At 65.0% G+C, this 57,671-nt stretch carries 53 protein-coding genes, 2 tRNA genes, 1 other RNA gene and 1 pseudogene (1 of these 57 running past the window's edge); 29 read left to right on the top strand and 28 right to left on the bottom strand.

Annotated features, from left to right (window positions below):
- From E9229_RS17415 to E9229_RS17405, 3 genes are all read left to right on the top strand, one after another.
- Positions 1-498: the final stretch of a serine/threonine-protein kinase gene (locus E9229_RS17415; RefSeq protein ID WP_183512919.1), read on the top strand. The gene continues 1,464 nt to the left of window position 1, outside the view; 498 of the gene's 1,962 nt are visible here — the last part of the coding sequence; its start codon lies beyond the left edge, outside the window; its stop codon occupies positions 496-498.
- A gap of 459 nt (positions 499-957) precedes the next feature.
- Positions 958-1,236: a hypothetical protein gene (locus E9229_RS17410; RefSeq protein WP_183512918.1), complete on the top strand. Its 279-nt coding sequence runs from the start codon at positions 958-960 to the stop codon at positions 1,234-1,236.
- Positions 1,237-1,501: 265 nt separating this feature from the next.
- Positions 1,502-1,702, top strand: coding sequence for a hypothetical protein (locus tag E9229_RS17405; protein ID WP_183512917.1), 201 nt, complete (start codon positions 1,502-1,504; stop codon positions 1,700-1,702).
- 95 nt (positions 1,703-1,797) lie between these two features.
- On the opposite strand, the gene E9229_RS17400 is transcribed toward E9229_RS17405, so the two are convergent.
- From E9229_RS17400 to E9229_RS17375, 6 genes are all read right to left on the bottom strand, one after another.
- Positions 1,798-2,205 (bottom strand): hypothetical protein, encoded by a 408-nt coding sequence (locus tag E9229_RS17400; RefSeq protein ID WP_183512916.1) that lies wholly within the window; start codon positions 2,203-2,205, stop codon positions 1,798-1,800.
- Complete coding sequence (locus E9229_RS17395) at positions 2,202-2,843, bottom strand: SRPBCC domain-containing protein (RefSeq protein ID WP_183512915.1); 642 nt, start codon at positions 2,841-2,843, stop codon at positions 2,202-2,204. The genes E9229_RS17400 and E9229_RS17395 overlap by 4 nt, the downstream gene beginning before the upstream one ends.
- Positions 2,844-2,868: 25 nt before the next feature.
- Positions 2,869-3,513: an ABC transporter permease gene (locus E9229_RS17390; protein WP_246380841.1), complete on the bottom strand. Its 645-nt coding sequence runs from the start codon at positions 3,511-3,513 to the stop codon at positions 2,869-2,871.
- Between the two features lie 8 nt (positions 3,514-3,521).
- A complete protein-coding gene (locus E9229_RS17385) occupies positions 3,522-4,199 on the bottom strand; it encodes an ABC transporter permease (RefSeq protein ID WP_183512913.1) in 678 nt (225 codons plus the stop codon).
- Entirely contained in the window at positions 4,196-5,296 is a 1,101-nt protein-coding gene (locus E9229_RS17380; RefSeq protein ID WP_183512912.1) for an ABC transporter ATP-binding protein, read from the bottom strand. Before E9229_RS17380 ends, E9229_RS17385 begins: the two co-directional genes overlap by 4 nt.
- Positions 5,297-5,434: 138 nt before the next feature.
- Positions 5,435-6,364 carry an ABC transporter substrate-binding protein gene (locus E9229_RS17375; protein ID WP_312855748.1) on the bottom strand — a complete coding sequence of 310 codons (930 nt, stop codon included), beginning with the start codon at positions 6,362-6,364 and terminating at the stop codon, positions 5,435-5,437.
- Between the two features lie 320 nt (positions 6,365-6,684).
- Between E9229_RS17375 and E9229_RS17370 the strand changes: the two genes are divergently transcribed.
- The 5 genes from E9229_RS17370 (at position 6,685) to E9229_RS17350 (ending at position 12,925) form a co-directional block, all read left to right on the top strand.
- A complete protein-coding gene (locus tag E9229_RS17370; protein ID WP_183512911.1) occupies positions 6,685-7,044 on the top strand; it encodes a YraN family protein in 360 nt (119 codons plus the stop codon).
- The gene (locus tag E9229_RS17365; protein WP_183512910.1) at positions 7,041-8,600 is read left to right on the top strand and encodes a YifB family Mg chelatase-like AAA ATPase; all 1,560 of its coding nucleotides are present in this window, start codon (positions 7,041-7,043) and stop codon (positions 8,598-8,600) included. Before E9229_RS17370 ends, E9229_RS17365 begins: the two co-directional genes overlap by 4 nt.
- A gap of 163 nt (positions 8,601-8,763) precedes the next feature.
- Positions 8,764-10,002 carry a DNA-processing protein DprA gene (locus E9229_RS17360; RefSeq protein ID WP_183512909.1) on the top strand — a complete coding sequence of 413 codons (1,239 nt, stop codon included), beginning with the start codon at positions 8,764-8,766 and terminating at the stop codon, positions 10,000-10,002.
- Positions 10,003-10,127: 125 nt separating this feature from the next.
- Positions 10,128-11,042, top strand: a complete 915-nt coding sequence (locus E9229_RS17355) for a tyrosine recombinase XerC (protein ID WP_183513141.1) — start codon at positions 10,128-10,130, stop codon at positions 11,040-11,042.
- Positions 11,043-12,421: 1,379 nt separating this feature from the next.
- On the top strand, positions 12,422-12,925 hold the full coding sequence (locus E9229_RS17350) for a DUF3145 domain-containing protein (RefSeq protein WP_183512907.1): 504 nt from the start codon (positions 12,422-12,424) through the stop codon (positions 12,923-12,925).
- A 920-nt stretch (positions 12,926-13,845) separates the two neighbouring features.
- Here the strand turns inward: E9229_RS17350 and fabF are convergent.
- The 6 genes from fabF to aceE form a co-directional block, all read right to left on the bottom strand.
- Positions 13,846-15,084 (bottom strand): beta-ketoacyl-ACP synthase II, encoded by a 1,239-nt coding sequence (fabF, locus tag E9229_RS17345; protein WP_183512906.1) that lies wholly within the window; start codon positions 15,082-15,084, stop codon positions 13,846-13,848.
- 196 nt (positions 15,085-15,280) lie between these two features.
- Positions 15,281-15,526, bottom strand: a complete 246-nt coding sequence (locus tag E9229_RS17340) for an acyl carrier protein (RefSeq protein WP_183512905.1) — start codon at positions 15,524-15,526, stop codon at positions 15,281-15,283.
- A gap of 94 nt (positions 15,527-15,620) precedes the next feature.
- Positions 15,621-16,676: a beta-ketoacyl-ACP synthase III gene (locus E9229_RS17335; protein WP_183512903.1), complete on the bottom strand. Its 1,056-nt coding sequence runs from the start codon at positions 16,674-16,676 to the stop codon at positions 15,621-15,623.
- A gap of 2 nt (positions 16,677-16,678) precedes the next feature.
- Positions 16,679-17,620 carry an ACP S-malonyltransferase gene (locus E9229_RS17330; protein ID WP_183512902.1) on the bottom strand — a complete coding sequence of 314 codons (942 nt, stop codon included), beginning with the start codon at positions 17,618-17,620 and terminating at the stop codon, positions 16,679-16,681.
- A gap of 77 nt (positions 17,621-17,697) precedes the next feature.
- A complete protein-coding gene (locus tag E9229_RS17325) occupies positions 17,698-18,912 on the bottom strand; it encodes a PucR family transcriptional regulator (RefSeq protein ID WP_183512901.1) in 1,215 nt (404 codons plus the stop codon).
- Positions 18,913-19,056: 144 nt separating this feature from the next.
- Positions 19,057-21,768: a pyruvate dehydrogenase (acetyl-transferring), homodimeric type gene (gene aceE / locus E9229_RS17320; RefSeq protein ID WP_183513139.1), complete on the bottom strand. Its 2,712-nt coding sequence runs from the start codon at positions 21,766-21,768 to the stop codon at positions 19,057-19,059.
- Positions 21,769-22,105: 337 nt separating this feature from the next.
- Here aceE and E9229_RS17315 point away from each other — a divergent pair, with 337 nt between their 5' ends.
- The 3 genes from E9229_RS17315 to E9229_RS17305 all read left to right on the top strand — a co-directional run bounded on the left by E9229_RS17315 (position 22,106) and on the right by E9229_RS17305 (position 23,293).
- Positions 22,106-22,522, top strand: coding sequence for a DUF3052 domain-containing protein (locus E9229_RS17315; protein WP_183512899.1), 417 nt, complete (start codon positions 22,106-22,108; stop codon positions 22,520-22,522).
- A 2-nt stretch (positions 22,523-22,524) separates the two neighbouring features.
- Entirely contained in the window at positions 22,525-23,073 is a 549-nt protein-coding gene (locus E9229_RS17310) for a redoxin domain-containing protein (protein WP_183512898.1), read from the top strand.
- A gap of 144 nt (positions 23,074-23,217) precedes the next feature.
- Positions 23,218-23,293 (top strand) — tRNA-Val (locus E9229_RS17305).
- A 229-nt stretch (positions 23,294-23,522) separates the two neighbouring features.
- Here E9229_RS17305 and E9229_RS17300 read toward each other — a convergent pair.
- Entirely contained in the window at positions 23,523-24,254 is a 732-nt protein-coding gene (locus E9229_RS17300; protein WP_183512897.1) for a FadR/GntR family transcriptional regulator, read from the bottom strand.
- A gap of 200 nt (positions 24,255-24,454) precedes the next feature.
- Here E9229_RS17300 and gndA point away from each other — a divergent pair, with 200 nt between their 5' ends.
- From gndA to E9229_RS17285, 3 genes are all read left to right on the top strand, one after another.
- Complete coding sequence (gndA, locus tag E9229_RS17295) at positions 24,455-25,891, top strand: NADP-dependent phosphogluconate dehydrogenase (protein WP_183512895.1); 1,437 nt, start codon at positions 24,455-24,457, stop codon at positions 25,889-25,891.
- Between the two features lie 285 nt (positions 25,892-26,176).
- Complete coding sequence (locus tag E9229_RS20125) at positions 26,177-26,746, top strand: class I SAM-dependent methyltransferase (RefSeq protein ID WP_183512894.1); 570 nt, start codon at positions 26,177-26,179, stop codon at positions 26,744-26,746.
- A 241-nt stretch (positions 26,747-26,987) separates the two neighbouring features.
- On the top strand, positions 26,988-27,992 hold the full coding sequence (locus tag E9229_RS17285) for an aldo/keto reductase family protein (RefSeq protein ID WP_183512893.1): 1,005 nt from the start codon (positions 26,988-26,990) through the stop codon (positions 27,990-27,992).
- A gap of 31 nt (positions 27,993-28,023) precedes the next feature.
- Here E9229_RS17285 and E9229_RS17280 read toward each other — a convergent pair whose 3' ends face one another.
- The 4 genes from E9229_RS17280 to msrA form a co-directional block, all read right to left on the bottom strand.
- The gene (locus E9229_RS17280; RefSeq protein WP_221184692.1) at positions 28,024-29,043 is read right to left on the bottom strand and encodes an NADPH:quinone reductase; all 1,020 of its coding nucleotides are present in this window, start codon (positions 29,041-29,043) and stop codon (positions 28,024-28,026) included.
- Positions 29,044-29,234: 191 nt separating this feature from the next.
- On the bottom strand, positions 29,235-29,819 hold the full coding sequence (gene epsC / locus E9229_RS17275) for a serine O-acetyltransferase EpsC (protein WP_183512891.1): 585 nt from the start codon (positions 29,817-29,819) through the stop codon (positions 29,235-29,237).
- A 46-nt stretch (positions 29,820-29,865) separates the two neighbouring features.
- The gene (cysK, locus tag E9229_RS17270) at positions 29,866-30,801 is read right to left on the bottom strand and encodes a cysteine synthase A (protein ID WP_183512890.1); all 936 of its coding nucleotides are present in this window, start codon (positions 30,799-30,801) and stop codon (positions 29,866-29,868) included.
- A gap of 82 nt (positions 30,802-30,883) precedes the next feature.
- On the bottom strand, positions 30,884-31,465 hold the full coding sequence (gene msrA / locus E9229_RS17265; protein WP_312855747.1) for a peptide-methionine (S)-S-oxide reductase MsrA: 582 nt from the start codon (positions 31,463-31,465) through the stop codon (positions 30,884-30,886).
- Positions 31,466-31,572: 107 nt separating this feature from the next.
- Between msrA and E9229_RS17260 the strand changes: the two genes are divergently transcribed.
- The 3 genes from E9229_RS17260 to E9229_RS17250 all read left to right on the top strand — a co-directional run bounded on the left by E9229_RS17260 (position 31,573) and on the right by E9229_RS17250 (position 34,391).
- A complete protein-coding gene (locus E9229_RS17260) occupies positions 31,573-32,583 on the top strand; it encodes a Nif3-like dinuclear metal center hexameric protein (RefSeq protein WP_246380840.1) in 1,011 nt (336 codons plus the stop codon).
- Between the two features lie 128 nt (positions 32,584-32,711).
- Positions 32,712-33,452, top strand: coding sequence for a zinc ribbon domain-containing protein (locus E9229_RS17255; RefSeq protein WP_183512887.1), 741 nt, complete (start codon positions 32,712-32,714; stop codon positions 33,450-33,452).
- Between the two features lie 6 nt (positions 33,453-33,458).
- Positions 33,459-34,391, top strand: coding sequence for a reverse transcriptase-like protein (locus tag E9229_RS17250; RefSeq protein ID WP_183512886.1), 933 nt, complete (start codon positions 33,459-33,461; stop codon positions 34,389-34,391).
- A 72-nt stretch (positions 34,392-34,463) separates the two neighbouring features.
- Here E9229_RS17250 and E9229_RS17245 read toward each other — a convergent pair whose 3' ends face one another.
- A complete protein-coding gene (locus E9229_RS17245) occupies positions 34,464-35,246 on the bottom strand; it encodes a YaaA family protein (protein WP_183512885.1) in 783 nt (260 codons plus the stop codon).
- Between the two features lie 66 nt (positions 35,247-35,312).
- Between E9229_RS17245 and rnpB the strand changes: the two genes are divergently transcribed.
- Positions 35,313-35,683: RNase P RNA component class A (gene rnpB / locus E9229_RS17240), an RNA gene on the top strand.
- A gap of 965 nt (positions 35,684-36,648) precedes the next feature.
- On the opposite strand, the gene E9229_RS17235 is transcribed toward rnpB, so the two are convergent.
- On the bottom strand, positions 36,649-36,834 hold the full coding sequence (locus tag E9229_RS17235) for a CsbD family protein (RefSeq protein WP_183512884.1): 186 nt from the start codon (positions 36,832-36,834) through the stop codon (positions 36,649-36,651).
- 336 nt (positions 36,835-37,170) lie between these two features.
- Between E9229_RS17235 and E9229_RS17230 the strand changes: the two are divergent.
- From E9229_RS17230 to E9229_RS17215, 4 genes and pseudogenes are all read left to right on the top strand, one after another.
- A pseudogene (locus E9229_RS17230) lies at positions 37,171-37,713 on the top strand (alpha/beta fold hydrolase); the annotation flags it as partial.
- Between the two features lie 94 nt (positions 37,714-37,807).
- The gene (locus E9229_RS17225; RefSeq protein WP_183512883.1) at positions 37,808-37,948 is read left to right on the top strand and encodes a hypothetical protein; all 141 of its coding nucleotides are present in this window, start codon (positions 37,808-37,810) and stop codon (positions 37,946-37,948) included.
- A 375-nt stretch (positions 37,949-38,323) separates the two neighbouring features.
- Positions 38,324-39,787 (top strand): glyceraldehyde-3-phosphate dehydrogenase, encoded by a 1,464-nt coding sequence (locus E9229_RS17220; protein ID WP_183512882.1) that lies wholly within the window; start codon positions 38,324-38,326, stop codon positions 39,785-39,787.
- Positions 39,788-40,164: 377 nt separating this feature from the next.
- Positions 40,165-40,443 carry a hypothetical protein gene (locus E9229_RS17215; RefSeq protein ID WP_183512881.1) on the top strand — a complete coding sequence of 93 codons (279 nt, stop codon included), beginning with the start codon at positions 40,165-40,167 and terminating at the stop codon, positions 40,441-40,443.
- 241 nt (positions 40,444-40,684) lie between these two features.
- On the opposite strand, the gene E9229_RS17210 is transcribed toward E9229_RS17215, so the two are convergent.
- The 7 genes from E9229_RS17210 to E9229_RS17180 form a co-directional block, all read right to left on the bottom strand.
- Positions 40,685-41,167 carry a hypothetical protein gene (locus tag E9229_RS17210; protein ID WP_183512879.1) on the bottom strand — a complete coding sequence of 161 codons (483 nt, stop codon included), beginning with the start codon at positions 41,165-41,167 and terminating at the stop codon, positions 40,685-40,687.
- Positions 41,168-41,179: 12 nt separating this feature from the next.
- Positions 41,180-41,536 (bottom strand): acyltransferase domain-containing protein, encoded by a 357-nt coding sequence (locus E9229_RS17205; RefSeq protein ID WP_183512878.1) that lies wholly within the window; start codon positions 41,534-41,536, stop codon positions 41,180-41,182.
- Positions 41,537-41,548: 12 nt separating this feature from the next.
- A complete protein-coding gene (gene def / locus E9229_RS17200; RefSeq protein ID WP_183512877.1) occupies positions 41,549-42,121 on the bottom strand; it encodes a peptide deformylase in 573 nt (190 codons plus the stop codon).
- Positions 42,122-42,193: 72 nt separating this feature from the next.
- The gene (locus E9229_RS17195) at positions 42,194-43,342 is read right to left on the bottom strand and encodes an acyl-CoA dehydrogenase family protein (RefSeq protein WP_183512875.1); all 1,149 of its coding nucleotides are present in this window, start codon (positions 43,340-43,342) and stop codon (positions 42,194-42,196) included.
- A 104-nt stretch (positions 43,343-43,446) separates the two neighbouring features.
- A tRNA-His gene (locus E9229_RS17190) sits at positions 43,447-43,522 on the bottom strand.
- A 144-nt stretch (positions 43,523-43,666) separates the two neighbouring features.
- On the bottom strand, positions 43,667-44,281 hold the full coding sequence (gene orn / locus E9229_RS17185) for an oligoribonuclease (RefSeq protein WP_183512874.1): 615 nt from the start codon (positions 44,279-44,281) through the stop codon (positions 43,667-43,669).
- 195 nt (positions 44,282-44,476) lie between these two features.
- Positions 44,477-44,689, bottom strand: coding sequence for a hypothetical protein (locus E9229_RS17180; protein ID WP_183512873.1), 213 nt, complete (start codon positions 44,687-44,689; stop codon positions 44,477-44,479).
- 351 nt (positions 44,690-45,040) lie between these two features.
- Here E9229_RS17180 and mptB (E9229_RS17175) point away from each other — a divergent pair, with 351 nt between their 5' ends.
- The 3 genes from mptB (E9229_RS17175) to E9229_RS17165 are packed head-to-tail and all read left to right on the top strand — an operon-like array spanning position 45,041 to position 49,390.
- The gene (gene mptB / locus E9229_RS17175; protein WP_183512872.1) at positions 45,041-46,468 is read left to right on the top strand and encodes a polyprenol phosphomannose-dependent alpha 1,6 mannosyltransferase MptB; all 1,428 of its coding nucleotides are present in this window, start codon (positions 45,041-45,043) and stop codon (positions 46,466-46,468) included.
- A gap of 1 nt (position 46,469) precedes the next feature.
- Entirely contained in the window at positions 46,470-48,068 is a 1,599-nt protein-coding gene (gene mptB, locus E9229_RS17170) for a polyprenol phosphomannose-dependent alpha 1,6 mannosyltransferase MptB (RefSeq protein ID WP_183512871.1), read from the top strand.
- Entirely contained in the window at positions 48,065-49,390 is a 1,326-nt protein-coding gene (locus E9229_RS17165; protein ID WP_183512870.1) for a glycosyltransferase family 87 protein, read from the top strand. Before mptB (E9229_RS17170) ends, E9229_RS17165 begins: the two co-directional genes overlap by 4 nt.
- Positions 49,391-49,847: 457 nt before the next feature.
- Here E9229_RS17165 and E9229_RS17160 read toward each other — a convergent pair whose 3' ends face one another.
- Together E9229_RS17160 and E9229_RS17155 are read right to left on the bottom strand one after the other, a co-directional pair.
- A complete protein-coding gene (locus E9229_RS17160) occupies positions 49,848-51,317 on the bottom strand; it encodes a DUF2079 domain-containing protein (protein ID WP_183512869.1) in 1,470 nt (489 codons plus the stop codon).
- A gap of 28 nt (positions 51,318-51,345) precedes the next feature.
- Positions 51,346-51,978 (bottom strand): uracil-DNA glycosylase family protein, encoded by a 633-nt coding sequence (locus tag E9229_RS17155; RefSeq protein ID WP_183512868.1) that lies wholly within the window; start codon positions 51,976-51,978, stop codon positions 51,346-51,348.
- A 255-nt stretch (positions 51,979-52,233) separates the two neighbouring features.
- Here E9229_RS17155 and E9229_RS17150 point away from each other — a divergent pair, with 255 nt between their 5' ends.
- The 4 genes from E9229_RS17150 (at position 52,234) to E9229_RS17135 (ending at position 57,132) form a co-directional block, all read left to right on the top strand.
- Entirely contained in the window at positions 52,234-53,373 is a 1,140-nt protein-coding gene (locus E9229_RS17150) for a VanZ family protein (protein ID WP_183512867.1), read from the top strand.
- A 96-nt stretch (positions 53,374-53,469) separates the two neighbouring features.
- A complete protein-coding gene (locus E9229_RS17145) occupies positions 53,470-54,267 on the top strand; it encodes a DUF2637 domain-containing protein (RefSeq protein WP_183512866.1) in 798 nt (265 codons plus the stop codon).
- A gap of 81 nt (positions 54,268-54,348) precedes the next feature.
- Positions 54,349-55,440: a GTP pyrophosphokinase gene (locus tag E9229_RS17140; RefSeq protein ID WP_183512865.1), complete on the top strand. Its 1,092-nt coding sequence runs from the start codon at positions 54,349-54,351 to the stop codon at positions 55,438-55,440.
- Between the two features lie 138 nt (positions 55,441-55,578).
- On the top strand, positions 55,579-57,132 hold the full coding sequence (locus E9229_RS17135) for an ABC-F family ATP-binding cassette domain-containing protein (protein WP_221184766.1): 1,554 nt from the start codon (positions 55,579-55,581) through the stop codon (positions 57,130-57,132).
- The last annotated feature ends 539 nt before the right edge of the window (positions 57,133-57,671 follow it).

The following is a 57,671-nucleotide window of genomic DNA, read 5'->3' as shown; positions in this document are numbered from 1 at the left end:
CAGATCAGTGCACAGGACCCGGAATCCGGCCAGCCACTGGGCGACTCCATGGAGCTCACCGTGGAATTCGGGCTGACCCCCGATTCCCCGGCGGCGGCGCCGCTTCCTGTCCCTGTGCAGGGAGCATGGCTGTCCATCGATGGGGCGGATTTGCGCGGTCAATCCCACAACACGGTGCTGGGTGCGCCGATCTGTGCCACCGATGCTCCACAAAGCGGCAAAATCGTCTACGACCTGGACGGGAAGTACTCGTCCTTCTCCGCGACGGTTGCCCTGGTCGACGCGGCACATGACGGCGGCACCGAGGCTCACATCGACGCCGTGGTCGACGGCAATGTCTATGACAGTGCCACCATCAACGACATCTCCTTCCGAGAATGGGACATCGACCTTGTCGGGGCCAAGAAACTCGAATTCGATTGGGAGCGGGGCCAGTGCGGTGGCACCTCGTCGGTGCTTGGAATGGGCAGCCCGGTCTTTGTGCCATCCGATCAGTGATTTCGACGGCCTGAAACCTTGAGAACTCCGCGGGGCTCGGAATCGCTTCGTCAAGAAGGGCACGGCAGGAATGTGCGCCGGTGGTCGAGTGCGGTGGCAAGACTTTAAGCGGGTACCTTCCCGGGGCTCGGGGGCAGGGACTGCTGGCATCGACTGGGTCGGGTAGGAATCCGTTGTGGCGTTGTGGCGTTGTGGCGTTGTGGCGTTGGGCCCCGGTGCCGCCACCCTGATGCCAGATCTCCGATGGTTGCCTAGTGTGCATGCGCATGTCCGAGGGCCAGGGATGGCCTCAGGCCTTCCCTTCGCGTGCGTGGCTAGGGTTCATCGTTTTCCCCTGCTGGGAGACCTGGTGCCCGGCGCGAAGCGGCCCAGCCGATACTAGGCAGGCAGGTAGTGGCCCGGGATGAGGACGATTCCACGAATGGGTGACTTCCGTGGGTCCCCACGGCCAAAGACGGGGTGCTCACGCTGCGTGTGCCGGGCCTGCGAAAGGCCGCGCCCCGCGTGTTCAGTGCAGTCGCCAGTGGACCGGTACTTGACGGTTCACCGCTGGCCGCCATCAAAAACCGGGTTCAGGTCGAGATGCCCCACCAGCCGGGCAAGCTGGTGACGGCCGACCCGGGAACCAAGGGGAAGTATGCGAGCGAGTTATCCGCCGATCCGGAAAAGTCGATCAAGGTGGCCGGATCCGCGGGCAGAGCGATGTGGGGACCTATCGGCAGATCGAGCTGCGCGTGAAGACCGATCCGGGCGTGTGCAACGTGCGCTTCACGATGCTGCTGCGGGATACGGCGGGCCTCGACGGCAAACACCCAAAACGTCGCCCGATTCGATGTGGACGGCACCGTGGTCGCCCGGGATCCGAAGCTGGCCGAAAAGGTCGCAACGTGAGCGTTCCGGTGACCAGCTCGTCTACCCGCAACGCCCGGGTCAGCAGCATGCCGGGCAGGCGGTGGCCGTAACGCCCCGGGCTTCGGGTCCCGCACTCAAGAGCGGCTGTGCAGTGAGCAGCCGGGTCAACCACGTCGTTCCCGGTGCAGGAGCGGAAGCGAAATCCTCCGCCACGGCGCTGGTGGTGCCGATCAACGTCGCGGCCGATTCGAGGACCACGAGGATCGACATTCCGAGCCGCTCATTGGCGCAACTCGGTGCAGGGCACACCCTGGAATTCCAGAGCGAACCCGCTGGCCTGTTCGTGAAATAGCCCATCGTGCTGCGTGCACCAGCGGCATCCGATGGGGGCAGGGTAGCCGGGGCGCCTCGGGGCAGCAGCGCGCGCCCCGAGGAAAAACCGGGCGCTTAGCCGGCCTGGCGTTCGTGCGGGTCGGTGGGCAGCTCGTCCATGTCCCCGTACCAGCCCAAGCCCGGGTAGCGCTCGTTGAAGGATTCGAGGATCGGTTCGTCGCAGCGCCGCCCTGCCCCCGAAGGGTCAAGGATCATGTCCTGCACCACGATCCTGGCAAGCTCCGCGGGCGAGGGGTCCGGATCGAAGGCGGCCGCCAGCCGGTTCAACTCCAGCACCTGTCCTGTCGCCGCCACCTGCCCTGCCTCCTGGTAGACGATCACGATCCAGGCCCCTCCGATCCCTTCGGTCTCGAGGATGGGCGCTCGCCGGTCGGTGTCCAGCTCGCGGGCGCTGGAGAGCAGCTCGTCGGTGAATGCGGCGAATTCCTCGGCGCGGGAGAAATCGAGGTTTTCCATGCTCATCCGATTCCGACGTAGGCGGTGGTGCAGCGTTCTTGGGCCATGCGGGCGTGGTGCTCCTCGGAACCGGCGGCTATGGAGGCGTCGGCCCAGGCCCGGCTGGAGCCCTCCATGAACTCCAGCGCGGCGGGATCCTTGATCCAGCCGGTGGTTTCCGGGGGGACGCTCGCGCCCTGGAAGAGGTGCTGCGCCAGTCCCAACAGGGCCAAGTCCCAGCCGATGCCGATCGCCCCGGGCCCGTATTCGGGGTAGACCTCCCCGTCGATGTCGCAGACGTGCTCCAGGCGCAGCGTGGTGGCATCCTCCCGCGCGTCCAGGCGCACACCGACCCGGCTGAGCTCGCCCTCGTACTCCCAGCTGACCGAGAAGCCCAGCGGCGCCTGGCAGCGTTCGATGGTGCCCGTGGCATTATTGGCAATCGCGTAGGTGCCTCCGGCGCGCAGGTCCCCACCGACGACGGCAAACCATTGCGCCAGCCGGCCTGCATCGCTCAGTGCCGGCCAGAGGTCCCGCGCGGCCAGCGGATGGTCCTGGGAGAGGATGACGGAATAGCGAGACTGGCCCTCCTCGTTGCTGAAAACCACGGTTCGGGTGACGGCGGCCAGCTGGGCCGGCGCGTCGATCGATCCTGCAGCTCCCATGGGCACCTCCCCTCCATGGGTGAGCCTAGCCCCGCAGGCCCCTCGGTGTCACCCGTTTGACGCCGAGGGCCAGCAGCCCGTCCAGCGCCAGCGCCAGCGCCGTGACAAGTACGGCGCCGACCAGCACCCGGGCGTAGTCGTAGAGTGCGAGCCCGTCGAAGATGTATCGCCCCAGGCCGCCGAGGTTCACGTAGGCGGCGATGGCGGCGGTGGCCACGACCTGCAGCACGGCGGCGCGCAGCCCGCCCAGGATCAGCGGCAGCGCAATCGGCGTCTCGACCTGGATGATGATGCGCGATTCCTTCATGCCCATGGCGCGGGCCGCATCCACGGTGTCCGGATCGACGTTGGCGATTCCGGCATACACGCCCGCCAGGATCGGCGGGATTGCGATCAGTACCAGGGCCAGCATCGGGGCGATCAGCCCCAGGCCCAGCAGCAGCACCATCAGGGTCATGATGCCCAGCGAGGGTAGCGCGCGCAACACGTTGGACAACGTGACTACCACCAGCCGGCCGCGGCCGGTGTGCCCGACCACCAGCCCGATCGGAAACGCGATGAGCGCTGCGATGCACACGGCCAGCAGCGAGTACCAGAGGTGCTCGGCCAGGCGGGTGGCGATTCCCTCGGGCCCCACCCAGTTGGCGCCGTCGGCGAAGTATGCGAGCATGCCGGTGATCATCGACGGCCCCCGAAGCCGGCAGTGCGTGGAACTGCCGAACGGGCCGCCCGCACCCAGGGGGTCAGCAGGAAGGCGGCGATGGCGATGATCCGGTCGAAGACCAGCGCCAACGCCAGGACCATGATGATGCCGGCCAGGATTTCATCCGGGTAGTCGCGCTGGTAGCCGGCGGTGAACAGCTGGCCCAGCCCGCCGACGCCGATCACCGCGCCCACGGACACCAGCGACACGTTGGTGACGGCGGCGACGCGCAACCCGGCGGCCAGCGTCGGGATGGCCAGCGGCAGGTCGATCAGCAGCCGGCGCCGCACGGTCGAATAGCCCATGGCCTCGGCGGCGGCCAGCGCGTCGGCCGGTACCGCATCCAGCGAGTCGAAGACGGTACGTATCAGCAGCGATGCCGAGTACAGGCTCAGCGCGATGACGACGTTCAGCGGGTTCAGGATGCCCGTGCCCAGCAGTGAGGGGATGATCACGAACAGGGCCAGCGAGGGAACGGTGAACATCGCGCTGGCCAGCACCGTGGCGATGGTTCGGGGTCGGGGCCTGTTGCCCAGCGCCAATCCGAGCAGCAGGGCGACAATGAGCCCGATGACCGTCGGGGCGAACGACAGGTAGGCGTGTTCGACCGTCAGCTCCCAGGCTGAGGGGAAGTTGTTGATCAGCCAGTTCATGGCCGTCCGCCGGACACGCCACCGGTGGCCACGCCAGGGGAGGGGGTCAGCAGCGGAGTCAGTAGTGCCAGGTTCACCACGGCGGGCGGGACGCCGGGATCCAGCACCAGCGCCAGGCCGTGGGGTGAGGCGAGCACCGCGTCCAGGGCCTTGCGCAGGGTGTCGGCGCGAGATACCGAGCCGGTGACCCGCAACGCGGTACCGTCCGGCGCTCGCCAGCTGCCCCGGCGCTCGCCGGATGCCCCGGCATGCTCCAGCTCGAGTGACCATCCCGGGGCCAGCGTTCCGAGATCGATGGCCCCGTCGCTGCCGGCGGCGGGAAGGGGTACCGGGTCGATCCCGGCCAGGGGTGCGAAGGACAGCGCGCGGAAGCCGCGGTCCTTGGCGACCAGCGAGGCGACGAACTCGTCGGCCGGTCGGGTCAGGACGGTGCGGGCATCGGCGTGCTGGGCCAGCACGCCGCCCGGTGCCATCACGGCGATCCGGTCGCCCAGCAGCAACGCCTCATCGATGTCGTGGGTGACCATCACGATGGTCTTGCCCAATTGCGCCTGCAGGTCCAACATCTGGCGCTGCAACCCATCGCGGACGATCGGGTCCACGGCGGAGAACGGTTCGTCCATGAGCAGGATCGGCGGATCGGCCGCCAGCGCCCGGGCTACCCCGACGCGCTGGATTTGGCCGCCGGAGAGCTGTGCCGGATAGCGTTCGGCCAGCGCCGCCTCCAGCCCCACCCGTTCCATGGCGGCCAGCGCCTTGGTCCGGCCCGTTCGGCGCGAGTCTCCCTTGAGCCGCAGGACGGCCGCCACGTTGTCCGCTACGGTGCGGTGCGGGAAGAGCCCGGCGTTCTGCAGCACGTAGCCAATGCCCAGGCGCAGCGAGACCGGACGGATGCCGGCCACATCCCTCCCGTTCACCAGGACGCGTCCGGAGCTCGGCGCCACCATCCGGTTGATCATCCGCATCGAGGTGGTCTTCCCGCAGCCGCTGGGGCCCACCAGCACGGTGAATGAACCCTCCTCGATCTCCAGGTCCAGCCCTTCAACTGCCCGGGTGCCATCCGGGTAGACCTTTGACACTCCCTCGAACCGAATCACCTGGCGACCCCTCGGCGAGTGCTCGGTAGCGCTGGAACGTACATGAAAATCCCCTCAATCGGGCCGAAAAATGCCCCCGCCCCACGGGCGGACAAACAACAACCATACATGTTCGAAACTATGTTCGATTTGATCCGACTACTTGCCCTTGACCAGTCCCTGCTCGGTCAACCACTGCTCGGCAGCGGCCGCCGGCTCCAGCTTCTGCGAACCGGAAACCCACCCGTTCAACTTGAGCAGCTCCTCCGTGGTCAACTTCGCCGATACGGCATCGATTGCCGACACTGCGGCATCGCTCAACTTATCCTTGCCCGCCACCGGCACCACATTCTGCGCCGGGAAATTCTGCTTCGGATCCTCCAGCACCACCAGGTCGTTATCGGTGATGTCCGTGCTCGTCGTGAACACGTTCGCCGCGGTGATCTTCCCGGCCAGCAACGCCTTCACCGACGCCGGCCCGCCATCGGCGAACGGCACGAACTTCGAGGGCACCACGCCGTAGTGATCCTTCAGGCCAGGCAAGCCCACCGGGCGCTCCTTGAACTCCGGCGGGGCACCAAGTATCAACTGGTCATTGTGTGCCGCCAGGTCCCCGATCGTCTTCAGGTTCCACTTATCGGCCGTCTCCCGGGTCACCGCCACCGAGTCCTTGTCCTGCGCCGACGCCGGGGTCAGCGCCACCAGCCCCTTGGCAGCCAACGCACCCGGCAGCTCCTTCTCGATCGCCTCCGGGGTCGACACGTCGGCCTGCGGATCCAAGAACAGCAGCAGGTTACCCGTGTAGTCGGGAAGCAGGTTGATCGATCCCTGCGTCAGCGCCGGGATGTAGGCCTCACGCGAACCGATGTTGAACTTCGTCTCCACCTTCACCCCGGCATCCTCCAACGCCAGTGCATAGAGGTTCCCGATGATCTCCGACTCGGTGAAGTTGGCCGAGGAAACGATCACCGTACCGCTGTCGGTCCCCGACGCCGGGGCCGGAGCAGCCGTTGGATTGGAACAACCGGACAACATCAACCCGGTGGCCAACACTGTGGCCGTACCGATGAGGACTGGATTCAATTTCACGATGGACCTGGTTTCGTATCGGCGGCAAACGGTAGAAGGACCAGGGGGACCGTAAAATCGGGTCCCCGCGGCGCCCATCAACCCATCGTTGCCTACATGGGCTGTGCCCGCAATAAAAATGACGGCGTGTTGTCGATCGATGTTCGAACCATATTCGAATCCCACAGGCCCAGGCAACGGCACTATCCCTCCACAGGCCACACCACGGAACCGCCCGGATAGCGGCGCCACACACCCCTGACCGGCCACCCCCACCTCGAGCGGGCACCCCACCCACCATGGGAGAAGCACACCACCGCGCGCACACCGGAAAGGACACCATGAACCACAACCAATACCTTGGAGCCGCCGGAGAAGCCATCGCCGCCGAATACCTGCAACACCGCGGCATGCGCATCCTTGCCACCAACTGGCGCTGCAGCCAGGGCGAACTGGACATCATCGCCGAACACCGCGGCAGCATCATCGCAGTAGAGGTCAAGACCCGTACCAGTACCGACTACGGCCACCCCGCCCAAGCCGTCACCGCCGCCAAACTCCGCCGACTTTGCGTACTCACCCGCTGCTGGTGCCGGGAAAACCACAGGAGCTGGACCGGCGCCCGCATCGACGTCATAGCCATCCTGCTGCACCAGGGCACCAAACCGCACCTGGAACACTACAAGGGGGTAGAAGCATGAGCCTCGGCCGCGCGCTCGCCGTCGGACTACTCGGACTCAACGGCCACCTCGTCGAAGTGGAAGCCGACATCGGAGGCGGTCTGCCCGCCTTCGTCCTGCTCGGCCTACCCGACGCTGCCCTCAACGAGGCCCGCGAACGCATCCGCTCCGCAGCCCGCAACTCGGGCGTGCCCCTCAGCGCCAGGCGCATCACCGTCAATCTCATCCCCGCCACCATCCACAAACGCGGCTCCGGCTACGACTTGGCCATCATCGTCGCGGCACTCACCGCCGCAGGAGACATCCACCCGCCACCGGACGTGCTCTACCTCGCCGAACTCGGACTCGACGGCTCCCTTCGTCCCGTACCCGGCATCCTCCCTTCCGTCATGGCAGCAGTCGCCACAGGGATACGCACCATCGTCGTCGCAGCGCAGAACCACGCAGAAGCGGCACTGGTCCCCGGGGCAAACATCCGCTCCTACCAGCACCTCTCACCCCTGCTGCTCGACTTCGGGGCCGACCCGCTCAGCGTCAACCCACCCACGCACCGCCACCAAAACCCCGAAACCACCAACCGGACCAACAACATGGATACCGGGATGCTCCCCGAACCCGACCTCTGCGACGTCGCCGGACAACCCCAAGGACGCCTCGCATTGGAAATCGCAGCAGCCGGGGCCCACCACCTCCTCCTCACCGGCCCACCAGGGGCAGGCAAGACCATGCTCGCCGAACGACTGCCTTCCCTCCTGCCCGACCTCAGCGACAAACAAGCCATGGAAACCACCGCTGTCCACTCACTGGCCTCCGGTGCCGGAGCACTGAACAAACTCATCCGCCGACCACCCTTCGAATCCCCGCACCATTCCGCCTCCATGGCAGCCATCATCGGGGGAGGCGCCGGTATCCCACGCCCCGGAGCGGCATCCCGCGCTAACCACGGCATCCTCTTCCTCGACGAAGCACCCGAATTCACGGCCCGCACCCTCGACGCCCTGCGCCAACCACTTGAATCCGGAACACTTACCCTGCACCGCGCCGGGGGAACAGCAACCTACCCCGCACGCTTCCAACTCGTCATGGCTGCAAACCCCTGCCCCTGCGGACGCAACCTCGGCAAGGGCACCGAATGCACCTGTACGCCCATGGCGAGACGCCGATACCACGCCAGGCTCTCCGGCCCCCTACTGGACCGCATCGACATGCAACTCTTCGTCCCCCGGCTGGACACCGCCCACCTCGCCACCACCACACCCTCCGAAAACTCAGCATCCGTGGCCCTCCGCGTTCAAGACGCCCGCCTCCGCCAACACCAACGCCTCGCACCCTACCGGCTCACCACCAACGCCCAAGTCCCCGGCTCCATCCTCCGGCACGAACTTGCACTCCCACCGGACACACTTGCTCCACTCACCCGGGGAGCGGAACACTACCGACTCTCCGCACGCGGCTACGACAGGGTCCTGCGCATCGCCTGGACCATCGCCGACCTCGCCGAACATGCACGTCCAACCCGCGGAGACCTCGACATAGCCCTCCAGCTTCGCCAACACGGCAAGGGCGACATCGGGTAGGGACGACAACACCACGGGTAAGCAAACCAAAACAGGGAATACGGAAACCCCGGAAGGACTCACCCAGGCAGACCACACCCAATAGCCGGCAACCATCGCCAGCGCTCGCCGACCGACAAGCCATGAGCACACAAGACGCCACACACTGAAAGGACGCCACACCATGACCAAGACCAAACCCGCCTTCAAGCCCACCCAAATTGCACGAGCCGGTCTCAGCAAGATCATCGAACCCAACGACCCCACCGGCTCCGCCCTCGTCGCCATTGCCGGACCCATCGAGGCCTACCGCATCATCACCACCTACACCGGAACCACCCCACCTACCGAACAGCAGCAAGTCAGCGAATTCCTCGACGACACTGAAACGCCACGGGCAGACCGCAAACTCGACGCAGGACTCGAGCGATGGAAAGCACGCGCCGCGCTCGCCGACCCGGCCCACGACCTGGATACCATGGCGCTGCTTGGCGGTGGGATGCTCACGCCCGAAGACGAGGAGTGGCCCGAACAATTTGATGCCCTTGGTCCGGCGGCACCCCTGGCCCTCTGGTGGCGGGGCAACGGAAATGTCGGAATACTCAGCCACCCCGAACGCCTTCTCGCAGTTGTCGGCAGCCGTGACGCCACCGAATACGGACGACAGGTCACCTCTGACATCGTCAGCGGGGTCGTGGGGCGCGGCATCACCGTGCTCTCCGGCGGCGCCTACGGCATCGATGCCTGCGCCCACGCTGCAGCGTTGGATGCCGGTCGGCTTGGTGTTGAAGACGGGGTACCAGCCTTCCCTCCCACCATCGCCGTCATGGCCGGGGGATTGGACCGCTACTACCCGGAGGGCAATACCGAACTGCTACGCAGTATCCAACGCGCGGCACTGATCATTGCCGAAGTTGCCCCGGGAACCACCCCGACCCGATGGAGGTTCCTGGCCCGCAACAGGGTCATAGCCGCCCTTTGTGCCGGAACCCTTGTCACCGAGGCACGGTGGCGCTCCGGGGCCCTGTCCACAGCACGCCACGCTGCTGGCATCGGGCGCGAGCTGGGTGCCGTACCTGGTTCTATCTACTCGGCGAACTCCGCGGGATGCCATCGTCTGCTGCGTGAGGCGGCAGCCATTCCCGTCACCGACGCAGCCGAAGCGCTGGAACTGATCAAGGTCTCCGCCCCGGCGACGTCCGGCGGCACGGCAGATGAAGACATCCGCGACTACGACGGGCTCAACGTCCAGGACCTGCTCCTTCTCGATGCGCTGCCCAACAATCGGCCACGGTCCCCGGACGAACTGGCTGCCACGGCCGGGCTGGGAATCGGCGCCGTCTTGGGAGGTCTCAGCCGGCTGGCTGGGCGGGGACTGGCACGCTCCACCGGCGAGGCGTGGAGTCGCGCCTACCCCGGTTAGTTACCAGACCGGCGTGGTGCGGTGTCTCCGGGCGAAGCCCGGGGCAAGCTGGAGGGGTGCAACAACCACATGCAGCTCCCACACCGGTTCCTTCCATCGTGATGCCCGACGCATTCGTCTCGGCGATGAACGGATTCGAGAGGTACCAGCGCCTGGAACGAGCACGCAGTGAACACACGTTGCGTGCCTACCGTTCAGACCTTGAAAACCTGCTGCGGGAATGCGCCTCCCGTCAGGTGACGACGGTGGAAGGCATTGATCTGACGTTGCTGCGCCTGTGGATGGGCGGACTGCAGGAATTGGGTCTATCACGTTCCACCCTGGCCCGCCGATCGGCCACCGCCCGAACCTTCTTCGGCTGGGCCCGCAGGGAGGGCTTGGTCGCCATCGATCCTGCCAGCCGGCTGCGTTCACCGGTCCCGGACCAGAAGCTGCCCCATGTGTTGCAACGCCAACAAGTTGATCGGTTGCTTCAGGTCCGCACGGTTGCCCAGGTAGATGGAGCCTCCGGGCAACCTAGCGTCGAACAGAAGGCCGTCCGTGACCGTGATCATGCGCTCCTGGAGCTGCTTTACGCCACGGGCATCCGCGTGGGTGAACTGGTGACACTCGACCTGGAATCGGTAGACCATGACCGGAGGACCCTGAGGGTATTGGGCAAGGGAGATAAGGAGCGGACCGTGCCGTTTGGACAGCCGGCCCTGAACGCACTTGACGACTGGCTCCGGCGCGGCCGGGGCGTGCTTGCCGTTGCGGGAAGCGGTAGCGCTCTTTTTCTGGGTGTCCGCGGAGGCCGCCTCGGTCAACGTCAGGTGCGTGAAATCGTGTCCAAGGCGTTAGAGGAGCTCGGCGACACGGCGGCGCGAGGACCCCACGCCCTGCGCCATACGGCAGCGACACACCTGCTTGATGGTGGAGCGGACTTGCGCGCCGTGCAGGAGTATCTTGGCCACAGCTCCCTTGCCACGACCCAGCGCTACACGCATGTTTCGGTGGAGCGGTTGCGAGAAAGCTACCAGCGGGCCCATCCGCGGGCTTGATCCGATGGTGAGCACTTCCGTACCGCCGCGTGTCGGCACGGAAGTGCAGAGACAAGTAAGGTCGTTCGCCTTTCACGGCCCGGACACTCCCCGCAGCTTTCGTCTCTGCGCAACCACGTATCGACCGATTAGGGCTGCAGCAGTCATCAACCAGGACATCGACGAACTGGTCATGAACGATTCCGGTGGGACGCTTTTCGACCTGCTTGAGGTGTCGACCGTAGGTGCCGTTGCCTACGATGGCCGGACGATTGAAGCGGTACGGACCTCCACGAGTGACGTTCGTCGATTCTCGGATTACTTCCACAACAACAAGACGCGTGCTGGGGAAACGCCGAAATGGGTGGTCGCCCCCAGCGGACGGCAGATGCCGTGCAGTGGAGGGTCCCTGACGTCGTTGGGGTGGAGGCCTCACGCCCGAGCGGAATCCGTCACCGGGATTTTATGGGGATTAACTTCAATTGGAAGCTCAACCGGACCATGGATGTTCCGCATGATGAGACCGTGCACACGCTTGATGAGGAACTCAAGGGCGCTCTGGAATCCCAGTCGCGCTCAAATGATCCACGTCCCAGCTTCGACCCTCCACGTAAGGCCTTGGAAACGATCCGGGACTCGCTGGTTTTGGAAACGGGTACTTCGAATCCTCGGGTTTGGTTCTATCGAAACGAATGCCTGGTTGTTGATTTCCGCACTCGAGGACGACGGGTGGCATTTGATATTGCGGAGAAAGGCTCCTGTATCGAAATTTCGGTACTGGGCAGGGACGCCACTTCGGTCGCCTGCATGGAGATGGTCTACGAGGACTTGACTAATGCTCGGCCCATTTCAAGTACTCGTTGGTTCGTTAAATTAGTCCGTGGGACAGTTCACCGGATGCCGTTGCCGAAATAATTCAGTTCCACTGCAGTTTGCTCTTCGGCGACGAGCACAACTAGCGGCATCCAGTCGGATGTGGCACGGTTTCACGATCGATTTGGGGCTGTGTTGTGGAGTCCCTCGGCATCGGCGGTGTCACGAGGCAGGGGGATTTCGGCAAGTGGGCCAGTCGACGCCGGTAGCTCACGAACGGGGTGCCCGGAACTGGGCCCCGTTCCCCATGACCCCGTGTCACGGCCTATGGTACGGGCCCCGCTCTCGGCATGCGCAGCGAGTCCTTGCTTAGTCATGAATCCGGGGCATGGCTTACCTTTACTGATGCCAAGGTAGGGGACAGGGCGGCCTGATGGGGATTTCGGGACGCCGCGCGGTTCCCTGTCGACGGTAGGCGCTGGCATTGGGGTGCGCAATCAGGCAGAATGAATCAGGTGACAAGCCGTTGTTCCGATAGATAGCTGTGGTCGTTGGGGAAGACGTACCAACAGCAACTGGAGGATGGCATGCCTGAAGCGAAGACCAGGGGCGTACTTTTTATCCACTCAGCCCCTTCTGCGTTGTGCCCACACATCGAGTGGGCCGTGGGATCCGTAGTATCCCAGCGCTTTGAATTGAAGTGGACGCCTCAATCCGCCGCGCCCGGAATGTCCCGGGCAGAGGTTTCTTGGACCGGCCAACCGGGCACCGGAGCACTTCTCGCCTCCGCCCTGCGAGGTTGGGCGCACCTTCGCTATGAGGTCACCGAGGAGCCGAGCCCCGGCGTCGATGGAAGTCGCTGGTCCCACACACCCGATCTGGGTATTTTCCATGCCACCACCGATGCCGCAGGCAACATCATGGTCGGCGAGGACCGAATTCGCTACGCCTATGAACAGGGCGCCGGTGAACCCGCATTGGTCTACCATGAACTTTCGCTTGCCCTGGGTGAGGCTTGGGACGAGGAACTAGAGCCGTTCAGGCATGCGGCGGCCGGTGCGCCGGTACGTTGGCTGCATCAGGTCGTCTAGTCTGTTTGTACCCCGGTCCGCTGACCAGCAGCCGATAGGCCTTGCGCGATAAACACGGGAGTGCCGACAGCGTCCGGACCGGATCTATCCGGCAGCCACTATGGTTGCCCTGCAGGGGGCGGCCCGGCCGGACTGATGGGGAAATTCAATTTATTGCCTCCGCAGCTCCCAGGGCAAAGTGAACGAAACCCAATCGCCGAGCACGTGGGCGCCTGTGCCGGCAAGGATGTTCTTTGGTTTTGATGAAGGTCAGGGTGAGGGGCAGCGGGACGTATCCTATGGTCGCGAATGCCTGGGCAAGATTCCAGCTGTAGGTCGGCAGGTACACGGTGCCGAACCGGACTGACGTGTTCAACCAGGCCCACGACAATCGACTCGACAAGGTTCAGGAGCCAGCAGACAGCCAAGCTTAGGTGGTATGAGCCGGTCGGCATCCTGAACAGGACACTCCACTAGTGGCCGGCGAAGGCGATGAATGCGGCCGCGGGAGGGCAGGGACGAGGGGTCGTGGAACCAGCGATTGTACGTCGTTGGCTGCGGGGTAGAAGAGCAGCGCGGCGAATCCGGCCAAGATGATGGTCCCTCATTTCCAGCCCGCGACATCGACCGGCTCACCGTCGTAAGGAGAAAAGGCGCGGCCATTCGCCCACTCGATCGGAGGGCCGAAACGTCTTCCAGGCTGCCGCCCGGTCGTCGAGGCCAGGGCTTCCTCCCCGGCGCTTCGTAGGGAGGATCTAGTAGACCTGCGGGGTGCTTTCCTAGGGCCCCTCGCAGGGCACCAAAAAATGAGCAGGCCACCGGCGAGAACATCCGGACCCCTTGAGGAAGGGGTGAATCCCGGAACGAAAATGGAGGCCGTCGGATCCCTCGCGGGAACCGACGGCCTCCATTTCAACGGCGTCCAAGGGACGCCCTTGGCCTTAGAGGCTGCGGATTGCGACGACCGCGTTGTGACCGCCGAAGCCGAACGAGTTGTTCAGCGCGACGATGCTGCCCTCGGGCAGTACACGCGGGGTGCCGGTGACGATGTCCAGCGGGATCTCCGGATCCTGGTTCTCCAGGTTGATGGTGACCGGGGCCAGCCGGTGGTAGACCGAGAGGACGGCCAGCACCGATTCAACGGCGCCGGAGGCGCCCAACAAGTGGCCCATCTGCGACTTGGTGGCCGAGACGCACACGTTTTCCAGGTGAGCGCCGAAGGTGGCGCGCAGGGCGGTGTACTCGGGCTTGTCGCCGACCGGGGTCGAGGTGGCGTGTGCATTGACGTGGACCACGTCTTCGGGCTGGATGCGACCGTCGAACATGGCAGCCTTCAGCGCACGGGTGGCTCCCAGGCCTTCCGGGTCCGGAGCAGTGATGTGGTAGGCGTCTGCGGTCACCGAGGTGCCGGCCAGTTCGGCGTAGATGCGGGCGCCACGGGCCAGGGCGTGCTCCTCGGCCTCGAGGACCAGGGCGCCGGCGCCTTCGCCCATGACGAAACCGTCACGGTCGACGTCGTACGGGCGCGATGCGTGTTCCGGGTCGTCGTTGCGCTTGGACAGTGCCTTCATCGCGGCAAACGAGGCCATCGGCATCGGGTGGATGGCAGCTTCCGCACCACCGACCATGACGACGTCTGCCTTGCCCGAACGGATCAGTTCCAGGCCAAGGTGCATGGCTTCGGTGCCGGAGGCGCAGGCTGAGACGGGCGTGTGGGCCCCGGCGCGGGCGCCCAGGTCCAAGGAGACTGCTGCCGCGGGGCCATTGGGCATCAGCATCGGCACGGTCATCGGCAAAACCCGGCGCGGTCCCTTTTCCTTGAGCGTGTCCCAGGCGTCGAGCAGTGTCCAGACGCCGCCGATGCCGGTGGCGAACGCCACAGCGAGACGGTCGTGGTCGACGTCCTCGATGCCGGAATCCTTCCAGGCTTCGCGGGAGGCAACTACGGCGAACTGTGTCGAGGGGTCCATGCGCTTCATTTCAACGCGGGAGAGGACCTCGGAGGCCGGGTTGGAGGCGTGTGCGGCGATGCGCACCGGCAGGTCGTACTTTTCCACCCAGTCCTCGGTGAGCAGGTGCGCGCCGGAGACGCCCTTGAGGGAATTGGCCCACATGGTGGGAACATCGCCGCCAATGGGCGTGGTGGCTCCAAGGCCGGTGATTACAACTTTGCGGGCCATCGTGAAACTCTCTCCTGGGGGAAGGGTGCGGGGAATGCCGCTTCGGCTTGATGCGGGGCCGGGACTAGGTGTCAGGCCACGCGCCGTCTGCAAAAATTCAGGGGCAGCGGGGCCGATCGGGAACGATGCCCCCGATCGGCCCCGCCACGGGCGTGCCCCCGGCCCATATGGGCGCGGTGCACTTCCCGACGGCTATTTAGGCCTGTGCGCCGGCGATGAAGTTAACTGCATCGGCAACGGTCTTGAGGTTTTTGACCTCTTCGTCCGGGATCTTCACGTCGAACTTCTCTTCGGCGTTGACCACGATGGTCATCATCGAGATGGAGTCGATGTCAAGGTCCTCGGTGAAGGACTTGTCCATTTCCACGGCATCCGTGGCAAGGCCGGTCTCTTCGTTGACGATCTCGGCCAGACCGGCCAGGATCTCTTCGTTGCTAGCCATGATGGCTCCCTTCATGTTTTGCCGGGAAATGTCCCGACGATTGTTCAGACCGCGGGTGGCGGTCCGGAATATGGGTGGTTTCCCGGGGACAAGCCTAGGGCAGGACCACGACCTGCGCGCCGAAGACCACACCGGCACCGAAACCGATCTGCAGTGCCAGCCCCCCGGACAGCTCTGGATTCGTCTTCAGCATGCGGTCCATGGCCATCGGAATGGAGGCTGCCGAGGTGTTGCCGGACTCGGCAATGTCCCGCGCCACAACGACGGATTCGGGAAGCTTCAGCTGCTTGACCATCTCATCGATGATGCGCATGTTGGCCTGGTGCGGAAGGAAGGCGACCAGGTCCTCGGCGGTGACGCCGGCCTTTTCCAGGGCAAGCTTCGCCATCTTGGCCATTTCCCAGACGGCCCAGCGGAAGACGGTCTGGCCGTCCTGGCGCAGGGTCGGCCATAGTTTGGCCTCGGTGCCCGCCACCAGGGCTGTGCCGTCCGGGCTGGATTCGGCCTGCAGCGCGACATCGCGCAGGTCCATCATCGAGTGGGTCATGCCGATGGCATCCCACTTGCCGCCGTCCGATCCCCACACCGACGGCGAGATGCCGGGGGAGTCCGAAGGGCCGATGACTACGGCGCCGGCGCCGTCGCCGAGCAGGAAGGAGATGGTCCGCTCGTGGTTGTCGATGTAGTCCGAGAGCTTCTCGGCGCCAATGACCAGGACGTACTCGGCCATGCCCGAGCGCACCAGGGCGTCCGCCTGGGCCACGCCATAGCAGTATCCGGCGCAGGCCGCCGAGATGTCGAAGGCCGGGGCCGGCGTTGCGCCCAGTCGGTCGGCCAGCGCGGCGGCGGCCGACGGTGTGGCGTACGGGAAGGTGACCGTGGAGACGATGACGGCTCCGAGCTGATCCCCTGATATCCCGGCGCTTTCCAGAGCGGCACGGCCGGCGGCCTCTGCCATGTCCAGCAGTGAGGTTTCGGCATCGGCGCGGGCGCGGGTAATGATGCCGGTGCGCTGGCGGATCCACTCGTCGGAGGAGTCGATCCACTGGCAGACCTCGTCGTTGGTGACGAAGTTCTGCGGGCGGAAGGAGCCGACTCCGTGGATGCGGCTGAACTCGCGGGCTGTTTCCTGCTTCATGACGATGGACATGGTTAGTTCTCTTCCTGTACTGCGTCGGCATTGTGTTCGGCGACGAAGGCGCGGGCCGAATCGAGATCTTCTGGGGACTTCAGTGCCAGGGTGGCGGTTCCCTTGAGCCCGCGCTTGGCCAGGCCCACGAGGGTTCCTGCGGGGGAGAGCTCGAGAATGCCGGTGACGCCCGCTGCAGCCATTTCCTCCATGCACCTGTCCCAGCGGACCGGGCGGGAAACCTGGGCGACGAGCGAGGCGAGATTGGCTGCTCCGCCGGACACCGCCCTGCCGTCGAAATTGCTCAGCAGGATCGCCGCGGGATCGCGCGGGGTCAACGCCGGGACCAGCGTGTTGAGCACGTCTACAGCCGGAGCCATGTGTCGGGTGTGGAAGGCGCCCGCCACCTTCAGCGGAATCACGCGGGCCTTGGCCGGCGGATTCGCGGCGAAGGCTGCGATCTCCTCCAGGGTCCCGGCAGCAACGATCTGGCCGCCGCCGTTGGCGTTGGCCGCCGTGAGGCCGGCAGATGCGATGGCAGCCAGTACGTCGTCAGGATCACCGCCGAGCACCGCGGCCATGCCCGTGGGAGTGGTTGCGGCGGACTGGGCCATGGCGTTGGCACGTTCACGCACGAAGAGCATGGCGTCGGCTTCGTCCAACGCGCCGGCCAGGGCCGAGGCGGTGATCTCGCCGACGGAGTGTCCGGCCAGCAGGACGCCGGCGGGGATGTCGCCGCCGAACAAGGCGCCTGCCGTGACCAGGCCTGCTGCCACGATCAGCGGCTGGGCGACGGCAGTGTCTTTGATGGTTTCCTCGTCAGAGACGGTGCCGTGGGCGAGCAGGTCGCGTCCGGTCAGCTCGGAAAGGGTGGCCAGATGCGCGGCGACACCGGGCACCTCAAGCCAGGGGGTGAGGAATCCGGGGGTCTGGGAGCCCTGTCCAGGGCAGACGATTGCTAGCACTATTCCAGCTTTCCAAATATGTTGCCGGACATGGGTGTTTTCACACACCAACCTCCCGGCATGGTTTTAGAGGTTTCCTACAATTCCGGTTCGACGTCCAAGCGTCCCACAACGAGTGCCGTCTGCAAAACAAACGCCTCCCGGGGAAGCAGCGGATCCCATCCGGTGACATCGCAGACGCGCTTGAGGCGGTAACGCACCGTATTGGCATGCACGAACAGTTCGCGGGCGGTTCCCTCGAGCGAATGGCCCAGGGCAAGATAGCTCGACAGCGTCTCCACCAGGCCGTTGCCGGCCTTGACCAGGGGGTTGTAGATACCCTGGATCAGTGAGATTCGAGCCGCCGCGTCCCCGTTCATGACCCGTTCGGGCCACAGGTCATCAGCCGCGACCGGGCGCGGCGCCAGTGGCCAGGCGCGGGCAGCTGCGATCCCGGCGAACGCCGCCTGGGCAGAGCTCGGGGCCTCCTTCAGCGTGGCGGCGACCGGGCCGTAGACCACCGGCCCCTCGCCGAAGTACCCGCTGAGCCGTTCAAGGCCGGCCGCCGATTCCTCGGCGCCACCGAGCATCAGGATTAGCCGTTCGCCCTGGATGCCGACCAGGCAGTCGCGGGCAATGCGCAGCGAGGCCCGGCGCAGTTCCGAGACAAAGCTGGCGCCGGCCACCGCGGGGGTCGAGCCGATGACCAGGGTGATGTTGTCATGTGATTTCCAGCCGACGGCCGAGATGCGTGAACGCAGTGAATCGGGGCTTTCCCCGCGCAACACCGCATCGACCACGAGCGCCTCGAGCCGGCTGTCCCAGGCACCGCGGGATTCGGCGGCACGGGCATAGACGTCGGCGGCGGCAAAGGCCACCTCGCGGGAGTAGCGCAGCACGGCCTCGCGCAGCTGCTGGTGTTCGGCCTCCGGGGCCAGATCCGGGACCTGGGACTCCACGACCTCCACGATGGTGCGGATCAGCTGGAGGGCCTTCTGCAGGCTGATGGACCTGGTCAGCTCGCTGGGCGCTCCGCCGAAGACGTCGGTAATCACCCACTGCGGGGAAGTGGTGGGCCGTTCGTACCAGGTGACAAACGAGGCGATGCCCTTCTGGGCAACGAGGCCCAGCGCGGCGCGCTCCTCGGGGCGCAGGCCGCGGTACCAGGGCAGCGACTGGTCAAGGTGTTTCAGTGCGACGGTCGAGAGCACGCCCAGATGCGACTTGAGCCTGGCCAGCGTGTCAGGAGTGGCCTTGGCCTGCCGAACCGGTCGGATCCGGCCGGCCGGCAGGGAAGAAATATCATCGCTCATACATCGAGGATACGCACCGGGGACGCCGTGCTCCATTTTGTGGGGTTCGCACAAAAAGCCGGGGTGGGGCAACCGGTGTGAACCGACTGCCCCACCCCGGCCGGGAAGGGGTGAAAACCCTCGGGCGCTAGCGCCGTGGTCCGACTAGATTTCGTCGAGCTTGTACTTGGCGAACGCGGCGGCCGGAACCGAGGCATCCACCTCTCCGCGCTTGGCGAGCATCTGCAGGGTGCGGACGACCACGGAGTGGGCGTCGATCTTGAAGAAGCGGCGCGCTGCTGCACGGGTGTCCGAGAAGCCGAAGCCGTCGGCGCCCAGCGTGGCGAACTCGTTCGGGACGAACTGGCGGATCTGGTCCGGTACGGCCTTCATGTAGTCGGTCACGGCGATCACCGGACCGGTGGCCCCGGCCAGCTGCGCGGTGACAAACGGTACCCGCGGTTCGGCCGTGGGGTCCATGAAGGATTCCTCCTCGGCTGCCAGGCCGTCGCGGCGCAGCTCGTTCCAGCTGGTGACCGACCAGACATCGGCCGACACCCCCCACTCCTGGGCCAGCAGGCGCTGGGCCTCGATGGTCCAGGGTACCGCCACGCCCGAGGCCAGCAGCTGCGCACGCGGGCCATCGACCGTGGCCGGGGAGGCCAGGTAGATGCCGCCGAGCACACCGGCGACGTCCAGGTCCTCGGGCTCCTTGGGCTGCTGGTACGGCTCGTTATACAACGTGATGTAGTACATCACGTTCGGATCCTCATGCTTCCCGCCATACATGCGCTGAAGGCCGGCCTTCATGATATGCCCGATCTCATAGCCGTAGGCCGGATCGTAGGTGATTACCGCCGGGTTGGTCGAGGCCAGGATCGGGGAGTGCCCGTCGGCGTGCTGCAGCCCCTCGCCGGTCAGCGTGGTGCGCCCGGCGGTGGCACCCATGATGAACCCGCGGGCCATCTGGTCCCCGGCGGCCCAGAAGGCATCGCCGGTGCGCTGGAAGCCGAACATCGAGTAGAACACGTAGATCGGCACCAGCGGCTCATCATGCGTGGCATAGGAGGTACCGGCGGCGGTGAACGCGGCCACCGCACCGGCCTCGTTGATGCCCGGGTGGATCAGCTGCCCGGAGACCGACTCCTTGTAGGCCAGGACCAGTTCGCGGTCCACCGAAAGGTAGTTCTGTCCGCCCGGGTTGTAGATCTTCGCCGTGGGGAAGAACGAGTCCATGCCGAAGGTGCGGGACTCATCGGGAACCACCGGCACCACGCGCTTGCCGAAGTCCTTGTCGCGCATCAGGTCCTTGAGCAGGCGCACGAAGGCCATCGTGGTGGCGGCCTCCTGCTTGCCCGAACCGCGGGCCGCGACCTCGTAGGCCTTGTCCTCGGGCAGGTGGATGGGCTTGGAATCCTTGCGGCGCGAGGGAACGGCGCCGCCGAGGGCCGCGCGGTGCTCCATCATGTACTCGATTTCCGGTGCGTCCATGCCCGGGTGGTAGTACGGGGGCAGGTACGGGTCGGCTTCAAGCTGCTCATCGGTGATCGGGATGCGCAGGTGGTCGCGGAAGGCCTTGAGGTCCTCCAGGGTCAGCTTCTTCATCTGGTGGGTCGCGTTGCGGCCCTCGAAGTGCGGGCCCAGGCCGTAGCCCTTGACCGTCTTGGTCAGGATGACCGTCGGCTTGCCCTTGAACTCGGTGGCTGCCTTATAGGCGGCGTACATCTTGTGGTAATCGTGGCCACCGCGCTTGAGGTTCCAGATCTGCGTGTCGGACATGTCCGCGACCATTTCCTTGGTCTGCGGGGACTTGCCGAAGAAGTGCTCGCGCACGAAGCCGCCGGATTCTGCCTTGTAGGTCTGGTAGTCCCCGTCCGGTGTCTGGTTCATGATCTCGACCAGGGAGTTATCGGTGTCGGCGTCCAGCAGGGCATCCCACTCCCGGCCCCAGACGACCTTGATGACGTTCCAGCCGGCGCCGCGGAAGAAGGCCTCGAGTTCCTGCATGATCTTGCCGTTGCCGCGCACCGGGCCGTCAAGGCGCTGCAGGTTGCAGTTCACCACGAAGGTCAGGTTGTCGAGGTGTTCGTTGGCGGCGAGCTGGAGCAGGCCGCGCGATTCGGGCTCGTCCATTTCACCGTCGCCCAAAAACGCCCAGACGTGCTGGCCGGAGGTGTCCTTGATGCCGCGGTTTTGCAGGTAGCGGTTGGATTGGGCCTGATAGATCGCGTTCATCGGGCCGATGCCCATGGACACGGTCGGGAATTCCCAGAAGTCCGGCATGGAGCGCGGGTGCGGATAGGAGGGCAGGGCGTGGCCCTTGCGGGACTTTTCCTGGCGGAAGCCGTCGAGGTCTTCTTCGCTCAGGCGCCCTTCCATGAACGCGCGGGCGTACATGCCGGGTGAGGCGTGGCCCTGGAAGAAGACCTGGTCTCCGCCGGAGGGGTGGTCCTTGCCCTTGAAGAAGTGGTTGAAGCCGACCTCGTAGAGGGTGGCGGCACCGGCGTAGGTGGAGATGTGTCCGCCGACGCCCACCCCGGGGCGTTGGCCGCGGTGGACCATCACGGCGGCGTTCCAGCGCATCCAGGCGCGGTAGCGGCGTTCGACTTGTTCATCGCCGGGGAAGTCCGGTTCCTGGTCCACGGGGATGGTGTTGACGTAGTCGGTGGTGGTCACCATGGGCACTCCGACGCTTTTGGCGCCGGCGCGCTGGAGTAGTGAGCGCACGATGTATTGGGCGCGTTCGGTGCCTTGGGTTTCGACCAGGTCATCGAAGGATTCGATCCATTCGGCGGTTTCTTCGGGATCGCGATCCGGTAGCTGGCTGGTCAAGCCGCTGCGGATGTGGGAAATATGTTCCTCTACAGCCACGTCCATCTTCTCCTCGTTACGGGTACAGCGCGGAACTGCGAGGCCAGGTATGTTTTCCATGGCAGGCACGCAGCGGCGGCTTGGCCGCCAAAGGGTGGTCCACCGCCGTCGGGTAGTCGGGCGCGGACCTTCGCATCCACTGTAGTGCGCGCGGCTGCACGATGCGTAGCCGAGAGGCGCCGCGTAATGGCTTTGCGTCGCGGAAATGGGCATTGGTGACAAGAAACATAGCCGCGGAACAGGTCAATACGGCGTGTTGCGGCCGTTGCGCTTGATGGAGCGGAAGAAAAGGTGTTGGCTTAGGTGGACGCTTGAAACCAGCAGGACCAGCAGGAGGAGTGACGTGAGCGACGCCGTACCGGCAACGCCTGAAGCAGCCATGAAAATGGGCTTCAATGAAGGACAGCTAATTCAAGAGCTCGGCTATGACGATGATGTCGATTTCGACCTCCGCGACGAAGTTGAGGATGCCATTGGCTCCGAGCTTCTGACCGAGGACGATCACGAGGTCGTTGATGCAGTCATGCTCTGGTTCCGTGCTGATGATGGTGATCTCGTCGACGCTCTGGTCGACGCACTGACATCCCTAGACGGTGGGGGCCCCGTATGGCTACTCACCCCCAAGGCCGGGCGAGACGGTCATGTCTCTCCGGCAGATATTCAGGCCGAGGCGCCCACCGCCGGTCTGCATGTGACGTCCACAGAAGGCGTCTCCAAGGACTGGTCGGCCATGCGGCTTGTGGCTCGCCGCAAGAACTAGCAATGGTTGATAACTCGGGGTCCGCTGCCCTGGCATCACAACACGGTGCCGTAGCGGCGGACTCCGGCCCCCAGGGGGCGGCGCCGATTATCGGTAGGCCAGTCCCTTATTTTGCGTTGTCCAACCAATTCGGCGAAATCGTAGACCCAGCGAGAATGGTTGAACACAGCTATTTTCTGGTCTTCTACCCATTCGCCTTTTCCGGGGTGTGTAGTTCAGAACTTGCGCAACTGGAAACCGTTGCCGCCGAGTTCGGTTCCCGGGGTGTAGGCATATACGGTGTTTCCGTGGACCACAAGTACGCCTTGCGTGCTTATGCGCAGCAAATGAGCCTCTCTTTTGGCCTGCTTGCAGACTTCTGGCCGCATGGAGCGGTTTCGAAGTCCTTTGGTTGCTTTGACGAGCAACGCGGAATGTCTACACGGTCCACGTTTCTGGTCTCCAAGGGTCGGGTTACCGCTCATTTCTCGACACCGACCCACCAGGCAAGAGAGTTGGCCGACTACCGATTGGCCATCGACGGACTGGGCGGCGGGCACTCAATAGACTGATCAGACAGTGAATCATGGTCCTAGTTTTTAGTTTGAAACGGGCCAAAGTACTGTCGATTTGGTTTTTTGGAACGTCATGCACTAGATTTATTCCTCGTGATGTTGATGAACTTCGGAAGCGAAATGAAGCGGCATCGCAAGTAAGGGCCTTTAGCTCAGCTGGTAGAGCGCCACGTTTACACCGTGGATGTCATCGGTTCGATCCCGGTAGGGCCCACCAACGAAAACCCCGTCATTCCCAGGCAACATGCCAAGGAATGGCGGGTTTTTTCGTATTCGGGTACCTCGTTTGTTTTTGCGGCTTCCTGATACTGATACTTCCAGGGGTTTCCAGTGGCGTGGTGGAAATCAAGAGCCATGGAAACGCCATGGATGGCATTGCCACCCGCGAACTCCGGTGTTGAGTCCGACGCCGACCAAGCGGGGGTGGGAAATTGCGTCCGCCCGGGCTAGCCCTTCGATGCTGGCCCAGGGAACACGCGCGGCTGTTCTGCCCAGACGGAGCTCGTCCCGGCCATGGTGCGGCGAACTACCAGTTCCATGGAGCTCCTGGCCCGCACCGGATCATGGGTGGCGATGGCATCGGCGATATCCATGTGCAATTGCGTGAGTTCCCCATGCGGGTGTTCTGGAAGGAGGCCGAGCGCCGCACGTCCGCGTAGCGTCGAACCGATGGGACCGGCAAGGCTGGCGAACATCTCGTTGCCCGATCCGACCAGCACCTTCGAATGGAACTCGACGTCCAGCTCCAGGAAGGCGCGCAGGTCCCCGGAGTCGGCCGCCACACCCATGGAAGCCGCAAGCACCCGCAGTCCGGAACCGAAGCCGTGCGGGGCGTATAGCGCGGCCAGCTCAGCGGCCACAGGCTCGATGGCAACACGAAGTTCGGTCAGCGATCGCAGCTGCGAGTTCTTGCCGGGGCCGGTCAGCCGCCAGCGGATCACCAGCGGGTCATAGGGGTTCCATTGTTCGGACGGCAACACCCGGGAGCCGACATGCTTGACCGAATGGAGCAGTCCGGCCGAGGTCAACACGCGCACGGCCTCGCGGATGACCGAACGGGAAACGCCGAGCTCCTCTTCCAGCTCACTGGCAAGCAGCACCGAGCCCGACGGGTAGGTTCCATTGACTATCCGGGCGCCGAGCATTTCCACGGCGCGCCTGTGCAAGCTATCGGGCATGGGCCAACAATAGCCCCGGAGTAGGAGATATGGGCGAATAGTCAGTTCATCGGGCGTCGCGAAGACACCAGACGCATGGGGTCACGGCTGGCAGGGGCGGGCGTCGAACTACTAAGCTTGAGGCAAGTCACGGAGCCGTGCCCGGAGCTGTAGGTGCCGGGCAATGCCCCGCATGTCGCACCCCTATGGAAAGAGACTTCATGCTTGCACAGATTGGCGTTACCGGCCTGGCGGTCATGGGCGCAAACCTCGCCCGCAACTTCGCCCGCAACGGCTACACCGTTGCGCTGCACAACCGCTCCGTCGCAAAGACCGACGCGCTGCTGGCAGCCCATGGCGATGAGGGCGCCTTTGTCCGTACCGAAACCCTTGCCGAGCTCGTCGCAGCACTGGAGACCCCGCGCCGCGTGCTGATCATGGTCAAGGCCGGAGCGCCGGTCGACTCGGTCATCGACCAGCTGGTGCCGCTGCTGGAGGCCGGTGACATCGTCATCGATGCCGGCAACTCCAACTTCACCGACACCCGCCGCCGCGAAGCCGCCCTGGCCGAACACGACCTGCACTTCGTGGGCGTGGGCGTTTCCGGAGGCGAAGAGGGGGCCCTGCTCGGCCCCTCGATCATGCCCGGCGGATCGAAGGAGTCCTACGACGCGCTCGGCCCGATGCTCGAGAAGATTTCCGCCAAGGTCGACGGACAGCCGTGCTGCGCCTGGATCGGCACCGATGGAGCCGGCCACTTCGTGAAAATGGTCCACAACGGCATCGAGTACGCCGACATGCAGGTCATTGGCGAGGCGTACGACCTGATGCGTTCGGGCGCCGGCATCGAACCAGCCGCGCAGGCCGGGATCTTCACCGAGTGGAACCGAGGCGAGCTCGCCTCGTTCCTGATTGAAATCACCGCCGAGGTGCTCGGCCACGTCGATGCGAAGACCGGCAAGCCGCTGGTCGATGTGATCGTCGACTCGGCGGGCCAGAAGGGCACCGGCCGTTGGACCGTGCAGTCCGCCCTGGACCTGGGCTCTCCGACCTCGGCCATCGCCGAGTCGGTCTTCGCCCGTGGGCTGTCCTCCCAGCGCGGCCAGCGTGCCATCGGACAGGAGGTCCTTGCCGGACACGAGGTGCCCGTCGAGCTCGGTGCCGACTTCGTCGAGGACGTGCGCCAGGCGTTGTTCGCTTCCAAGCTGGTTTCCTACGCCCAGGGCATCGACATGCTCACCGCCGCGGCGAAGGAATACGACTGGGCCCTGAAGATGGATGAGATTGCCGCCCTGTGGCGCGGTGGCTGCATCATCCGTGCCGAGCTGCTCAAGGACATCACCAAGGCGTATGCCGCCGACGAGGCACCGGCCAACCTGCTGTTCGCCCCGGCGTTCTCGAAGGCCATCGGCGAGGCCCTTCCGGCCTGGCGCCGGGTGGTCTCCACCGCCGTGCAGCTGGGCATCCCGGTGCCGGTGTTCTCCTCCTCGCTTGCCTACTATGACGGCCTGCGCCGCAAGCGCCTTCCCGCAGCGCTGACCCAGGGCCTGCGTGACCTTTTTGGTGCGCACACCTACAACCGCGTTGACATGGAAGGCACGTTCCACACGCAGTGGAGCGGGGACAAGACCGAGGTCGAGGCCGTCGACACCCACTAGCCGGTTCCTCCGGCTCGCGCGGGCCGGAGGATCGCGACCACATGCGTTCGCAGCGCAATCCGGGATCGGCAAGCCCCTGACGGGGCAGGCCGGTCCCGGTTTGCGTTGCGGGACCGCGACAAAGCCGGAGCCGAGTGCCGCTGCAGGAGCTGGTGCCGGACGGCCCGCTGAGGCGCTCTGCGGCGTGGAGCGAGGCTGGGGCAGCGGACCTGTGGTGGGAAGTCGTCCACCTCCCCGCAGGTACAGCCCCCTTGCCCCGAACCGCAGCTCCACCGCAGCAGGGCCGTGGCCGAGTCGTTCGGCGTGAACACCCAGCGCTGCCACCTGACCCGGCCTCCCTGCCCTGACGCGTTGATCCGGCGCAGCGTTGATGCAAGCCCCGGACCGGATGTCCTTGATCTCGGGTGTGGGACAGGGATCGCCGTCCGGTTCCGGCAAAAAGGTTGCACCATGCTCGGCGTCGAGCCTGATCCGCGGATGGCGGAGTTCGCGCGGCACAGCGGCCTCGAGGCGGAGGTGGCACGATTTGAAACCCGGGATTCCGCCGACCGGAGCTGTGAGGCCCTCGTTGCCGGTACTACATGGCACTGGATCGATCCGGCTCTGGGCATCACGGAGGCGGCGCGGGTCCGGCGCCCGGGTAAGTCCGGTCCTCTTCGGGCATGCCTTCCAGCTTCCGTACGTCGTGGCCGAAGCCCGTTCCTCCGCCTATCAGGACCTGTGTCCCGGATCGCCGTTCAATGGCCAGGACATCACGATCCGGACCCTGTACGGGTGCCAGGAGCTGTGCTCCAGCTGTGTCCGGGGCCTCTGCGATGCAGCCGGCTTCGACGGGGCGGACGAGTGGCGTTTTGACTGGGAACGGTCGTGCACGCGGGAGCAGGAGCCGGACCTGATGCCGACGGGTGGCGGCCTGACCCGGCTTGCACCGGACAAACTGGCGGGGTGATGGAGGCCGTGGGGTCTGCCATCGATGCGACCGGGAAGACGCTTCACGATGCAGTACCCCACGCCGCCGGTCATGGCGGTGCGGAAGCCGGGGCAGCTCTCCCGGTTTCCTTGTCCGGGGCAGGGCCGGGGGCATAGGCTCGGCCACATGGACTATCGCTTCCTCGGAAACACCGGGCTCAAGATCACCGAAATCACCTACGGCAACTGGCTGACCCATGGCTCCCAGGTGGAGAACGACGTCGCCGCACAATGTGTCACGGCCGCCCTCGACGCGGGCATCACCACCTTCGACACGGCCGACGTGTATGCAAACGGCGCAGCCGAGGAGGTGCTCGGCACGGCGCTGAAGTCCCAGCGCCGGGAATCACTCGAAGTCTTCACGAAGGTCTACTGGCCCGTCGGCCCGAAGGGTCCCAACGACACCGGACTGTCCCGCAAGCACATCATGGAGGGCATCAACGGCTCGCTGCGGCGGCTGGGCATGGACTACGTCGACCTCTACCAGGCGCACCGCTACGACCATGAGACGCCGCTGGAGGAGACCATCCAGGCGTTCGCCGATGTCGTCCGGGCCGGCAAGGCCCTGTACATCGGCGTCTCCGAGTGGAGCGCCGAACAGCTGCGGGCGGGCCAGGAACTCGCCCGGCAAGCGGGATTCGCCCTGGTGTCCAACCAACCGCAGTATTCGGCCCTGTGGCGCGTCATTGAGGCCGAGGTCGTTCCGGCCTGCGTGGAGCTCGGCATGTCGCAGGTCGTCTGGTCGCCGATGGCCCAGGGCGTACTCTCCGGGAAGTACCTGCCCGGCCAGCCGCCACCGGCGGGCAGCCGTGCGACGGACGAGAAGGGCGGTGCGAGGATGATCACCGGCTTCATGGACGACGCAGTGCTCGAACGCGTCCAGAAGCTGCGTCCGATAGCGAATGAGCTCGGGCTGGAAATGTCGCAGTTGGCCATCGCGTGGGTGCTGCAGAACCCGAACGTTGCCACGGCTCTGGTCGGGGCCTCGCGGCCCGAACAGGTCACCGAGAACGTGAAGGCTGCCGGAGTAGTGATCCCGGTGGAGCTGATGGCCTCGATCGACGAGGCGCTGGGCGACGTGGTGGAACGGGACCCGGCCAAGACGAAGAGCCCGGAGAAGCGCGTGGTCTAGGCCATGCCGGGACGCTCAGCGCGGCGGCTGGCTAGTGCGTGGGAATCAGCACTATCTTGCCGCCGATGCCGTGCCTGGTGCCCTGCTCCAGCAGTTGGTGTGATCGCGCTGCCGCCGAGAGGGGCAGGATCATGCCGAGCCGCGCCTCGATGCCCCGGCCGGCGAACAATGCGTTCAGGAGGGTTGCGGCCGCGTCCAGGTCGGCCACCGATGCATTGCTGATGGCGAACCCATGAAGGCTGATGTCCCTGACGTACAGGGCCCCGGTATCGATGTCCTGACGGGCATGGATGCCGGCAGTATGTATGATCCGTCCGCCGACGCCCAGCAGCGTGGCCAGGTGGTTCACTTTCATGGATCCGGAACAATCCCAGGCCACTTCCGCACCGCCGTCGGTGAGCTCTTCCAAACGGCGATGGAGCTGCGGCTCGCGGTAATCCAGTACCGACTGGGCCCCGAGCCCGGTGACCCAGCCGAGGTCCGCTCCAGCAGCCACGGCAAGCACCCGGGCCCCCAGGGAGACAGCGATTTGCACGGCAGCCGAGCCGACTGCCCCTCCGGCACCCAGAATGACCACCGTTTCACCGGCGATGAGGCAGGCCTCCCGCACCAGCCCCAGATAGGCTGTGGCGCCGCCGTGGAGCACCGCCACGGCCTTCTCGGCAGTCACGCCCGCCGGAAGCCGGTAGACGCGTTCGGCGGCAGCCAGGACGAACTCACTGAAGCTTCCCTGCCGCCCGGCATGGCCCAGGCTGTTGCTCCATGCCCGGTCCCCGGGGGCTAGGGAGCGGACGTCGCTACCGACGGCTTGCACGGTGCCGACCACATCTCGGCCCACGATAAACGGGAATTCCAGCTGTGTGGCATAGGCTCCGGACCGGATCAGGAGGTCCACGTGATTTACCGCCACCGCCTCCATGCGCAGCAAGACATCTTCGGGGCCGGGTGCTGGAACCGGGAGGTGGCCGTACTCAATGGCGTCCGGGCCCCCGAGGGTGCGGATGAACGCGGCACGCATGAAAGCCGGGTTCCGGGCGGATCGGTTCGTCATGGCCGAGTGCTCCTGACCGGGAGGCGACGAGGGGGTGCGCTTTGGCCCATGGTAGCCGCAACTGTCCGCGCCGGCTGCGCCGCGCACGTCCAGTGACCAGCAGAAGAAGAACGCGGCGGGCGGAAGGGACCGCCAGGGGTCCAGTTCATTCCGCCCGCCGCGGGGGTGTTACGTCGTGTTGTCCGGTCCGCCTAGATCCACATGGCCGGGTCGATGTATTCGGCCGGATCCACTGCTGGTTTGTGCTCCTCGGCCGTCCGCGGCCGGTTCTTTGCCGGGATGCCGGTGATGATGGAATCCGGTGGAGCGTCCTTGACCACCACGGCATTGGCTCCGATGGCCGAGTCGGCGCCAATGGTGATCGGGCCCAGCACCTTGGCGCCGGCACCGATGACCACGCGGTCCCCGATGGTCGGGTGGCGCTTGACCTTGGCCAGCGAGCGGCCGCCGAGTGTCACCCCGTGGTAGATCATCACGTCGTCTCCGATTTCGGCCGTCTCGCCGATGACCACCCCCATGCCGTGGTCGATGAAGAAACGCCGGCCGATGGTCGCCCCGGGGTGGATCTCGATCCCGGTGAGGAAGCGGCCGGCCTGGGAGAGCAGTCGCGCAGGGAAGCGCAGTCGCGGGTTCTGCCACAGCCGGTGAGTGAGCCGGTGGATCCAGATTGCGTGCAGTCCCGAATAGGCGAGGAAATTCTCCGCATTGCCGCGTGCCGCAGGATCATGGGCGCTTGCGCCACGCAGGTCTTCAAGCATTCGGGAAATGAAACTCACATCGGGCCTTTGCTGGGTGGGGTTTTGTTGACTGGACTAACGGTTGTTAGCCGCGGATATCGTCGAAGAGCATGGTCGAGATGTAGCGTTCGCCGAAGTCGGGAATGATGGCGACGATCAGCTTGCCGGCGTTTTCCTCGCGGGCAGCCACCTGCAGGGCGCCCCATACGGCCGCGCCGCCGGAGATGCCTCCGAGGATTCCCTCCTGGTTGCCCAGATCGCGGGCGATGGCGACCGAGTCCTCGATGCCGGCGTCCAGCACCTCGTCGTAGATCTCGGTGTCAAGCACCTCGGGAACGAAGTTGGCGCCCAGGCCCTGGATCTTGTGCGGACCCGGCTTGCCGCCATTGAGGATCGGGGAGTCCTTCGGCTCGACCGCGATGATCTGCACGCCGGGCTTCTGCTCCTTCAGGTAGGAGCCGGCGCCGGTGATGGTACCGCCGGTGCCGATGCCGGCGACCAGGATGTCCACTGCACCGTCGGTGTCTTCCCAGATCTCGCGTCCGGTGGTGTCGTGGTGGATCTTAGGGTTCGCGGTGTTGGCGAATTGCTGGGCCCAGACCGAGTTCTCGGTGGTGGCCACGATCTCCTTGGCCTTCTCGACGGCGCCACGCATGCCCTCGGAGCCCGGAGTCAAGACGATCTCGGCACCGAAGGCACGCAGCATGACGCGGCGTTCGGTGCTCATGGTCTCGGGCATGGTCAGCACGACCTTGTAGCCGCGGGCCGCTCCGACCATGGCCAGGGCGATGCCGGTGTTGCCGGAGGTCCCTTCGACGATGGTTCCGCCGGGCTTGAGCGCGCCAGAGGCCTCCGCCGCATTGACGATGGCCACGCCGATGCGGTCCTTGACCGAGTTGGCCGGATTGTAGAATTCCAGCTTCACCGCGATGGTGGCCGGCAGCCCGGCGGAGAGGCGGTTAAGCCGGACCAGCGGGGTGCGGCCGACGATTTCGGTGACATCGTTGTAGATCTTGCCCATGGCGAGGGTGGTCCTGTCTGGTTTTGTTGATGACGACGGGAAATGCTGTGCTTCCAGCCTAGTCAAAGGGCTTCCGGCTGGGTCAGTCGACGAGCCATGCGGAGTAATATTTCCGCGCCTTGGCCAGCTTGGGGTTGATAATGACCCTGCAGTAGCCCTCATAGGGATTCTGCGCGTAGAAGTCCTGATGGATTTCCTCGGCCAGGAAGAAGGGGGCGGCGGGCCCGATCGTGGTGACTATCGGATCTCTCCAAAGCTCCCCGGCCCGGTCGATGGCTGCGGAGAATTCGGCTTCCTGGCCCGGATCCAGCGTGAACATCGCAGATCTGTACTGCGTGCCGACATCATAGCCCTGCCGGTTCAGCGTCGTCGGATCGTGTGTGGCGAAGAAGATGTCCAGGATGACGTCCGCCGGCACCAGCAGCGGATCGAACGTCACTGCCACCGCCTCGGCATGGCCCGTGGTCCCCGAGCAGACCGAACGGTAGTCCGGGTCGCTGGTGGCACCGCCGGTGTAGCCGGAGAGTACTGAGGAGACGCCACGGGTCTTCTGATAGATCGCATCCAGGCACCAGAAGCAGCCTCCGGCCAGCACAAACGTGCGATGGCCATCGTGTTCTGCCTGGAGCGGGATGACTGAGGGGGCTATTGAAAATCGGGTCACACCAATACATAAGGTGCCACGACACCATTTCATTCCCGCATCCGGCAAATCGGTGCCAGGGCCGCTACCGTAGGAGTATGCAACATACAGAGCCAAAGGGGTCCGGAATGCGCATACTTCCCGGGGCCGACGCGCCAGCAGCCGCGGACAAACCCTCGAGCGCCCCGGCCGGGGATACCGCGCCGGTCGGCGACGAAGCCGTTGAATCACAGGACAACTCAGGTCAGAGCAAAATTGATGCGGTCGGCACCGCCTCTGCCAGCCAAGTGGCTGCCGCCGAGGTTGCCACCGTCGGGGACGTGCTGGTGGCCATCGAGGAACTCTGGCCGGCGTCCCTGGCCGAGGGCTGGGACGCTGTCGGCCCCGTGGTGGGACGGCCCGAGCGCCCGGTCAAGCGCATCATCTTCGCCGTGGACCCCACGCTCGATGTCATCAGGGACGCCGTATCCCGGCAGGCGGACATGCTCATCACTCACCACCCGCTGCTGCTGCGCCCGGTTAACGGCGTGGCCGCCACCGGATTCAAGGGCGAGGCCATCCACCTGCTCATCGAGTCGGGCTGCGCCTTGGTCACAGCTCACACCAATGCAGACTCCGCCGTCGGCGGTGTCTCGGACGTGCTGGCCGACATCCTGGGCCTGACCGACATCGCCCCGCTCGCCGCTTCAGCCGCGGGCCTGCCCGAGGAAGGCATCGGCCGGGTCGGCTACCTCGAATCACCGCTCACGCTCGGCGACTTCGCCGCCCGGGTCTTCGGGGCCATGCCCGCCGTAGCCGGCGGCGTGAGGGTCGCCGGCGACCGCGAGGGCCTGGTGCATAAGGTGGCCGTCTGCGGTGGTGCCGGCGATTCGCTCTTCGACCAGGTCCGCGCCGCCGAAGCCGATGTCTACGTGACGGCCGACCTGCGCCACCACCCCGCCTCGGAGGCCCGTGAGGCCGCCGTGAACGGACGTCCCTACCTGATAGACGTCTCCCACTTCGGCAGCGAATGGCTGTGGCTGCCCGCCGCCGCAGCCGCCCTGGACAATGTGCTGCGCGACCAGGACTTCGAGGTGGAAATCGGGGTCAGTGGGATTAATACCGACCCCTGGGACTTCGTGTTGACCCCCGGAGCTTGAATCCGCTTCCCACGACCGGCGATCCGGCCGTGACGCGGGCGGGCGGGAAGACTACTGTTGAACTAACACGGCCCGTCCGAGTCCCGGGCGGAGCCGCACGAAGCAAGCATCACCACTTGGAGGTCACCGTGGCTAAGGCCCCGCAGAGCGAACAACACCGGCTGCTGGAATTACAGGCCCTCGACTCCAAGGTCGTGAAGCTCTCCCGCGAAGCCCATGCGTTGCAGCACGATGCCGACATTTCCACGGCGGCGGCCGCCGCCGTGGAAGCACAGAAGGTCCAGCGCGCCGCCGCCGACATGCTAGCCGACGCCGCATCGCGGCTGAAGGATTCCGAGCACGAGGTGGAAACCCTCACCACCCGGATCGATAAAAACCGAACCCGCTACGAATCCGGTGCCGGGTCGGCCAAGGACCTGGTCAGCATGGAGCATGAGCTCGTGAACATGGCGGAGCGCAAGGGGCTGCTGGAGGACGCTGAACTGGAACTGATGGAGGCCGTAGAGGCCGCCACCGCCGCCCGCGATGAGGCGACGGCGGCGCATGCCGCAGCCACAGCCGAGCTGAACGCCCTCGAGGATGCCCGCGACGTGAAGCTCGGGGAGATCAACAAGCACAAGACCGAGCTGGCCACCGAGCGGCTTGCCCTCACCGGAAGCCTCGATTCCGGCCTGCTGGCCATCTACGAAAAGCGCCGGGCCCAGTACGGAATCGGCGCAGCCCGCCTCTTCCGCGGCATTTCCGAGGGCTCCGGCATGGCCTTGGCTGCCGGTGATCTCGCCGAGATCAAGTCCAAGGCGGACGACGAGATCGTGTTCTGCCCGGACTCGAGCTGCATCCTCGTCCGTTCCGCCGAATGGAATGCTTAGGGCCTCATGACGCTCTTTGATCCGCTCGCGGCGGGAGGTGAGCAGAGACCGGGGCCCGATGGCCGCCGCGAGGTCATCGTCTACGTCGGCGGCGGATCGCGGGGCAACCCCGGGCCCGCGGGCTACGGGGTGCTGCTCTTCGACGGCCATGGCGGGGAGCAGCTGTCTTCCGAGGCCAAATACCTGGGAAACGGCAGCAAAAACGAGGCTGATTACCAAGGGTTGATCGCCGGGTTGAAGCTGGCCAATTCACTCGACGCGGAGTGCAGGATCATCATCCGCATGGATTCCAAGCTGGTCATCGAGCAGATGTCCGGGAACTGGAAGATCGTGCATGCTTCCATCAGGGCGCTGGCAAAGCAGGCAAGGCTCCTGACCGCACCAGGACGGGTCAGCTACCAGTGGATCCCGTGCGGCAGCAACACCGAGGTCGACGCGCTTGCGAACCAGGCCATTGACGACGCCGTGGCCGGACGGGCTGCGGAGTCAGACCCGGAACCCGGAACCGCTTCGATCGCGAAGCCCAGCAGCGGAGCCCGGCCGCGTGCCGGTGCCATCCACCACGTCGAAATATGGGTCCCTGACCTGGAGGAAGCAACCGCCTCGATGGGTTGGATGTTCGAGGAGCTCGGGTTCGAAGCCGGGGAGACCTGGGCCACGGGTAGGCTGTGGCGCGGGGCCGAGGCGTACCTGGTCATCGAGTCCGGTCCGGACATCCGGGGCCCGATCCACGAACGCAACCTGCCCGGGGTGAACCACTTGGCCTTCAATGCCGGCAGCCGCGCAAACGTGGATCGGCTGACGGCCGAGGCCATCAGCCACGGCTGGTCGTTGATGTTTGGCGACCGGCACCCGTTTGCCGGGGGCAGTGGGCATTACGCAGCCTATTTGGAGAACGAGGCAGCATTCGAGGTCGAGCTGGTGGCCACCGAGGACTGAGCCGGATGCGGGATTCCCGTCGTCCGTCCAACGACTCGCCGTAGAGCCATTGTGCGGGGGTGCCGGTGATGCCTAACCGGCGAAGGAGTGGTCCTCGGGCAGGATGATGTTCAGCTGGTGCGCCTTGCGGGTGGTGCCGGGGATCAACTCGGCGTCCCATTTCTGCCGTGCCGCGGCCAGAAGCGCTGCAGGGCTTTCCGGCGCATGGTTCCGGCGGGTCAACAGATGCCGGGCGAACTCGCCTCGGGTGTGCTTGGCAAAATGCGAAACGACCTTGCGCACCCCGCCACGCAGCTGGAAAACCGACACCGATACGGTGTTTTCCGGATGCGGGACCCAGGCTGCGGCATAGGTGCTCGAGCGGCAGTCCACCACCAGCCCGTCGCCGGCCCGTTCGGACAGCACGGCATTGAGTCGCGGCTTCCACCACGTGGCGAGCTTTCCCACGCCTGGCAGGTTGACTGACATCGAGAGCCGGTAGGCCGGAATCCGGTCGGAGAATCCGACGGCGCCCCATAATGCCGAAATCACCACGATGGATTCATTCGCGTGGCCGGCCTGTGTGGGCGTCATGCTCCGGTAGCCAAGGGCCTCGTAGAGAACCCCGGTGTAGACGGCGTGGGCAGGGGATGCTGGCGCGTCGCGCAGGGTCAGGTTGCGGGCCACCTCGGCCGCCAGCGATGCCCCTACTCCCAGCACCTGGTGGGCGTCTTCGGCCGAGGACGCCCGGGCCAGCGCGTGTAGCACGATGTCCCGTTCGGGGGTCAGTTCGGGGAAGGACAGGGAAGCGGCGTCGAAGGGGGCCCCGGATGCGGCGGGCTGTTTACCTTCGGAAGGGGGAAGCAGGATGAGCACGTACTTGATCCTAACGGCGCAGGTGGTTCGAGGTCCCTCCGGCACACCGGTAGACTGGTCTGCGGACGGGATGACCGGACGATCGCGTGTCGCTTTGCGGCCCGAGGAACGTCCGGGCTCCACAGGACAGGGTGGTGGGTAACGCCCACTCGGGGTAACCCGCAGGACAGTGCCACAGAAAATAGACCGCCCGCATTCGTGCGGGTAAGGGTGAAACGGTGGTGTAAGAGACCACCAGCGCCCCAGGTGACTGGGGTGGCTAGGTAAACCCCACCCGGAGCAAGGTCATACAGGCTGCTTTATGAGGGCTGTTCGCCCCATGCAGCCGGGTGGACCGCTCGAGGGCATCGGCAACGGTGCTCCTAGATGGATGATCGTCACCGGCAAACGGGTAACCGCTGTCGGCACAAAACCCGGCGTATAGGTCATCCCGTCCACTTTCACCCCTTACTTTCCTCGTGTTTACGGGGATGTAGGGGTTTCCAACTTTCAGTCTCTGGTGTCCGTTAATCCAAGCGGGTCGGGTCCTGTGGATTTCCGGCCCTCTTGGCTCCCGATTCCCGTCATTTGAAGAGCTGTTTCACAGCAGGGACATGGATCTTGCCATCATGGCCCAACCGTGATGGAGTGCGCCGCCGCTGACCGACCCCTAGGACGAACGGCATGTCCACCCTGCTCGGTGGCACTGTGGGGAGCAAAGTGGCTGGCGGAGAACCCATCTCAGGGAGCAATGCCTCTTGTTCCGATGCTTGATCGGATGCTGCGGCTCCTGAAGGAAGCAGCGCTGCGCTTGGTTTTTGTTCCGTTCCGGCAGCTCCCGAACACGTCGTTGGATGTTGAAGGAGCGGATCGGTAAGGACGAAAGCCCATGGATGCCTCTGGTGCTTGGAAGGCGCACCTCTCGAGATTGGTCCAGTTCGAGACCAGTGAAGGCTTTCCCGGTCACGTCAACCAGCATATTGGCTGTTTATCGCGCGGACCTGGAGGAATGAGCACTGGTACCACCAGTCTGGCGTTCTGTTCGACCCGTGATGACTTGGTCCATGGGCCAGCGGCAGATCCCTGCGCATTCAAACTATCGCTCTCGAGCCGGTATTCGCCTTCGGGAGCGCAAGAAATCTGCCACGAGTCCCGGAGGCTTCTGCATGTGAATGTGGGAGTACTTCTCGCATGAGAGCAGCTGGACCGGTCCGGACGGTAGCTGGCGAGGGCCTGCCCGCGCAGCGCCGGCACGTCATTGACTCGAATGGCGGACAACGGTGTTGATTCCGAGGTGTCCACGGGCAAGGCTGCATGCGCTGGCCGGTGCGAGTGGAATCATGTTGAATGAACATTTTCGGAAGAAACAAACGAACCCCACCCGGATGTCTCCTCGGGTGGGGTTCGTGATGCGCATGACCGGCTATTTGTCGAAGACGTCCTTTGCGGCGTCCTTCACTTTTTCGCCTGCCTGCTTGGTCTTCGCGGCGGCTTGGTCCTTGTGTCCTTCGGCCGTCAGGTCCGGGTTGTCGGTGGCTTTGCCTACGCCCTCCTTGACCTTTCCGCTTGCTTCTTGGATCTTGTTGCTGATCTTGTCTCCGAGTCCCATGAAGGTTTCCTTTCGATGATCTTGCTTACCCCTACGACCTTAGGGACGCTTCCTGATGTTTTGCTGGAAGTGTCGTGTTGCCCCAGCCACTACCCGCCGAAAGCACGATGTTCCGCGCTCCTGTTCGATCCGCGACGCAGGTCCGAGACTCGGACTTCCCTCGTAACGTAGGGCCCGGCATATACATCGATGGGTATGTGGCAGACAGCCGTGAAATGGAAAACCAGGATTTGACCTGTGGTGACGGCAACGAAGTTCCGGTCACCGATGGCTTCTGGGTGCAGGTGAACCCCAGGCCGCAGTGGTTGTTGTGCCACTGGCGTATCTGCACGCTACTACAGGTGCTCTGCCGGCTATCCGCCCAATCGGGGATGTGCCGTCATCACTTTCGACTACCGCGGTATCGGCGGTTCCTCGCCGGCAATGCTTACGGGTTTCAACGCCCGCTGGTACGAATGGGGGCTTTGCGACATCGAGGAGATGCTGGAAGGGGCACACCTGAACCGTCTAGGTCTTCCGCTGCACTATGTCGGACATGGCTTCGGCGGATTCGTCGAGTATCTGAGGGTCGCATCAAGACGCGTGCACCGGATCCTGACCGTTGGTTCCCAGCGCACATATTGGCACGACTACGCGCCGGGTTCACGCAGGGCCTCTTGGCCGCGCCAGCATCTGATGATTCCGATCGTAACGGCAACGAACGGCTATTTTCCGGTCAAGCGGTTCAGGCTTGAGGGCCTGCCGCGCGGCGTGGCACTGGACTGGGCGCGCAGCCGGCGCGACTTCATGGCAGTCGCCTCGAGTAAGGAGCGGGAAAGCATGCGGGCGCACCAAACTGTACTCACGGCGCGGATCCTGGAGGTAGCGCCCCACCAATGACCCATTCGCCAGCGGTGGTGCCATGCACCGGGCCCTGGCCTACCACCCTAACGGCGAACGGACACTTGTCAGGATCGTCCCAAGGAACCTTGGTATGCAGGAACTGGGACACTTTGCGCTGTTCGGCGACCGGTTTCTCGACGCGTTCAGGCCCGGCACGTTGACCTGGCTGCGGGACGAGATTAATCCATGGACCCATGAACCCCACGCCGGCGCCCGGTCCACCCGAGGCTGAATCGGCAGGATCTCTGCCGCCCGCTACGTTCCGAGAATGGCGGCTAGGGAATTGGTACGCGCCCGATTCGACCGATGCCGGCGAAAAGTTGCGACCTAAAACAAGTCTTAGGAATTGTTCTATGAAAAACAATACTCATTGGTTGTCTGATGCGGACATCCCTGCATCTTGCATCATCGGCCAACGCTTCGGCAGATTGCTGTGAGCGACCTCACCGACTTGGTCTCTCGCGTGTTCCCAACTCGGATTAGAATGGAAGCCGGGCCAAGCCCGCGGGGAACGATCCTGATACCCCATGAAACCGTATCTGCAATGGTGCTTTCACGGTGCCAACCGACGTGAGGATCCTCGTCGGCTGAATTGGAAGGATTCCCAGTGACCCAGCAGTCTGTCGCCGCCCTTGAAGAATGGAGCGGCCGCGAGGAGCTCGCAGAGGCCATGATCCCGCTGATCGGACGCCTCTACCGCAACAACAACGTGGTGAGCTCAATCTACGGCCGTAAGCTGATCAACCAGTCGGCCATCAACATCCTCAAGGCGCACCGCGTGGTCCGCCGCATCGAGGGCGCAGAGCTGAGCATCGAACGCACCATGCCCATGCTGCAGGCCATCGACGCGCTGAACGTCGGAGCCATGTCGGTTGACCTGGGCCGCCTGGCCAAGAAGTTCGCCGATTCCGGCGAATCCGACCTGACCGCGTTCCTGACCGCCGAAATCGGCGACAAGGTGGGCAAAGCCGGTGCCACCGACGCCGAGCCGACCGACGTTGTGCTCTACGGCTTTGGCCGCATCGGGCGCCTGCTGGCCCGCATCCTCATCGAACGCGGCGGATACGGCCTGCGCCTGCGCGCCATCGTGGTCCGCAAGGGCTCCGACGACGACATCGTCAAGCGCGCTTCGCTGCTGCGCCGCGACTCCGTCCACGGCCCGTTCGACGGTTCGATCACCGTCGATGAGGAAAACAACACCATCCTCGCCAACGGCACGCTGATCCAGGTCATCTACTCGAACGACCCGAGCACCGTCGACTACACCGCATTCGGCATCAACAACGCCATCGTGGTGGACAACACCGGCCGCTGGCGCGACGAGGCCGGGCTGTCCCAGCATCTGGCAGCCAAGGGCGTGGCCCGCGTGCTGCTCACCGCGCCGGGCAAGGGCAACCTGAAGAACATCGTCCACGGCATCAACCACGGCGACATCACCGCCGAGGACAAGATCGTCACCGCCGCATCCTGCACGACCAACGCCATCACCCCGGTGCTCAAGGCCCTGAACGACCGCTACGGCGTCGTGCACGGGCACGTCGAGACGGTTCACTCGTTCACCAACGACCAGAACCTCATCGACAACTTCCACAAAGGCGAACGCCGCGGCCGTTCGGCGGCACTGAACATGGTCATCACGGAGACCGGTGCCGCCAAGGCCGTTGCCAAGGCACTGCCGGAACTCGAAGGCAAGCTCACCGGCAACGCCATCCGCGTTCCCACCCCCGACGTGTCCATGGCGATCCTGAACCTGAACCTGGAAAACGCCACGGACAAGGACGAGCTGAACAACTACCTGCGCGACGCATCGCTGGGTGCCGAGCTGCACAAGCAGATCGACTACATCGATTCGCCCGAGGTCGTCTCCTCCGACTTTGTCGGCTCGCGCCGCGCCGGCATCGTCGATGGCCTGGCCACGATCGTGACCGGCAAGAACGCCGTAGTCTACGTCTGGTATGACAACGAGTTCGGTTACTCCTGCCAGGTGGTCCGCGTCATCGAAACGATGGCCGGCACCAACCCGCTGGCCGTACCGGCCATGGGCATACCGGCCGAGGCAGCCTCGGTCTAAGACACCTGTTTGAGCCTTCGGGCCGCGTTTGCCCTCCATCGCGGACGGCAAACGCGGCCCGAGGCGCTTAACGAGTCCCGCTCCATCTCTGATGGACACGGTCAGCTAACGAAGCGGCGTCGAAGCGGCCTCTGGTCAACGTCGATGGGTAGCCTGAGCCTATGCGCACCGACTCATCCGCAGACTCCCGCTTCCCGAGGCGACGCCCGCCGAAACGTGCTGCGGTGGCCGCCGTGGCCACGATGGCCTGGGGGCTATGCGGCTGCATGACGGTCTCATCGACGGATCAACCCCGGACGATCAACCAGATAAACCGCAGTGTTTCGACGGACGGCTACTTGGCCCTGATGAACCACGAGGCAAGTGGAAGACCGGCCATGAGTGCTGGTTTGGACGGAGAACTGGTACTGAGTGCGGGGAATTGTTTCCAGGTCCTCGATGACGCGGGAGAGGCAGTGGCAGTCATGTTCCCACGGGAGACGGCCATCCTCGGGGGAGCTGTCCCCGGCCTTGACATCGCGGGACGGACGTTCAGCGTCGGTGACAGGATCGGGCTTGGCGGAGGTTCGTCACCGCTGAGTGCCGAAGCACGCAAGGCGGCCGGTGGATGTGCGGGGGATCGGGAGCTCTTCCTCGTCCACACGATCGAGAAGTAGTTCCCGGCGCGTGGAAGCCGGATAGAGGCAGCAGTGGTCGAGCCCCAGGCCTCAGTCTGGGCTCGGGCTGCAGCGTTGCTCCTGTGGCTTCCGGGCCTTTGGCCCCGCGGCCACCCAGCGAGCCGAAACGGGCTGAGGCCAGGTCAGCGGTTGCCAGAAGCAACGTCTGAACCGGCCGCGTGGCACGGGAGCGTGGAGCGAACCCGGCCAGGTGCCGATGTCAACCAGATCTGCTCCGGCGCTAGGGGGACGGCACTGCCGGCCAGGGCAGCCAACCGGAGCCGACCTGCCAGATGCCGCCTGCTTCAATGCGGTCCAGCACGGCCCGCTGCAGCGAGGTGTCCCGAGGTAGCCTGGGAACCCGGGCGAAATCCCGGGTGCGGAAGGTGAAGTAGAGGGCATCGGTGGGTTCGGGACGCAGGGATTCGAGTGCGAAGCGCCGGGCGAATCCGGACATGTTCGATGCCGGCATTGACGTTGCCAGATGTGGATCCAGAAGCCACGAATCGCAGGATGCGGCCACGATGGGCCGGTCCGGAAAGCGGTCCGCGAAGATGCTCGCGGCGGCGTCGAGCGACTTGTCGACCGCGGTGGGATCCAGCGGCCCATCCCCGGGAATATGGACTCCCACGAACCAGTCCCCGGTAGTGAGCGGTCCTCGGGGCGCTGCCTGCTGCCGCAGGTGGAATTGAAGCCGCCCGATCCGCAGCAGCGAGCCGTCCAAGTGGTGGGTTAGTCAAGCCCAGGTTTCCAGCCCGAACTGCCCATGCGCGAGGCGGTGCACGGCGATCTGCAGTCCCACATCGGCCAGCGTGCCGGCAGTAATCGCCTGGTCGATGCCCAGAGACGCGTGGTGTCCGGCCAGGGCCGGGGCAAAGCGCAACAGCGCGCACAGCCAGTCCGACTCGAAAATGCCCGGATCCGGGGCCGCCGGATCGTCGGTGAAACGGCCCAGACGACCGGTGAGGACCGCAAATGCATGCGTGGCGCCCGGGCTCGGCGCCGAAAGGAGCAGCTGCAGGCAATCGCGCCGGTCGGCTTGAGCCACAGCGCACAATTCCAGCAGCGCGGCGGCTTCGTGCTGGCCGATCACGGGCAGGCCCATTTAGTGCCCGAAGGGGTCCGGGTCCACGCCCGGCGTCCAGGAGAGCCCGGGCACTCCCCAGCCCTCGGTCTTCTTGGCCTTTTTCCAGCGTTTTGTCCAGCGCTCATTGAGCTTGTCCACGTAGAGGAATCCGTCCAGGTGGTCGTACTCGTGCTGCATGATCCGGGCAAACCAGTCGGTCGCCTCGAAGTCCACCGGGTTGCCGTCGCCGTCGAAGCCCTGGACGCGTGCGTAGCTCGCGCGTTTGAGCGGGAAGGCCAGGCCGGGAGCCGAGAGGCAGCCCTCCTCGTCCTCCTCCGGGTCCGGATTCGCCTGGGAGACCTTCGACAGGGTGAGTACGGGGTTTACCACGACCCCGCGGCTGGGCGCCTCGTCGTCGTGCTCGAACGCGAAGGTGAAAAGGCGAAGCGGCACCCCGATCTGCGGGGCGGCCAGGCCGACGCCGTTTGCCGCGTCCATGGTGTCGAACATGTCGGCGATCAGCGCGCGCAGTTCGTCGTCGAATTCGGTGATTTCGGCGCCCCGCACGTGCAGGGCCTCGTCGCCGTAGATGACTACTGGCTTGATGCTCATGGGTTGTTCCTGATTCCTGCGCCTTCATGGCGCATCACGCTGGTGCCCGCTTCCGGGCGCTCTTGAAGGATACTAGTTTCCGGCCAAATCGCGGCCGATGGTTTCGCGCATGATCTCGCTGGTCCCGCCGAAAATGGTCAGCAGGCGGGCGGCAAGGAAGGCCTGGGCCACCGGGTATTCCAGGATGTAGCCGTAGCCGCCGTGCAGCTGCAGCCCGCGGTCCGCGATCGATTTCACGCGTTCGGATGCCCAGAGCTTTACCTGAGCCGCCTCGATCTCGTCGAGCGTTCCGCCGTTGAAGGCGAGCACCGCACGGTCCACGTAGGATTCGAGGACCGCGACCTCGGTCTTCAGGTCGGCCAGCTCGAAGCGGGTGTTCTGGAAGCCAAGCAGCGTTTCACCGAAGGCGTTGCGGTCCTTGGCATAGGCCAGGGTCTGTTCGTACACGGTGCGGGCGACGGCCGCGGATGCCACGGCGATGGCCAGGCGGGCCTGGGGCAGCAGCGCCTTGACGTAATCCAGGCCCGCACCGACCGCGCCCACGATGTCGGCGCCCGGGACGCGCACCGAATCGAAGAAGAGCTCCGCCGTGTCAGAGGCGCGCACGCCCATCTTGTCCAGCTGGCGTCCCACCACGTATCCGGCCGACTTGGAGACCATGAAGAGGCTGTAGGAGTCGGCGTTGCCTCGGCCGGAGCCGCCGTCGGTGCGGGCCAGCACGAGCGCAGCATCGCCGGAGACCCCATTGCCGATGAAGGTCTTCTGCCCGCTGATCAGCCAGTCCCCGCCGTCGCGGACAGCCTTGGTGCGGACCGAACGCAGGTCCGAGCCGGCTCCGGGTTCGGTGAACGCGCACGAGGTGATGGTTTCGCCCGTGGCCATGCCCGGCAGCCAGCGGGACTTCAGATCCATCGATCCGTAGCGCAGCAGGTAGGGAAGGACCAAATCATCGTGCAGGTGGAAGGCCAGGGCGGTGCCCAGGTGTCCGGCGCGGGCGAATTCCTCGTCCAAGACCACGCGGAAACGGTAGTCGGCCATGCCCATGCCGCCGAATTCCTCGGGGATGGCCAGCCCGAGCAGCCCCTGCTCGCCGGCGGCGGTCCACATGGACCGCGGCATCAGGTGGACGGCGTCCCATCCGGCATAGTGGGGGGAGAGTTCCCGGACGTTGAATTCCCTGGCCAACTCGCGGAAGAGCTCATGGTCTTCCTCAAAGAGCATGCGATCCACTCTAGGGCCCGATGCCTTTCTCTCGACGTCGATGTTCGCGTATCCATTGATTACATGAAAAAACCGCCCTCGACATTGTCGAGGGCGGTTTCACTTGGGGTGAGTAACGGGGATTGAACCCGCGACCTTCTGGACCACAACCAGACGCTCTGCCGACTGAGCTATACCCACCAAGACCACTCATAAGAGCAGGTCACCTTCTGGTTCGAATCGCTTCGTTCCGTCCGGGCAACGAGATCAATAGTACACACACTTGGGGGTGGGACGCCAATTCGGAATGCCCGTTTTCGAATGTGGCGTCCACCACACCCCTGATCAGGCGTTTTGCGAGGCCGTAATTTCCGTCGCGATCTTCTTGGCTTCCTTCGAATCAGGTCCGGGAGCCGGGACCATGACGGCCTGCCGGTAGTAGCGCAGCTCGTCGATTGAATCCTTGATGTCACCCAGTGCGCGGTGGTTGCCGGTCTTGGCCGGCGCCTGGAAGAAGGCGCGCGGATACCAGCGGCGGGAGAGTTCCTTGATGGTGGACACGTCGATGATCCGGTAGTGCAGGTAGTCGGCGACCAGGGGCATGTCGCGGACCAGGAAGTTCTTGTCGGTTCCGACCGAGTTGCCGGCCAGCGGCGCCTTGTTCGGCTGCGGTACGTACTTCTTGATGTAGGCCAGCACCTGCTCCTGGGCTTCGGCCATGGTGATGCCGGCATCGAGCTCGTCCAGCAGCCCGCTGGTGACATGCATGTCGCGCACGAAGTCGTTCATTTGCGTCAGGGCTGCCGCATCCGGCTTGATGACGACGTCCAGGCCCTCGCCTAGGACATTGAGTTCGGAGTCGGTGACTAGCACCGCCACCTCGATAAGGGCGTCATCGGCCAGGCTGAGCCCGGTCATTTCGCAGTCGATCCACACGATTTTTTCAGCTGAAATTGCCATGGGTCCAATCTATCCGATGGATGGGAACGGCCCGTGATGCCTGGCCTTGAAGGGGTGTGGCGTGGGGAAGGACTGCGCCGGACGGTGACGCACGTGGATCCGGGTACGCCGGCACCCTCGACGGACTGGGCCTGGAATCGGGCGACGGGTGTGCGTCGGTGGTGCCGGGGTGGAAGGGCCAGGAAGGGCCCCTTCCTAGACGGACTTGCCGGACCACGTTCCACTGAGGAACCACAGCACGGCAAAGACAAACAGCGACGTTCCGCCCAAGGCGATGCCGCCGATCAGTGTCATGCCCATCATCGGGGCCAGCACCACGAGCAGTAGGGCAAGGAAGGCGCCCCAGCCCAGTAGCGCCGGTTGACGTCGGGTCGGTGACTTGGTGGCTGATGAGGCGTGCCGGCCCATGGCGCTCCTAATGAGGTGGTGGCAGGATTTGCCATGAAACCAGCCTAGGGTGCCTCGTTCCCGGCGGTGCGTAGGCGCGCGTGGGCGAGCGCAGTGTTAACTGGCTCACTGATGCGGCTTGCCGCCCCGGCTGCCGGGCAAATGCCGGGAGCCCGATGCTAGGATCGAAAAAGGTTTTTTCCGATTCGGGAGAGCAAAACACCACCCGGAGAGCGCCGCCGCGCCGGATTCTGGCGGGTGCCGTGCGAAGAATGAGGTCACACGTTGGATAAGGGGCATCCGAGCGCCACCGAAGTCAGTCAGCGACGACTGCACCTTTCGGCCACAGCCCAGGGCTTCATAGGTTCGATAATGATCGTGCTCTCCTCCTACGGCGTGGGCTGGCTGGCCAGTGCCTCGCCGTTGAACCGCAATAAGCTGCTGATCGCGATCCGCACCGAACACATCGGCGTGGTCATCTCCACCGTCGTGTTGACGTTGGGCTGCTGGATCATGTTCCGGGCCTGGCTGCGGTTGGGTCAGGAGCAGTCCGGGTGGCCCGAGGGCGGGCTGTCGGCGGTGAAGAAGGCAACCTGGTGGTGGGCGACTCCGATGCTGCTGTGCCTGCCGATCTTTAGCCGGGACGTGTTCGCCTACATCGGACAGGGGCGATTGGTGGCGCAGGGCCAAGACCCCTACGTCGATGGCATCTCCACGCTGAACAACTGGTTCCAGCTGGGCGCGGATTCGACCTGGGCCGAATCCGAGACCCCCTATGGCCCGCTTTACCTGAGCGTCGAGTACCTGGTTAACCTGGTGGCAGGCAGCTCCCCGGACCTCTCGATCATGCTCTTCCGGTTGGTTTCCTTTGCCGGTGTCATCCTTTGCCTGGTCTACGTGCCCAAGCTCGCGAACCTGCACGGGGTTTCCGGGGCCAAGGCCTCCTGGATTTCCGTTTCCAACCCGCTGTTCCTCATCAGCTTCGTGGCCAGCGCGCACAATGATGCCCTGATGGTCGGCCTGGCGGTGGCGGGTACCTATTACGCCGCCACCAAGCGCGGCATCCTTGGCGTCGTGCTGGTGGCCGCCTCCATCGGCGTCAAGCCGATCACCCTGGTGCTGCTGCCATTCATCGGCCTGCTCTGGGCCGGGACAGGAGCCTCCTGGGGACGCAGGATCCTGTACTGGTTCTACACGGCGGGCCTGGTGCTGGGCATCATGGCCGTGATCGGGGTGGCGAACGGCTACGGGTTCGGATGGCTGAAGGTCATGCTGGGAACCGGTACCGGGTCGGTGATCTTCGCACCGCTGGGGATGCTGGACATGGTCGTCGGCGGTGCGCTGGCCGGCATGGGGCTGCCCACCGACTGGTTGTTGCCGGTGCTGAAGCTGATCGGCCGGCTCTCCTCGGTGGCCATCGTGCTCATCTTGATCTTCCGCGGCAAGCACTCCCACCTGGTCCAGCGCATGGCGCTGGCGTTCTCCGCGTTGGTGGTGCTCTCTCCGATCATCCAGCCCTGGTACATCCTGTGGCTGCTTCCCTTCTTTGCCGCCACGGGCATCCGAGACGATTGGCAAATCGTGTGGGTGTACTTCACCATCGCGTTCTTCGTGGCCTTCGGCGCGGCGGACCAGATCTTCATCTGGCAGTTCCTGGGCGATCTGGACCCCTGGGTCAAGCACCTGTCCACCGCCATCTCCTGGGTGGCGATGGCCTACCTGGTGTTGCTCGACCCGCAGACCAAGCACCTGTTCCGCGGCATCATCCCGGCTCGTCGTTCCCGGCTGATGGGTTCCTAGCGTGGCACTCGAGCAGTGGTGGGGCGGGAGGCTGCGCAGTGGCAGCACGGCGCTTCTCTCCGGAATGCGCGAGACCGGGGGGTCGCTGCCGTTCTTGCGCCGGATCATGGGCGGTGCCGAGCATTCCCCGCAGACGGCCATCAGGCAGGGCCTGATCGCCGCGCTGATGATCATGGCCGGTTCCTGGGGTGTGGGCTGGCTGACCACCTCGCAGCTCTCGCTCTTTGCCCGCTCCCGCTTCCTGGTCCCGCTGCGCGTGGAGGCCTACGGCGTCATCAGCTGCACGCTGCTGCTCGCGCTGGGCTCGATGCTGCTCTGCCGCTCCTGGCTGCGCTTGCGCCAACGCACCGAACCGTGGGGCGAACACGCGCTGGCACCGATCCGCAGGGCGGTGCTGGTGTGGTCCGCCCCGCTGCTGTTCACCTTCCCGATCCTGAGCCGGGACGTGTATTCCTACTTTGCCCAGGGCCGGCTGATGCATGCCGGACTGAGTCCCTACGAGCACTGGATCTCGCAGCTGCCGGGCTGGTTCGCGCAGGGCTCGGACAGCCTCTGGGCCGAGTCGTCCTCTCCCTACGGCCCGCTGTTCCTGATGTTCTCCCGCGCCGTGTACTTCATCAGTGGAGGGGTGCCGGAGATCGGCGTCATCATGTTCAGGGCACTGGCCGTGGCCGGGGTGCTGCTGTGCCTGTACACGGTTCCGCGCCTCGCGCGGCAACTGGGCTCGGAACCCTCGTGGGCGCTGTGGATCACCGTGGCCAACCCGCTGTTCCTGTTGAGCATGGTCGCCGGGGTGCATAACGATGCGCTGATGATCGGCGGGATCCTGCTCTCCTTCTGGCTGATCTACACCAAACACCGCTTCTGGGGGGTGCTGGCCGCGGCAGTGGCGATCGGCATCAAACCGATAGTGGTGCTGGCGCTGCCCTTCCTGGGTCTGGCCATGGTCGGGCGGCAGGCCGCGCTCCGGGCGAAGATCGGCGCCTGGGCCTACACCGGGGTGCTGACCGCTGCCGTGATGGCCTTGTTCGGGGTGGCCTCGGGGCTCGGATTCGGCTGGATCCAGGCCATGGCCGGCGCGGGATCGGCTGCTTTCCCCTATGCACCGGTGGGGCTGTTGGGCCTGGGCATGGGATGGGTAGTGCAACTGTTCGGCGGGGACCTCACGTTCACCGCCGGGATCGTCTACGCGTTCTTCAAGGTTCTCTCGCTGGGCCTGACCTTCTGGCTTGCCGTGAAGAAGCCAGCGGGCTCCCCGGTGCTCTACGCCGCTTATTCGCTCACGGCAGCCGTTGTCCTGGCCCCGATCATCCAGCCCTGGTACGTGCTCTGGCTGGTGCCCCTCTATGCAACCGCGCGCGTGTACTCGGTGCGCTGGGAGCGCTTTTACTACGTGCTGACGATGCTGGTGGTGCTTTCCGGCGTGGTGGACCAGCTCAGCGTCGGGCAGTGGTTCAGCCTTGCTGCGGCGCGCTGGATCGCCGCGGCCGCCGGCCTGGCCTACATCGGCTACCTCATTTTCATCGACCCCAAGACAGCTTCCCTGTTCGGCGCCCGGTGGCGTCGGCCCCCGATCAGAAACGAGGCCACGGAATCGTGAACTCACCGGTAAAGACCCTTCTCACCGCACGTCGGGCCACCGCCCCGGTGGTGACCTGGCTGCTGGTGGCCACGGCGATCGGCGCCGTGCTGGCCGTGCTTTCCAAGCAGTGGTGCCGCGTCCACGGGTGGGACGATGCCACGGCAACCCACCTGCACATGTGTTATTCGGACTTTTCCCAGCTCTTCGGCACCCGCGGCATGGCCGAGAAGCTGTTTCCGTTCTACACCGGGCTGCCGGCGGAACAGGCACTGGAATACCCTGCCCTGCTGGCTGTCATCGCGGGCGTGAGCGCGTTCCTGGTCCCGGGCCTGGGCTTCAGCCCCGAACGCCAACTGGCCTACTTCGACGTGAACTCGGCCGGTTCCTTCCTGTGCTGGGCCGTGATCGTGGTGGCCATCGCCTATGCGGCGCGCAACCGCAGCAGGGATGCCTTGATGGTGGCGCTGGCTCCGGGCATCATCCTCACCAGCCAGTTGAACTGGGACTTGTGGGCGGTGCTGTTCGCCACGCTGGGCATGTTCGCCTTCTCGCGCAAGCGGATCGTGCTCGCCGGCGTCCTGCTGGGCCTGGGTGCGGCGGCCAAGCTCTACCCGCTGTTCATCTTCGGCGCGATCCTGGTGCTCTGCTTCAGGACCGGCAAGATGCGCCACTTCTGGGTTTCGCTGGCCTCCGGTGCCGTGGCCTGGCTGGCGGTCAACGTCCCGTTCATGCTGACCGCATTCGACGAATGGAGCCGCTTCTACACTTTCTCCTCCGAGCGCGAGATCAGCTTCTCCTCGATGTGGCTCGCCTTTACCTGGACCGGGCTGGACGGCAAGGGCTTCTCGATGGTTTCCAACGTGCTCTTCGCCGTGGCCTGCGTGGGCGTCGCCTGGCTGGGCATGAGTGCGGTCCGCCGCCCGCGCATGGCCCAGCTCGCGTTCCTGATCATCGCGGCGTTCATCCTGCTGAACAAGGTCTATTCACCGCAGTTCGTGATGTGGCTGATCCCGCTCTACGTGCTCTGCCGACCGCGCTGGCGGGAGTTCCTGATCTGGCAGGGAATCGAGGTCTATCACTGGGCGTCAGTCTGGCTGATGAGCGCCCGGATCGTCAGCGGTGGGGCCGTCGGTGGGAACACCGCCTGGATCGAGATCATGTACGGGTCCGGCATTGCGCTGCACATGGCCGCGGTAATCTACATCTGCGTGAAGATCATCGGCGACATCAGGAACCCGGACCGCGACCTGGTCCGCTTCGACGGCGGGGACGACCCCATGGGCGGACCCATCGAGGACGCGCCGGACAAGATCGTGTGGGGGCGCAAGGCCGTCGTCTAGATCCGAAGCCCGCCCGGCCCGGGCATTCCAGGACTCCGCGTCCGGGATGCCGGGGCCGTTTCGTTTAAGGCTGTTTCGTTTAAGGCCCCTTGCCGCACCATTGACGGATGCTCAGCGACCCGGCGGACGGTGTCGAAGGCAGGCCGGGAGCCGAACGTATTCTGGCTTCACGACATGGCCGGGACCCTGGGGGAGCGGGTCTGGGGGCATGCCGAGGCAGCCCCGCCAATGGCGGTGACCGTTCCCTGCGTGGCGGTGGCTGGGCAGACAGCCCGTTTTCAGTGCCCGGGCCTCGGCACGGCAGGGGAGTGGGCCCACTGCCGCGCTGGAAGGCGCCGGTGTCGGAAGCGTCCGGGGGCGAACGGCGATCCCGGGTAGGCGGTGCGCAGGGGTGATCTGCCCGAGCAGATGCTCAGCACGCTGCGATCCGGGCCCGCTGCCGGTCGGTCGAACCCGCTCAGCGGGAAAGGTAGCTTGAACAAACGGGACTGTTCGGGATGTCCCGATGCAGCACCCAGATGCCGTGGTCATCGGCCGACACCACCGTGAAGCCCAGCTTCATGGCCCGGGCGTAAGCCTGTGGCGGGGTCAGTGGATCCCAGCCGCCGAGCTCGCTGGCATTGAAATCGATGATCATCCAGGAGGAGAGGTCGTTGCCGATGTCGCCGTGCAGTCCCACATAGGTGCGCGATACCAGATGCGGGACCGAATTGTCGGCGGCCTCCACACAGACGTTATCCGGGATCATGGCGATGGCGCGCGCCTGGGCCTGGGCATATTCGCCCATCGTCCAGTTGGTGCCGGTGAGCGTGCGTCCCAGTGGGAAGACCGACTGCACGAAGAACGTGCAGATCAGCGCGAGGGTCAGCAGGTAGGCAGGGAAGCCGACCCGCAGTTTGTTCCAGCCGGTGCGGCGGATGATCTTCGCCAGCACCTGGATCGCGGCCATGAAGAAAATCGGGGCCAGGATCGCGTCGTATTGGTAGACGGGGCCCCAGGTGTTCAATCGGTCATTGAACAGCCGCGAGAGCAGGATCGGTGCGCCGATGATGACGTAGGGGGAGAAGAACGGCAGCAGGGCCAGCGGCACGAAGCTGATGATCCACAACAGCCACTTCAGTTCGTGGTTGAACAGGATGGCGAAGGATTTCAGCGGGTGTGACACCAGGAAGGCGATGGCCGCCCCGGCCGTGGGGCCCAGCGCCGTGAACTGCCAGTAGCTGAACGTGCCCTCGGGGGAGAACATCGGTATCAGCACGGAGGTGACCACCAGATAGCCGGTGATGCCGATCAGCATCAGCAGTCCGGCGCGCAGCCACTGTCGGTGGAAGGCGAAGACGATGCCGATGGCCACGATGGTGATGCCCAGGTCCTCGCGGATCAGCAGCAGCACCGGCGAGAGCCAGAAGGCGAGCCGGTAGCGCCGCGCATCCATCGCCCAGATGATCCAGGCAACGAGCGGGACGCCGAAGGCGATCTCGTGAAAGTCCCAGTTCACTATCGCCTGAAACGGCCACCAGAGCAGCAGTGCCGCGGAAAAAAGCAGCCCCGCAACGTGGCCCAGGTGCTTGCGGGCGAACAAGTAGACCGGAATCACCGTCGCCAGCAGCAAAAGGATCAAAGCCACGTTGAGCATGCGCGGATCCGGCCAGATCCAGTACAGCGGTGCCAGCGTGGCCAGGATCGGGTGGAAATGATCGCCAAGCAGATTGAAGTCAACGCCCTTGATGGGGACGATGGGGGCCTTGAACAGCGCATACTGCCGCACTGCCTGGTCGAAGATGCCCAGGTCGTAGCCCTTGGCCTCGAAGTTCCTGAAGCGCAACAGCGAATGGGCAAGATACAGCAATCCCGCACCGAGCATGATCAGCGCCAGATGGATCTTGTGGGCGCGGGTCATGCCGGGTGCGGGATTCTGTTCTTGCATGGGAAAAGCCTAAGCGGAAAGCCCGGTGCTACTTCACGGCGGCCAGGCCGGTGCGGGCCATGGAATCCGAGTACGCGGCGTAGATTTCCTCGAGGTGGTTCTGCTGGCGTTCCGGGGAGCCGGCAAATGCGCGGCCGTCCAGCGACTTGACCTTGTAGGTCTTGAAGCCGCGGCGCCACAGCAACGGGTTCTGCGTCTTGAGCAGCTGCTCGGACAGGCGGTGGGCCTCGGTGCCATGGGCAATGAGAACCGAAGCGCGCGGGACGACCTTGAGCAAGCGCAGCAGCGGCTTCAGGCCGGAGGTGATCTGCCCCGGTTCGAACTTGCCGTTCGCCTCGCCCGGGGTGTGCCACGGGTGGACGTTCCACGGCATCAGGTACTCGGGGCGCAGGCCAAGCTGCCACTGCATGCCCAGCATGCGGGTGGCAGCTTCCTCGGAGCCGGCGTCGATGAAGCCGGTGTCGTTGGCGGTGCCGATGTTGGAAAACAGGCAGATGATGCGTGCCTCATCGACGTTGTGGACGGGGTCCACGTAGGAAATGCTGCTCTGCGGACGGAGGGCACCGGTCTCATCGACCAAGCGGTTAACGGGAGCAATGTGCTCCTCGTAGCGACGATCCCAAAGTGAGGGGGTGGCCTGATCCGGTGCGAGAGCTGTCATGAAGGTGTGTTTCTCCTGATCGTGCATCAAAAAGTGCACAGGCACGATGAACCGGCCCGTGAAAACATTGCGTGAAAGTGTGGGGGTATCGCCGATCAGATATGGACCGGTGTCGCGAGAGGCCGAAGGGGCCCGAACGTCCATCTCCAGCTTAGCGTGGATCCGTGGCAAAAAGTTCATTCGGGGTTCATTTGCCCGTGGTGATGATCGGCACATCGGCCCCCCGATCCATAGTCCAAACGATAGCTTTGACCAATGAATGAACGCCTCTGGCCCGGCTGGATCGCCATCCTGTTCGGATGCCTCTTTTTGCTCGTTACCGGGATCTACCTGCTCGCCCTGCAATACCGCAGGTACGGGCGCCTCTCCTGGGGCCGCTCCATCGGAACCACGGGCGTGGTGGTCTACCTCTTCGCGCTCGGTGCTTACACAATGCTCCCGCTGCCGGCCAGCCGCGGCGATTTCTGTGCCACGCAGGGGCATCGTGGTTTCCAGAAGGAACCGCTCAACTTCCTGCACGAGATCCAGGCAGATCTTTCCGGCCCCATGGGCGCGATCCTGCGGGACCCGGCATTCGTGCAGGTGGCACTGAACGTGTTGCTGTTCATCCCACTGGGGCTCTTTGCGGTCCGCTGGCTCAAGTCCGGCTTTCTCGGGGCCCTGGCGCTGGGGGCCCTGGCCACCGTGGCCATTGAGATGACCCAATACACCGGGGTGTGGGGCCTGTTCGGTTGCGCCTATCGGTTCGCCGACGTCGATGACCTGATGGCGAACTTCATCGGAGCCCTCATCGGGGCCGTGCTGGCCTATCTGCCCGTGTTCGCCTGGCTGGGCGGTCCGGCCCGGAACGCCGAGGAGCTCGGTCCGCGTCCACTGACCCGGCCGCGCCGCTTGCTGGGCATGGTGTTCGATGTCGCTTTCCTGCAGCTGGTCTGGCTGCTGGTTGCCGGTATCCAGATGGCGGGCGAGGCCCTGGGCTTCGGCGTTGCCGGTCATCCCTTGCTGTTCTGGGCCTATCTGCTCGCCCCGGCTGCGGCTGTGGTCTTCGCCCCCGGACTGGGACGGACCCGGGCCTCGTGGGGCCAGCGCTGTGTCTGGATCGGCGCCGTCTCCGGCGACGGGGCCTCGGCGGGCTCCGGCCGGACCTTGCTGCGTGCTTTGCTCGGTGCCGGCGGCTTCTCCATGGCCTGGAACCTCTCGGTCCTCATGCCCGGAACAGGCCTCGGCGGTGCGGGTGCCGGCATCGGGCTGTTGCTACTGGTCGCGGCCGTCATTTCGGTGCTCCTGGACCCGCGTGCCTTGGGAGTTTCGATCCGCCTGAGCGGTCTCTCGATGGCCGACTTGAGGGTCCCTGCCGGACCGGCCAGGATGAATCGGATCCGGAGCAACGCGTAGAATCCTCTAGGTGCGCACCTGCGCCGGACCCCCTGCGGTACCGAAACAGGGCACCGCTTTGCCCGCTTTTTCCCCACCATTGAGGCAGCCCCCAAGATGCTCGAAAAACTTCCGAACGAACCGCACAAGACAGTGCTCGGCACGGCCGTGGCAGCCACCGTCCTGATCGCCATCGGCGCCTTCGTGCTGTCCTTCGCCGCACTGACCGACCTGGCCCAGCGTTCGGGCATTGAGGCCAACCTCGCCTGGATCTGGCCGATCATCGTCGACGGCATGATCGTCGCTGCGACGGTGGCCATCGTCGCCCTGAACGGGCACAGCCGACGCGCGATGATCTATCCCTGGGCGCTGCTCTTCTTCGGCGCCATCGTCTCGACGGCAGCCAACTCCGTGCATGCCATTCTCTCGGTGGACAAGATGGCCTCCGATATCCCGCCGCTCGTTTCGGCGCTGGTTGCCGCGATGCCTCCGGTCGTGCTGCTCGCCATCACCCACCTCACGGTGCACATGTACCAAAAGCGGGCCGAGGCGGCCGAGCTGCGCGCCATCCGCGACCACGACGAGGAAGCAGTCGCCGGGGAGAAGTACGGCGTTGCCTACGATGACGGTTGGGCCGCCGCCATGGACGATGCCCAGGCCGCCGCCGATGCGGCTCGGGTCGAGCACACCGAGGAACTGTCCCGGCTGCGGGCGGAGCAGGCCGTAGCAGCGAAGCACGCGGCAACCAAACAGCAGGTGGCAGCAGTAGTGAGCGCCGCGCCTGTCAAGGCCAAGGCCACCGGAACGCTTCCGGCAGCCAAGGTGTCGACCGCTGGCGGCACCAACGAAACGGCTCCGTTGTACGACGAGGCCATGCAGGCGCTGGACGGCGAAAAGGTGACCGGTCGCGCCTAGTGGCCGGGTCCACACCGGATTGACGGTTTGACTTGGTATCGTGAGTTCTCCGTGACCAGATTCACCGCCGGAGGATAATTAGTGGGAACCCTGTGGGAAACACTTGACGAACGATTGCGCCCCGATGTGGTGGCAAGCACCGAAATGTACGCCCGGGTGCGCCCCGTGCTCGACGCCCTGAGCGAGTCCATGCGCAGCAGGATCGGAGACCTGTTCGATGGCTCGGACGTGCATCCGCTGTTCGTCACGGCCCGGGCCAAAACGGTCGAGTCCTTTCGGGAGAAGGCCTCGAGGATGCTGGTGCCGGCTGATGGGGAGTCGGTGCCGCAGCTTGAATTCCCGGCACCGCTACGTGAGATCCATGACCTGGTGGGGGTCAGGGTGATCGTGAAGCTGCCACACGAGATCCGCGATGCTGCCAACCTGATCAAGCGGCGCCGCTCCGACTTCGATTGCCGTTCGGACCGGGAGAAGGACATCGGCTCGGTCGAATCCGGAACCTACGGCTACTCCAGCCGACACCTGATCCTGCGCACTCGCGGCGATGACCGGGCCAGGGACTTCCAAGCATCCCTGGGCGGTGCCGTTCCGGTCAACGGCAATTTCGTGTTCGAGGTGCAGATCCGCACCGTACTCTCCCATGCCTGGAGTGAAATCGAACACGACATCCGCTTCAAAAACACCGAACCGCGGGCCTGGAGCCCGCACACCGACCGCCAGTTCACCGCCACCGCTGCGATGCTCGAGGCCGTGGAGGACCAGTTCTCCCAGATCCACGAACGGTTCCAGACGGTCAGCGGTTACTGGGATGCCGAGGGCGAGGGGGCGGTGGCATTGGATCCGGATCGGATCCGGCAGATCTGGCAGACCCTGCTGCCGCACGTTGACCGCAAGTCCGACGACGATTGGGGCTGGGCCGGCGAACTGCTGGCCGCCCATTCGGTGGTCACGACGCTGGAATTCGCCAGGCTGCTTCAGTCCGATGTCATCACCAGCGTCCGCGCGGCACTGGACCACCGCTATTCGCCGGGTCCAGACCGCCTGCTCGATGACGTGTTGCTTTGGCACTTCGGCACGCGGCACATCGAACTCACGGCGGGAGGGGACAGGCAGCGCGCCGATTCCCTGCGCCGTCGCCTGCGCCAGATGGAGGGCTATCGCGCGGCCAAGTGACGGATCACACGCCTGCGTTGGTGCCGGGCCCCGGTAGACTGGATAGGTTGCCTATGTGCAACCACCAACATTTCCTTCGAAAGGGTCACCGTGATTTCCATTGCCGATTTGGAGCTCCGCGCCGGAGCACGCCTACTCATGGAGGGCGTGAGCTTCAGGATCGACAAGGGCGACAAGATCGGCCTCGTCGGCCGTAACGGCGCCGGCAAGACCACGATGACCCGCGTGCTGGCGGGAGAATCGCTGCCCGCCGGCGGCACCGTCACCACCAGCGGAACCATCGGCTACCTGCCCCAGGATCCGCGCACCCCGAACATGGAGCAGCTGGCCCGAGACCGCATCCTCTCCGCTCGCGGCCTGGACATCGTCGTCGGCAAGCTCAAGAAGTGCCACGAGGACATGGCCTCCGAGGATCCGGCGGTCGCCGCCAAGGCCATGCGCCAGTACGACCGCATCGAGGCCGAGTTCATCGCCGGTGGCGGTTACGCTGCCGAGTCCGAGGCCGCCGCGATCTCGAACAACCTCTCGCTGCCTGAGCGCCTGCTCAACCAGCCGCTGTCCACCCTCTCCGGCGGCCAGCGCCGCCGCGTGGAGCTGGCCCGCATCCTGTATGCGGATGCCGAAACGCTGCTACTCGATGAGCCCACCAACCACCTCGATGCCGACTCGATCACCTGGCTGCGCGGCTTCCTCGCCAACCATCAAGGTGGTCTGCTGGTGATCTCGCACGATACCTCGCTGCTCGAGGCCACGGTCAACAAGGTCATCCACCTCGATGCCAACCGCGCCACCATGGACGTCTATAACCTGGGCTGGAAGCGCTACCTGCAGCAGCGTGAAACCGATGAGCGCGCACGTAAGCGCGAACGCGCCAATACGGAGAAGAAGGCAACGACCCTGCTGGCCCAGGCCAACAAGATGAAGGCCCGTGCCTCCGGCGCATCCGCCGCCCAGTCGATGCTCAAGCGCGTGGACCGCCTCATGGGCGGGCTGGACGACGTCCGCGTCGCCGACCGCGTCGCGGCGCTGCGCTTCCCGGACCCGGCACCGTGTGGCAAGACCCCGCTCATGGCCGAGGGCCTGTCCAAGTCCTACGGCTCGCTCGAGATCTTCACCGACGTGTCGTTGGCGATCGACCGCGGATCCAAGGTGGTCATCCTGGGCCTGAACGGTGCCGGTAAGACCACGCTGCTGCGGATGCTCGCCGGAGTGTCCGAACCTGACACCGGGGAACTGATCCCGGGCCATGGCTTGAAGATCGGCTACTTCGCCCAGGAGCACGACACCCTGGACGTGGAGCGTTCGGTGCTGGAAAACATGCGTTCGGCCGCTCCGAGCCGCATGGGCGATGCCGAGGTGCGCGGCATCCTCGGTTCGTTCATGTTCAATGGCGACGACGTGAACAAGCCGGCGGGCGTGCTCTCCGGCGGCGAGAAGACGCGTCTGGCCCTGGCAACCATCGTGGCCTCCAGCGCCAACGTGCTGCTGCTCGATGAGCCCACCAACAACCTGGACCCGGCCTCGCGTGCCGAGATCCTTTCCGCGTTGTCCAACTTCCCCGGTGCCGTGGTCATGGTGTCCCACGACGAAGGCGCCGTGTCGGCGCTGAACCCGGACCGTGTCGTGCTGCTGCCCGATGGCGACGAGGACCTCTGGAACGACGACTACCTGGAACTGGTCACGCTGGCCTAATAACCAGCACCCCGCAACCACCAGACGAAGGGGCTCCGGTGCCGCGCATCACGCGCGGTACCGGGGCCCCTTCGGCATGGGGGGCGTGAACGGGGCCGGAGGGGTCGGCCCGGAAGCTCACGACAGGAGATTCCGCCACTAGACGCGGAACCATGAACCATCGTCCCACTAGCCAGGGTTATCAGACCGGCCACCGGTGTCATGAGTGAGGTAGCAGGCACGACTCCTGATTCTCCGCTTGTCGAGCGGCTTCGTGCGGCTTTTGCACCTGAACCGCGGCATTCGGTATCCTTTACACGCATCGGGTCAGGGAGCGTTTGACGTAGCACCGGATTTCCCTAGCGGGGTCGCTAAAGAAGTGCCCCGGTCAGTCCACGTTTGCCCTTCGGACTGACCCGGAAATTGCGCCACTCATGTCCCGCTGAGGTTCCTCTTGCGACGAATTGAAATCCAAGCGAACCAACCCTAAAAAGTCACCAGTTGCCAGAGACACAGGAAAACCCGCCGTAGCTCAAGGTCAATCTAGAGCGCAGGTTAAT

The organism is Paeniglutamicibacter cryotolerans, assembly GCF_014190875.1.
GTDB classification, from domain to species: Bacteria; Actinomycetota; Actinomycetes; order Actinomycetales; family Micrococcaceae; genus Paeniglutamicibacter; species Paeniglutamicibacter cryotolerans.
This window is presented reverse-complemented; position numbering and strand designations above follow the sequence as displayed.

Coding starts and splice junctions, on each gene's coding strand:
- aceE (WP_183513139.1), bottom strand. CDS start 21,768: ATGGACGTGGCTGTAGAGGAACATATTTCCCACATCCGCAGCGGCTTG.
- E9229_RS17195 (WP_183512875.1), bottom strand. CDS start 43,342: ATGCTCTTTGAGGAAGACCATGAGCTCTTCCGCGAGTTGGCCAGGGAA.
- E9229_RS17355 (WP_183513141.1), top strand. CDS start 10,128: ATGAACGGATTCGAGAGGTACCAGCGCCTGGAACGAGCACGCAGTGAA.
- E9229_RS17215 (WP_183512881.1), top strand. CDS start 40,165: ATGAGTGCTGGTTTGGACGGAGAACTGGTACTGAGTGCGGGGAATTGT.
- E9229_RS17350 (WP_183512907.1), top strand. CDS start 12,422: ATGCCTGAAGCGAAGACCAGGGGCGTACTTTTTATCCACTCAGCCCCT.
- E9229_RS17325 (WP_183512901.1), bottom strand. CDS start 18,912: ATGAGCGATGATATTTCTTCCCTGCCGGCCGGCCGGATCCGACCGGTT.
- def (WP_183512877.1), bottom strand. CDS start 42,121: ATGAGCATCAAGCCAGTAGTCATCTACGGCGACGAGGCCCTGCACGTG.
- E9229_RS17395 (WP_183512915.1), bottom strand. CDS start 2,843: ATGGGAGCTGCAGGATCGATCGACGCGCCGGCCCAGCTGGCCGCCGTC.
- E9229_RS17160 (WP_183512869.1), bottom strand. CDS start 51,317: ATGCAAGAACAGAATCCCGCACCCGGCATGACCCGCGCCCACAAGATC.
- E9229_RS17150 (WP_183512867.1), top strand. CDS start 52,234: ATGAATGAACGCCTCTGGCCCGGCTGGATCGCCATCCTGTTCGGATGC.
- E9229_RS17260 (WP_246380840.1), top strand. CDS start 31,573: ATGCGCATACTTCCCGGGGCCGACGCGCCAGCAGCCGCGGACAAACCC.
- E9229_RS17370 (WP_183512911.1), top strand. CDS start 6,685: ATGAACCACAACCAATACCTTGGAGCCGCCGGAGAAGCCATCGCCGCC.
- E9229_RS17180 (WP_183512873.1), bottom strand. CDS start 44,689: ATGGGCCGGCACGCCTCATCAGCCACCAAGTCACCGACCCGACGTCAA.
- E9229_RS17145 (WP_183512866.1), top strand. CDS start 53,470: ATGCTCGAAAAACTTCCGAACGAACCGCACAAGACAGTGCTCGGCACG.
- fabF (WP_183512906.1), bottom strand. CDS start 15,084: ATGGCCCGCAAAGTTGTAATCACCGGCCTTGGAGCCACCACGCCCATT.
- E9229_RS17250 (WP_183512886.1), top strand. CDS start 33,459: ATGACGCTCTTTGATCCGCTCGCGGCGGGAGGTGAGCAGAGACCGGGG.
- E9229_RS17340 (WP_183512905.1), bottom strand. CDS start 15,526: ATGGCTAGCAACGAAGAGATCCTGGCCGGTCTGGCCGAGATCGTCAAC.
- E9229_RS17310 (WP_183512898.1), top strand. CDS start 22,525: ATGGTTGATAACTCGGGGTCCGCTGCCCTGGCATCACAACACGGTGCC.
- cysK (WP_183512890.1), bottom strand. CDS start 30,801: ATGGGCAAGATCTACAACGATGTCACCGAAATCGTCGGCCGCACCCCG.
- E9229_RS17360 (WP_183512909.1), top strand. CDS start 8,764: ATGACCAAGACCAAACCCGCCTTCAAGCCCACCCAAATTGCACGAGCC.
- E9229_RS17385 (WP_183512913.1), bottom strand. CDS start 4,199: ATGAACTGGCTGATCAACAACTTCCCCTCAGCCTGGGAGCTGACGGTC.
- E9229_RS17280 (WP_221184692.1), bottom strand. CDS start 29,043: ATGACGAACCGATCCGCCCGGAACCCGGCTTTCATGCGTGCCGCGTTC.
- E9229_RS17285 (WP_183512893.1), top strand. CDS start 26,988: ATGGACTATCGCTTCCTCGGAAACACCGGGCTCAAGATCACCGAAATC.
- E9229_RS17390 (WP_246380841.1), bottom strand. CDS start 3,513: ATGCTCGCATACTTCGCCGACGGCGCCAACTGGGTGGGGCCCGAGGGA.
- E9229_RS17235 (WP_183512884.1), bottom strand. CDS start 36,834: ATGGGACTCGGAGACAAGATCAGCAACAAGATCCAAGAAGCAAGCGGA.
- gndA (WP_183512895.1), top strand. CDS start 24,455: ATGCTTGCACAGATTGGCGTTACCGGCCTGGCGGTCATGGGCGCAAAC.
- E9229_RS17400 (WP_183512916.1), bottom strand. CDS start 2,205: ATGAGCATGGAAAACCTCGATTTCTCCCGCGCCGAGGAATTCGCCGCA.
- E9229_RS17155 (WP_183512868.1), bottom strand. CDS start 51,978: ATGACAGCTCTCGCACCGGATCAGGCCACCCCCTCACTTTGGGATCGT.
- E9229_RS17135 (WP_221184766.1), top strand. CDS start 55,579: ATGGAGGGCGTGAGCTTCAGGATCGACAAGGGCGACAAGATCGGCCTC.
- E9229_RS17300 (WP_183512897.1), bottom strand. CDS start 24,254: ATGCCCGATAGCTTGCACAGGCGCGCCGTGGAAATGCTCGGCGCCCGG.
- E9229_RS17335 (WP_183512903.1), bottom strand. CDS start 16,676: ATGTCCATCGTCATGAAGCAGGAAACAGCCCGCGAGTTCAGCCGCATC.
- E9229_RS17225 (WP_183512883.1), top strand. CDS start 37,808: ATGCAGGAACTGGGACACTTTGCGCTGTTCGGCGACCGGTTTCTCGAC.
- E9229_RS17365 (WP_183512910.1), top strand. CDS start 7,041: ATGAGCCTCGGCCGCGCGCTCGCCGTCGGACTACTCGGACTCAACGGC.
- mptB (WP_183512872.1), top strand. CDS start 45,041: ATGATCGTGCTCTCCTCCTACGGCGTGGGCTGGCTGGCCAGTGCCTCG.
- orn (WP_183512874.1), bottom strand. CDS start 44,281: ATGGCAATTTCAGCTGAAAAAATCGTGTGGATCGACTGCGAAATGACC.